This is a genomic window from Segeticoccus rhizosphaerae, assembly GCF_005222685.1.
GTDB lineage: Bacteria > Actinomycetota > Actinomycetes > Actinomycetales > Dermatophilaceae > Segeticoccus > Segeticoccus rhizosphaerae.
This window is the reverse complement of record NZ_SWMA01000027.1, coordinates 1-55,312: the sequence shown is the minus strand read 5'-3', so window position 1 is coordinate 55,312 and position 55,312 is coordinate 1. Positions and strand designations below refer to the sequence as shown.

Here is a 55,312-nt window from a genome sequence, read left to right as displayed (position 1 = left end):
CTGACCCAGCTTCGCACCCCCGAACCCCGCCGCCGCCCAGAGCCCGCCCGTTCACCCAACCCGATGAAACGGTGAGGCTAAACACCCGCCCATATCAGCGTTCAAATCCCTAAACGCTGCGGGTCGTCTCGCGAGGTGGGCTGGTGGCGATTCGTGAGGCTACCCTGAGATGGAAAGGCCACCATCGCGACGGGCGGGCGGATGAACGATGACAAGGCAGCCGTGCTGTCTCGACTCGCCCGCGCGGTCGCAAGCTCCGGCTCCGGTGATCCCTTGGCCGTCCGGTTGTGCCGGGCGTGTGTGGACATCGCTCACGCCGCGGGTGGGGCGATCACCTTCGGGTATGCCTCGGACGACCGGATGACCGTGTGCACCACCGGAGAGGTGGCGGCCCGGTTGGAGGATCTTGCGGAGGTCCTGGGCGAGGGCCCCGGGTGGGACGCCTACCGCAGTGGACAGGTGGTCAGCGGCGACGTGCAGGACGAGCGGTGGCCGGTATTTGGGGCGTCGGCCCGCCGCGAGATCGGAATGGTCTATCTCGATGCGTTACCGATGCGCCCCGGTGGACAATTGATGGGGGTCCTGACGTTGCACCGGCGGAGCGGCCGGTCCGGTGCAGGGGCTTTCGACGTGGAGATGGCTCAGTTTGTGGCCGACGCGGTGGGCGCCGCCCTGCTGCGCGAACCCGGTTGGGGCGACGACAAGGGCCCCGTCGGACCATGGGCGGCACGCTCGCGGGTGCATCAGGCGACCGGAATGGTCGTGGCCCAACTCGGTATCGGCGTCGAGGACGCGATGGCCCTGCTGCGGGCACATGCCTTCGCCCATGCGGCCAGTCTGGACGACATTGCAGCCCAGATCCTGTCGCGGCGGCTCAACTTCAGCATCACCGACACCACGACCCGGAACGAGGAACCATGAGCGCACGCACCGCCGCCCAGGCGCTCGGCGACGCCACCTCGGCGCTGGTCGCCGAGCACGACACGATCGACGTGCTGGCTCGCTTGATGCGCGACTGCCAGGAGGTGGTACCTGCCGATGCCGTGGGGTTGGTAGTGGCAACCGCTGGAGGTGAGCTGGAGCTGTTGGCTTCCACCTCGCACCAGACCGCAGAGCTGGAGATCTTCCAGGTCGCTCAGGACGACGGGCCCTGTGTCGAGTCATTCCAGACCGGCGCACTGGTCACCGCCTGCGGCAACGAGGCGATGGTGCGCCGTTGGCCCACCGTGGGGTCGGCCATCGCCGTGGCAGGCTTCGACATGGTCCATTCGCAGCCGCTGCTGTGGCGCGAGCACGTCCTGGGCGCGGTCAATCTCTTTCGGCGCCAGCCGTCGGCGCTGGATGAACAGGGGGCCCGCTTGACACGCGCCTTTGCGGACATCGCGACGCTGGCGGTCGCCACCGCCCAGGAGATCGACTTCGAGCAGATCCAGGCGCAGGTGCGCCGCGCGCTGCAGGGTCGCGTCGTCCTCGAGCGGGCCAAGGGCGTGCTGGCGTACGCCGAGAAGGTCGACATGGCGGCTGCCTACGACATGATCGTGCGGCGCGCCGCCGAGCAGGGCATCAGCTTGAGCGCGATGGCCACCAGCATCGTGGCGGACGCTGAGCGGACACGGTGAGGTGATGACCGGCCGCGCCTGGGCAGCGGACGAGAGATTCGGCGCCATCGTGCGGTCCCTCCAGGCCCGACACGGTGTCCAGGACACGCTGCAGCGCTCGGTCGAGGTCGCAGTCGAGCTGTTCGACGGGTGCGACTACGCCTGTGTGTCCCTGGTCCATCGCAACAAGCGGATCGAGACGCCGGCCTACACCGACGACATCGCGAGACGTGGTGACGACTTGCAGTACGAACTGGGGCAGGGCCCGTGCCTGGACGCAATCTGGAGCCACGAAACCGTCCGCAGCGACGACCTCACCGCGGAGCACCGCTGGCCGGACTGGGGACCGCGGGCGGCCGAGCAGCTCGGAATCCGTTCCATGCTGTGTTTCCAGCTGTTCACCAGCCGGGACAGCCTCGGCGCGCTCAACCTCTACGGCACGACGGTCAACGCCTTCGACGACTCCAACGCCACTGTCGGTTACGCCCTGGCCGCGCACGTGTCGGTGGCCCTGGCCGGGGAGCAGGAGCTTGCGGACGCCAACCTGGTGCTGGCCGACCGGACGATCATCGGACGGGCCGAGGGCATCCTGATGGAGCGGTTCGGACTCACCGGGACCCAGGCACTGGAAGCGCTGCACCGCATCGCCACCCAGCAGGACACCGACCTGCACAGTGCTGCTGCTGAGCTGGTGAATGACGGCCGGCCACGGCCGGCGTGACCCGGTGACGAGCGTCGTGCAGGCTCGTGGCCCAGCGCTGTCAGGATGAGTAGGTGAAGGCAGATTTCGAAGCCACGGTCGCGCCATACCGTCGCGAGCTGCTTGTCCACTGCTATCGGATGCTCGGTTCGGCTCACGACGCCGAAGACCTTCTCCAGGAGACCTTGCTGCGAGCTTTCCCACCGCCGTCGGCGAGGGCGCCCGGCTCCTCACGACCCCGGCCGACCTGGATCTCGTCTCGCTCCAGGCGGTCGGCCCCGCCACCCTGGCCAGGTATGCCGCTGGATGAGGACTGAACTGCTCAACGCTCGCGGGCGACGGCCGCGGCGAGTCTGGTCGCCAGGGCGTCGATCGTGGTGGTCGACGGCCAGTCCGACTCGTGCTGGCTCAGGTAGTGGAAGATGCGAGGGCCCCGGTGCTCCTCGGGCAGATCCGCCATGCGGGGTACGACGTGGACGTGCAGGTGCTGAAATCCCTGCGCCTCCGAGAACTGCATCGTGTAGGTCTTGCGGCACCCCAGCTCCGCCTGGAGGGCGCGGGACGTGGCGCCGAGGAGCTCACCGAGCTCCGACATCGCCGCGGGCGCGAGCCCGGCAAAAGACTCGACGTGATCGAGCGGGACGACGACCAGCCACCCCGGCAACGTCGAGTTGAACGCGTGCGCGACGCGCCAGTGCCGGGTGCGCGCGATGTTCTCCCGTGGCACGTCGGCATCCGATGCAGAGTTGGTGCAGACGAAGCAAGCAGCGTCGGTCTCGGCGGTCACCGGCTCACTGTAGGGCTCGAACCGTGAAGGACGGTCGAGGGACTCGCGCTCAGGAGACCTCTTGGTCGGATCCGCCCTCCATGGCCTTCGCGCGCGCGAGCGTCGCCTGTGTGGAGTTGGTGATGTGCTGCAGCATGGCTCGGCCGGCCGCCTTCCGGCGGCGACCCACGATCGCCGTGACCACCGCCTGGTGCTCGGCCGTCTTCTGCTCCTGGTGCCGCACCAGGCTCATGGCCTGGAAGGGAATGCGCAGCCACAGCCGGTCGATGAACTCGAGCAGCAAGGGCGACTGCGCGGCCGCGTAGATCCGGTGGTGGAGGATCGCGTTGAGCTCGGGCAGGTCGTCGTGCCGCTTGTCGTCCACGGCGCTCGCAAAGGCCGACATCGCCGCCTCGATCTCGGCCAGGTCGTCAGCCGTGGCATGCTGCGCGGCAAGCTCGCACGCCATCGGTTCGAGTACGCGCCGCAACCGGTAGGTCTCCTCGATGCTCTCGGGCGCCAACGGAGCCACGCGGGTCCCCCGGTGCGGATCGTGCTCGACCAGTCCCTGGGTGGCCAGCAGCCGCAGCGCCTCCCGGACTGGGGTCAGGCTCATGCCGAGCTCGTCGGCGAGCGTCTGTCCGGTCAGGCGCGATCCCGGGGCGAACCGGCCGTCGAGGATCGCCTCGCGAAGAGCGCTGTAGGCGGCGGCTCCCTTGGTCTGCACCGCTGCTCGTTTCAACGTCACGCCATGATGGTAGACCGCTTGCAGGAAATCGTTGACATTGTATAAAAAATCTCCATAGAGTGATCGGCGTCACGCTGACCGCCAAGCAGGGAGCCGGCTGGAGCAATGGGTCACGCAGAGCAGATGGAGGCCGTTCCCCACGGCCTGTTGCCACGCGGTTCGAGTGCGCTCTATGCACTCGGGGACGATCCGCGGTTCTCCTACTGCACCTATGTCCCCGCCGAAATCCGCTCGGGCGAGCTGCTGGTCACGGTGCACGGAACGGAGAGGGATGCTATCGGCATACGCGACGCGTTCGTCCCCTTCGCCGAGCAGCACGGGGTGACGATCCTGTCTCCGTTGTTCCCCGCGGGCATCGACCGTCCCGATGACCTCGACAACTACAAGTTCATCAGGTTCGGCCACCTGCGCTTCGACCGACTGCTGATGCGCATGGTGGTGGCCGCGGAACGCCGGACCGGCCGGCGGCTCGGACCGCTTCGGCTCGTGGGGTTCTCCGGCGGAGCCCAGTTCGTCCACCGCTTCCTCTACCTGCACCCCGGCCTCGTGGCGAGCGCAACCATCGCGGCTCCCGGGCGCATCACGCTGCTCGACGACACCCGCGACTGGTGGGCAGGAACCCGGGATGTCCAGGACGTCTTCGGGACCAGCCTCGATCTCGCCACCTTGCGCAGTGTCCCGGTGCAGGTCGTGGTCGGCGCCGACGACACCGACACCGGCGTGCGCTCACGGGTCGAACAGGCCAAGACCCTGCACGACAACTACCGCAACTGCGGCATCTCCTCTCGTCTCGACGTGGTCCCGCACTCCCGGCACGACCTCGCCGGCCTTGTCCCCCCGATCACCGACTTCCTCGATGGTCAACTCCGCAACACAGGAAGGTTCGCCTCGTGACCAGCTCCGACCAGAACGACAACCTCCCCCTCCGTCTGCCCGAGTTCGACCGGCGCGTGTTCCTCCGCGGCTCGCTAGCGGCGGGGGCCGCGCTCTCGGCGGCCAGTGTGCTCGCGGCCTGTGGGGGTGGCGGCAGCACCAGCGCTCAGGGAGGGACCTCGGGGCCCAGCGGCGGTGCGACGCAACCGTCCTACTACCCCTCGGACTACAGCTCCATCATCGATGCCTCCAAGAAGGAGAAGGGGCTCACGATCTACTCCAACATGGCGGAGTACAACTGGCAGCCCATCATCGACGCGTTCAAGGCAAAGTACTCGTGGGTGGGTGACATCTCGACCAACAACCTCGACAGCGCGGAGGTATTCCAGCGCTATTACAGCGAGTCCGCGAGTGGGACGTCGGCGGCCAGCTTCATGGTCTCGGGCGACCCGACCAGCTGGATCGACTTCATCAAGAAGCACAAGGCGGCCGCCGACTACAAGTCTCCCGAGCTCGACAAGCTGCCCGACTTCGGGTCTCCGCTCCCCGGCCTCTACACCTTCTCCACCGACCCGATCCTGTTGGCCTACAACAAGGCTCTGATCAAGGAGGACGAGCGGCCCAAGAGCATGTCGGATCTCGCGAAGTTGGTGGGCGGGGACACCGAACGGTTCGACAACAAGGTCACGACCTACGACGACGCCAACAGCTTCGGCTTCGCCATCGAGTACGTCTGGGGCCAGAAGTACCCCAAGGCGTGGGACGTGCTCGACAAGGTGCTGCCCGCGACCCGCATGGAGCAGTCCTCCGGACCGATGGTCGACAAGATCAACTCGGGTGAGTACCTCGTCGGTTACTTCATGTCGAGCACCGTCGTGCTGCCGCAGGCGGAGAAGTCCGGCGCCATCCTGGGCTGGAACTACATCGCCGACGGCACCCCGATGATGTTCCGCGGCATGGCGATTCCCAAGACGGCGCCCCAGATGGCCACGGCCAAGCTCATGCTCGACTTCCTGCTCTCGCACGACGGCCAGATCGCCATCTACAAGGGAGGGTTCACTCCCTTCCGGGACGACGTGACCAAGGACGAGGCGCCGCGCAGCTACAACACGATCGGCAAGGAGGTCGGCAAGGAGAACCTGATCAACGTCGCCTACGACGAGATCAGCAAGGCCGACGCCGATGCCTTCCGCAAGAAGTGGGCTGCCGCAATGAAGGCCTGACGAGCCCGCCCCGACGAGACGGAAGGACGTGGACGTGACGACGACGAAACCGTCGCCGACGGCCCGGGACTCCGCCGGTTCGCTACCGCCACCCCGCTATCGGCGCCTGTGGGGTCATGGCAAGGAGACGTGGATCCAGTATGGCGTGTTCGTCGCCATCGTGGTCCTCGTCCTCGCGCCGTTGGTCCCGACTCTGTGGCAGTCGCTCATCGACCGGCCCCTCTACGCCTCGGGGCCAGTGCTCACCTGGCAGAACTTCGTCCACCTGTTCACCCAGGCGGGGTTCGGTCGGGTGGTGCTCAACAGCCTCGCCTTCGCCGCGCTGACGACCGTCATCGCGGTGGTTCTGTCGGTGCTGCTGGCGGTCGTGCTGATCCGGACCCGGGTGCCGGGCGGGCGGGTGATGGGATCGATGCTGCTGTGGCCGATCTACATCTCCCCACTCGTCCTGGCCTTCGGCTGGATCATCGTCTACGGCCCCGCCGGGTTCATCAGCGTGGGCTTCCGCCAGATCTTCGGCGGCATCCCGTGGAACCTCTACAGCATCCCCGGGATGGCGCTGACCGAGGCGGTGGCGCTGATCCCGATCGGCTATCTCTACTGCTCGGGCGCCTTGCGCCTGTCGGACCCTTCGCTGGAGAACGCGGCGCGCACCTGCGGCGCGGGGCCACTGCGCATCCTGGTCACCATCGTCCTGCCCATGCTGCGGCCGCCGATCCTCTACAGCGCGCTGCTGATCTTCTCGACCTCGCTCGAGACCCTCAGCGTGCCGCTGCTGTTCGGCCGCCCGGTCGGCATCGACCTCTTCGCCAGCTTCATCTACATCAACGGCCTCGCCCAGTCCAACCCTGACTACGGGCTGGTCGCTGCCGCCTCGGTGTTCACCCTGGCGGTGATGGCGGTCCTCGTGACCGTGCAGGCACTCTCCCTGCGCAACGCCCAGCGGTTCGTCGCGGTGCGCGGCAAGGCTTCCCGGCCCCGGCTGTTCGAGCTGGGCAGGCTACGCTGGCTCGGCTTCGCCTTTGTCTTCGTCTACCTCCTGCTCGGCCCCGTGATCCCCCTGCTGGCCCTCCTGTTGCGGGCCTTCACGCAGATCCTCACGCCGCTGGTCAACCCGTTCAGCCTGCTGACGCTGGACAACTTCACGCTGGTGTTCTCCTACCACGCCTACGTGCAGTCCATCTACAACAGCATCATCATCGCGCTGATCGGCGCGGTCGCCACGACGTTGCTGATCTCAGTCGTGGTGCTGGTGGCCCGGCGCTCCGGCTTCCGGTTCCGGCGTTCGCTCGAGTTCACCTCCCTGGCGCCGCAGGTTGTGCCGGGCATCATCCTCGGTATCGGTTTCTTCTGGGCCTTCGCGCTCATCGGTCCGCTCAACTGGATCAACGGCACTTTGCTGGCGCTGATCATCGCCTTCAGCGTGCGGTCGATGCCGGCCGCCTTCGGGGCCATCGCCCCGATCGTGATGCAGATCGGCGACGAGCTCGACCAGGCGGCACGCTCACTCGGCGCCGACTGGTGGCGCACCTTCAGCCGGATCCTGTTCAAGCTGATCATGCCCGGCATGCTCGCGGCGTTCGTGCTGCTGTTCGTGCAGATGATCAAGGAGTTCACCCCGGCGGTGTTCCTGGCCAATGCCAACTCCCAGGTGATCGGCACCACGATGCTGCAGCTCTGGTTGAACGGGAACACGGGCGCCGTCGCGGCATTGTCCTGTGTCCAGATCGCCATCACCGCAGTCTTCGTGTTCATCGCAGGAAAGGTCCTCAAGGTGCGTTCCAATGCCTGATCTGGTCGTGCAAGGTCTGTCGAAGCGCTTCGGGGAGGCCCAGGCCCTCGACGACATCTCGTTCACCGTGCAGGACGGGGAGTTCTTCACCCTGCTCGGGCCCAGTGGGTGCGGCAAGTCGACCACGCTGATGAGTGTCGCCGGGCTCGAACGACCCGACTCCGGTTCCATCCGGGTGGGGGACGAGGTCTTCTTCGACTCCGACTCGGGGCGGTTCCTCACCCCTGAGCAGCGCAACCTCGGGATGGTCTTCCAGTCCTACGCCCTGTGGCCACACATGACGGTAGAGGCCAACCTGGCGATGCCACTCAAGTTGCGCAAGGTCAAGAAGAGCAGGCAGACGAGCCTCATCGACGATGCGCTGGACCAGGTGGGGCTGTTGCCCTACAAGAAGCGCTACCCCCACCAGCTCTCCGGCGGCCAGCAGCAGCGGGTGGCGCTGGCACGGGCCCTGGTCTACTCACCGACGGTGCTGCTGCTCGACGAGCCGTTGTCGAACCTCGACGCCAAGCTGCGTGACCGGGCGCGCGCCTGGCTGAAGGACCTGCAGAGCAGCATCGGCATCACCACGGTCTATGTCACGCACGACCAGCTCGAGGCGTTGTCGCTGTCCGACCGGCTGGCGGTCATGGAGGACGGCCACATGCTCCAGGTGGCGTCGCCGAAGGACGTCTACAACGCGCCGACGAACGCCTCCGTCGCCGACTTCATCGGACGGTGCAGCTTCTTCGAGGCGACGGTCCGCGGCGGTGAGTCCGACGGCGTCGCGACGGTTGAGCTCGCCGGCGGAGGAACCCTCCGGGTCACCTCGCACGAGACCCACCCGGACGGAGCCGCGGTGACCGTGGGCATCCGCTCGGAACGGATGGAGGTCGTGCCGCCCCGCAGTGACGTCGGGGCGGAGTCGGTCAATGCCATCCCGGCGGAGCTGAAGAAGGTCGCGTTCGTCGGTGCGCGCTACGAGTACGAGCTGGTCGCCGGCGACCAGCTGGTGTTCGCCGAGAGCGAGGCCGAGGTGACCGATCGCCAGGTCTGGCTGATCGTCCCCACGGACGCGGCCTACGTCTTCTCGGGCGCCGCCGCCGCCCGGTCGCGGGAGCTGGGCGGTGTGGAGGTGTGAGTGAAACCCACGAGGCTGCTGAGCTGCCCCCCGGCCCGTTGCACGGCATACGGGTCCTGGACCTGTCCCGGCTGGTGGCGGGCAACCAGCTGACCCTCTTGCTCGCCGACTTCGGCGCAGATGTGATCAAGGTCGAACGGCCGGGCACCGGGGACACGTTGCGCCACTGGCTCGAGGACGGCAAGGAGCTCTTCTGGAAGGTCTACGGGCGCAACAAGAGGAGCATCACGCTGGATCTGAAGCACGCAGAAGGCAGGGAGGCCGTGCTGCGCCTGGTCCTCGGCGCGCACGTGCTGGTGGAGAGCTTCCGGCCGGGAGCACTGGAGCGGCTCGGCCTCTCACCCGAGGAACTGCTCGAGGCCAACCCGGCGCTGGTGGTGGCACGCGTGTCCGGCTGGGGCCAAACGGGGTCCATGTCCGACCAACCCGGCTTCGGCACGTTGATCGAGGCGATGTCGGGGCTCGCCGCCTGGAACGGTTTCCCCGATCGAGAACCGGTTCTGCCGCCGGGGGCGCTCGCCGACATGGTCGCCGGCACCTTTGGTGCCTTCTCGGTGCTGGCGGCGCTGCGGCACGCGGAGACCACGGGGCGTGGCCAGGTGATCGACCTGTCCCTCTTCGAGCCGCTGTTCTCCGTGCTGGGGCCGATGGCGGCGATCTACCGGCACGCCGGCCGGGTGCCGCAGCGCAACGGCAGCCGCTCCCAGTCCAGTGCACCCCGCAACGTCTACCGGACCGGCGACGGAGAGTGGATAGCGTTGTCCGGCTCGACCCAGACAATGACGGAGCGTCTCTTCGCGGCGATCGGCCGGATCGAGCTGGTGCAGGACCCGCGCTTCGTGGACAACGGCGCCAGACTCGCCCACGTGGAGGAGCTCGATGCCATCCTGGGCGGGTTCTTCGGCCAGCGTTCCCTCGAGGCAAGCCTCCGCCTGATGCGTGCTGCCGGCGTGACAGCCGCGCCCGTGATGGACATCGCCGGCCTGTTGGACACCGAGTTCTTCCGGACCAGAGGCGTGGTGGTGGACGGTCCGGACGTGGAGGACGACATCCCGGTGGCCATGCATCAGGTGGTGCCGCGGCTGTCCGCCAGTCCAGGGGCGATCCGCACCCCGGCCCCCAAGCTGGGCCAGGATACCGATGACGTGCTGCGAGAAGTGTTTTCGACCGATGAGCTGGAAGTCCTGCGCGAGAAGGGTGTATGCGGATGAGCACGTCCACGGAGGATCCGGTGCTGTGGCGGTCCTTGCTGTATGTCCCGGTGGTCTCCAAGCGGTTCATCGACAAGGCCCACACCCGCGGTGCTGACGCGATCCAGCTCGACCTCGAGGACAGCATCGCGGCCAGCCAGAAGGAGGAGGCGCGTCGGATGCTTCCTGCGGCGGTCGAGCGGCTGACCAGCCTGGGCGTCGACGTCGCGGTCCGCGTCAACCGGCCCTGGCGCCTCGCCGTCCGCGACCTCGAGGCCGCCGTCCTGCCCGGGGTCAAGGCGCTGGCACTGCCCAAGCTGGAGACCGCTGACCACGTCCGCTTCCTCGACGAGGTCGTCACCGAGCTCGAGGCGGGAGCCGGGCTGCCGCACGGACAGGTGCGATTCATCGCCATGGTCGAGACCAGCGGCGGTTTCTTCCGGCTGGAGGAGATCGCGAAGGCCAGCCCTCGTATCGCCTTCCTGACCCTGGGGACCGAGGACTTCGCGACGTCGGCAGGCGTCCGCCCGGTCCCGGAGCTGATGGCCGGGCCCAAGCAGGTGACCGTCTTCGCGGCACGGGCCGCCGGCGTGCTGCCGATCGGTCTGGTCGGCTCGATCGCCGACTACGCCGACCCCGAGGCCTTCCGCGAGGTGGTGCGCCGGTCGCGCGCCATCGGCCTCGTCGGTGCGAGCGCCATCCACCCGTCCCAGGTGCCCATCATCAACGAGGGCTTCTCACCCACAGCCGAGGAGCTCGACCGGGCTGAGCGGATGGTGGCGACGTATGACGCCGCGTTGGCTTCCGGGCTGGGTGCGGTCGAGTTCGACGGCGCCATGATCGACGAGCCGGTCGTCGAGCGCTCCCGGGCCCTGCTGCGCCAGGCTCACCGAGGCCGGTGACCATCCCGAGCGCCGTGAGGGTGTGACGGCTGCCCCGGCCGGGAGCGTCGGCCGAGCAGCACGGCGACGAGCACCAGCAGCGCGGTGACCAGGAGCTCCTCGAGCACCAGCCACCGTCGCGCGGTCGCGTTCCGGTCTTCCGTGTCGTCGGCGCCGGCCCGGTCTGCCGGGACCGAGGTCAGGGACACGCGGCCACCACCGGCCGGGTCCGGCGAGATCGACTGCGGGACGCTGATGCCCCGGACCAGCGCGGCGGGCCCGGCGGAGGGGCCGAGCGAAGCGAAGGCAGGCGCTGCGGATGCCGCCGACGGTGAGAGAACGAGGGCCGTGAGGCAGACGACCAGGGCGATGAGCCAGCTGGCGGGCCTGCGGGACAGCCGTCGCCTCGGTCGTCGGCCGGGAGAGGCTGGAAGCTGGGGGAGTGCCACGATCTGCCCTTGTCTCGGAACTCCATAGTAGGACCCGGCGCAGCAACAGAGGCCGGGTCGAGCGCTTCGCTGTCCGCAGGTCGCCTCAACGCCTGGGGCGACGCCCTACGACGCCCGGAGCGCGCCGGCGAACGAGGTGATGGTGTCGAGGGTGGGCAGCAGGGCAGCCTGAAAGGCGTGGTAGACGTCCGGCTTGCCTGACCAGACCGAATCCGCTGGTCGGTTCTGGGGATCCAGCTCGTGGTGCCACGACCCACGGTCGTGGTCGATCAGGAAGCTGTCGGCGTAGTCCCACAGGCGGCTGTACCACCGCAGGTAGTCGTCGTCGTCCGTCGCCTCGGCCAGCGTCCAGGCCGCGGCGATGCCCTCCGCCACGACCCAGTGCAACCGGTCGCGGACGACGGGCTCGGCCCCGAAGTCGGTGGTGTAGACGAATCCGTCTGCGCCATCGACGTGCCAGCCGTCCGCGACGGCTCGTGCGAAGAGGGCTCGTGCGTCTTCCAGCAACCACCCCGGTGCCTCCGGCCCGAGGGCAGCGCGCAGGTGGAGCGCGAGCCGGGACCACTCAAGCAGGTGACCGATCGTCACGCCGTAGGGCCGGAACGGGTGGGCCGGCTGGTCCCGGTGGTAGTCGAGCCGGGGTCGCCAGGAGGCGGTGAAGTGCTCGGGCAGACGCCATGCGTGGTCACGGGCGAAGCCGTGCACCACTCGCTCGACGATCCGGTGGGCTCGGGAGAGCCAACGCCGCTCTCCGGTGACGTCGTGCACCGCGAGCAGCGCCTCCACCGTGTGCATGTTGGCGTTCACACCCCGGTAGTCCTCGAGGTCGGTCCAGCGCCGGTCCCACACGTCGACGACGAGCCCATCCTGCTCACGCCAGAACCGTTGTTCGAACACCGCGATCGCATCCTCGAGCAGTGCGGCCCCGTCCTCGTGCCCCGCCGCCGTCGCACTGGACGCGGCCAAGAGCACGAAGGCGTGCTCGTAGGCCCTCTTGTCGGCCAGCACCGGCCCGTCGGCGTCGACCGAGGCGAACCAGCCACCGAACTGCGGATCGCGCAGCCGTCCCCGCAGAGCCCGCACCCCGTGGTCCAGCAGGGCTGGAGCCGCACGGTCGGCCTGCAGCGCGGCGAGGGCGAAGACGTGCGTCATCCGGCAGGTGATCCAGGCCTCGACCGGACGGTCGAGCTCCGGTCGGCCGGACTCGTCCAACCAGGCGAACCCTCCCTCAGGGTGCACGGATCCGGCTGCGAAACGCAGCAGGTCCTCGCGACGGGTCGCGAGAGTGGAACTCTCCACGGCGGTCAGGGCCGGCACGGTCGTCCTCCTTGGTCGAACCCGATGATTCCACCCGCCATTCGCGCGCCGTCCTCGGGAGTCTCGCCGCCGTGCGCCTACACCGCGAGAGCGGACCGGACCAACGCCGCCGACAACCGTGTGAGATCACGGTCGGCCACCAGTCTGCCGAGCCTCGGCGGGGTGCTGGGGAGCCCGAGATCGGCGGCACGAGCGATGGCGCGCTCGTCGAAGTAGGGGCGTAGTTCGGGCCACACTCCTTGCGCCTCCCGACAGAAGATGCGTGCTCCAGTCGGACCGATTCCCGGAAACTGCATCAGCAGGTCGTGGATCCTGGGGACGTCACCGTCGGCCTCGTCCCGGAGGCGACGTAGGTCGCCGCCGTATCGTTCGAGCAGGAGTTGGGCGCCCTCGGCCAGACGGGTGGCCGTGCTCTCGTCGTAGCGCTTGTAGTGTGCGCGGCCGAGGGCGTCGACCCTTTGCTGCCAGCTCGATTCGAGCATTGCTCGCGGGGTGCGCCAACCCGCGCGGGACAGCTCCCGAGCGGCGTCGACCGCAAGGTCGGCGTTGATGCGGGTCGAGAGCAGCGTGGCCAGGACCAGGAGGCGATAGAGCGCAGACGGCTTGTCCCGCAGCGTGATCCCAGCCTGCTCGGCATACGTCTGACCGTGCTGCCCCAGCAGCTCCGCCACGATCTCGGACTGCTTTTGTGTCATGGCGTTCGACTACCCGTCCCCCGGCCCGTGAAACGTCAGCCGATGCGCAGGCGGCGTGGCGGTTCGGCGGCGCCGGGCGGGAGGACGAGCGGGCCGGCGCCCGGGGTGATGTCTCCGAGGATCCTGGGACCGCTGGCACCCGTGGTGGTCCTGCCGCCGGGGCTCGTCCGCACGGTGCCGGCCTGGCCGGTCGCGGTGAGGTAGCCGAGCAGGGCGAAGAGGTAGGCCTCCTTCGCCGCGGGGTCGAGTCCGAACTCGGCGCTGGTCGTGACCCGGCACCCCGGCAGGTGTCTGGCCAGGGCCTCCATCAGGGTGGGGTTGCGCACGCCACCCCCACTGGTCACGAGCAGCTCGACGCCCTGCAGCTGCGCCGCCACCGAGCGCGCGGTGAGCTCGGTCATCGTCGCCACCAGGTCCTTGCCCGCCACGGGAGGAAGTGCCTGGTCTCGGTGGCGGTGCACCCACCGCAGGGTGAAGTACTCCCGGCCGGTCGACTTCGGCGCCGGCGACGTGAAGTAGGGGTCGGCCAGCAGCGACTCGAGCAGGTCCTCGTCGATGACACCCTGCCGGGCGAGGGCCCCGTCGACGTCGCAACGCTCCCGACCACCCGTGGCGAGCGTCGCCGCCTCGTCGATGAGGCAGTTGCCCGGACCGAGGTCGTATGACGTGAGCTCACCGGGAGCGTGGATCGTCGCGTTCGCGATGCCGCCGAGATTGAGGGCCGCAACGCGCTGGACCTTCGTCGAGGATGCGACCTCGGCGAGCCACAGCGCGTCGAGGGTGCTGGCCAACGGCGCTCCGTGACCGCCCGCGGCGATGTCGCGAGACCTCAGGTTGCTCACCACGGGAACGCCGAGCAGCTCCGCGATCCAAGCCGGTTCACCGATCTGGAAGGACCCGTGCGCGGCGAGGTCGGTGACCCAGTGGTACATCGTCTGGCCGTGCGAGACGACCAGATCAGGACGCGTGCCGAGGCGCATGGCCATGGCGTCAGCCGCTCGCGCAAACGCCTGCCCCGACAGGGTGTGCAGCTGCGCGATCTCGTCCACCGTCGTGGTGGCTCCGGCGCCCGCGGCGAGGATCCGCTGGCGTATGGCTGACGGCCAGGGCACCTCCTCGTGCGCCAGCGGCTCCAGGCGCAGGACGTCGATCATCCGGAACCGCGCCGCTGCCACGTCGATGGCGTCCACGGAGGTGCCCGACGACACCGCGATGACGATCATCGGTGCGCGGTGAGCAGCTCGGTGACCGCTCGGGCCGTGGGCTGCGAGTCGCCGAAGGTGAAGATGGCCCGGCTGGCCCGTGGAAGGTCGTCGTCGTGGGCGGACCACCCGAGGCACACCACCACCGCGTCGGGTCGTCGCGCCAGCAGGCGGTCCAGCAGGGCCGACTCCTCGTCGTCCCCGCCGGGGGTCCCGGTCACGATGACGTCAGGGTCCCCGAGCTGCTCCTGCACCAGCGCTGCCACGCGGTCGGGCCCGGCGACCCGGCCCTCCACGGCAGAAGACGCGAAGGCGGAGGCGGCGCTGGAGCCGGGCAGGCGGGCCAGGAGCGTGTCGGCCAGCAGGCCGGAGAGGCGTCCGCTCGCGATGTTGCGCCGCCTCCGGATGTCGAGGACCCGCACCGGTCCGCTCAGCGCGCCCTCCACCGCTCCCCGGGTGCGCAACGCCCGCGCGGCGATCTCCACCGACGGAGGGCCCGCCAGGGTGGCGTCCTCCGATGAGCTGGACCGACGGTCCTGTGACCAGGCGGCGAGCGACCCAACCCGGGTGGCGGCCTCCACGACACGCTGCCTCGGCAGCCGGCCACCTTCCAGGGCGGCCACCACGGCCTGCAGCGCCTCGGTGAACTCGTGCTCGTCGTGCGGGTCGTCGCCCTTGCCCAGCACCGGGTTGCCGAGACCCACCAGGTCGACGCCCGCGAGCAGTGCCCTCACCACACCCTCACCAAAGCCGATGGTGCCCGAGATCGCCCGCATGTCAATGGCATCGGACACGATGACCCCTTCGAAGCCGAGGCCCTCGCGGAGCAGGGACAGCACGGGGGCGCTCAACGTGGCGGGTGCCCGGTCCAGGGCGGGGAAGACGATGTGCGCTGTCATCACGCACCGTGCGCCGGCGTCGACGGCGGCGGCGAAGGGTGTCAGCTCACGGGCGCGCAGCGTCTCCAAGTCGACGTCGACGACCGGGAGACCGACGTGCGAGTCGACGACGGTGTCGCCGTGACCGGGAAAGTGCTTGGGGCAGGCCGCGACTCCCGCGGCCTGCAGCTCCTCCACGAACGCGGCACCGTGCCGTGCGACCAGAGCCGGGTCCGCACCGAAGGATCGCACGCCGATGACCGGGTTGTGCGGGTTGGCGTTCACGTCCACCACCGGTGCGAGGTCGAGGTCGATGCCGGTGCGGCGCAGCTGACCCGCGATGTCACGCGCCACCCGGCGGGTCACCTCCAGGTCGTCGACCCGCCCGAGCACGGCGTTGCCGACATGTGGCGAGCCGTTCGCCGCGTGCAACCGGGTGACGATGCCACCCTCCTCGTCGACCGCGGTCACTGCCAGCCCGAGATCGTGGATCGCGGCGGAGAGCCGCGCCGCCTGGTCGGGGGTGTCGATGTTGTGGCCGAAGTAGCACACACCGCCGAGCCCGGACTCGAGCGCACGGGCCAGCCAGGGCGGCACGACCCGGCCGCCGAAACCGGGCATGAGGACGGCGTGTGCGAGCTCGACGGCCCGCGCCCGGTCCGGCGCGGAGGCAGCCACCTACTTCACCGCCCCGGCGACGAGGCCGGCCGCGAGCTTGCGCTGCGCCAGCACGAAGACGACCATGACCGGGATCGTCACCATCGTGGACGCGGCCATCAGCCCGCCCCAGTCGTTGACGTGGGCGCCGAAGAACTGCTTGAGGCCGATGCCGACGGTCATCTTGCTGTCCTCGGACAGGAAGGTCATCGCGAAGGTGAACTCCTCCCACGCCATGACGAACGAGAAGGCCGACGTGGCGATCAGCCCCGGCGTGACCAGCGGCAGGAGGACGGACCGGAACATCCGGAACCAGGAGCATCCGTCGAGGTACGCCGCCTCCTCCAGCTCGACCGGGACCGCCGCCACGAACCCCCGCAGGTTCCAGATCGCGAAGGGCAGCGCGAAGGCGATGTAGACGATGGTCAGACCGATCAGCGAATTGAGCATCCGCAGGTCCTTCATCTGCAGGAACAGCGGGATGACCAGGGCCTCCGCCGGCAGCATCTGCACGACGAGCACCAGCACCAGCATCGTGGTCCGCATCCGGAACCTGAACCGTGCCATCGCGACCGCGCCCAGCAGCGCGAGCAGGCAGGAGATCACCACGACCGCGATCGTCACGAACGCCGAGTTGACCAGGTAGTGGCTGAAGCCGGAGCTCATCGCCTCGGTGAAGTGCCGGAACGTGAGGTGTCGCGGGATCAGGTTGTCGGTGCCGGAGCTGGCCCGCGCGCTGAACGCCGTGGTGAGCATGAAGTAGATCGGGAACAAGGTGAAGGCGAGGATCCCCACCACGGCCAGGATGGTGCCGGGTCCGTAGACCCGCTTGCGCCGCCGGCTCGCTCGGGCCTGCTGCGAACGACGTGCCGGACGGAGTGTGGGGCGGTCTTCGCGGGGTGCGCTCACGAGATCTCATCCTCGCGGAAGAGCGCGCGCAGGTAGACGACGGTGATCACCAGGAGCACCAGGGTGAGCAGCACCGCGATGGAGGCCCCGAGCCCGTACTGGTTGCGGTTGATCGACTCCACGTAGGACCACACACCGAGGTTGAACACGTCCGGGTTCGAGCCCGATCCCCCCGGCATCAGGTAGACCTGCGCGAAGACCTTGAAGTCCCAGATGGTCGACAGGATGGTCACGACGGCGAACACCGGGCGCATCATCGGCACGGTGATCTGCCAGAAACGCTGCCAGGCGTTCGCGCCGTCGATCTTGGCCGCTTCGTGCAGCTCAGCCGGCACAGTGGTCAGCCCGGCGAAGATGGTGATCGCGATGAACGGATAACCGTGGTGGATCACGTTGAGCGTCGCGATCGCGTAGAACGACAACCGCTCCGTGAACCAGTTGAACCCCTCCGGTCCGAGCAGTCCGACGCCCTGCAGCATCTTGCGCACGACACCGCTGTCCGGGTCGAAGATCCAGACCCAGACGTAGGTGCCCGTCACCGCCGGCAGCGCCCACGCCAGCAGCGCAGAGGCGATGATGGCGGCGCGCACGGCAGGTCCGACGCGCTGGAGCAGCAGGGCCACCAGCGTGCCGAGGACGATCGTGCCGACGACGGCGAAGGCGGCGAAGACCACCGTGTTGGGCAGGACGGTCTTCCACAGGTAGGAGCCGCCGAGCACCTCGCGGTAGTTGTCGAGGCCGGTGAAGACCGGGTGCCCGGAGATGACCTCCTTGAGGCCGTAACGGTGGAAGGAGAGGTAGGCGACCCGCACGATCGGGTAGATGAGCAACGCACCGATCACGACCAGGGGCGCGGCGAGCAGCAGCCACGGCCGGAGGCGGACCCGCAGCGGCCGTGGCCGGCTGTGCAGCGAGGGATCGCGTGGCTCCGGCGGCTCGAGGGTCGCCCTCGAGCCGCCGGACACGGTGGTGCCTGCCACGAACTAGCTCCCGGAGTTCAGCGTCTTCGTGATGGCGTCCGAGGCCTTCTTCGTCGCGTCCGCCACCGAGGTGCCGGTCAGGATCGACTGCAGCATCTGGGAGACGGTCTTGTCACCCTCGACCGCACCCCACTGCGGGGCACTCGGCACGTTCTTGCCGGCGTTCAGCATGACCTTCGCGAACGGTGCCACGAGCGGGTCGGGGCTCTCGGCGAACTTCTTCAGCTGCGTCTGCGTGCTGGGGAAGAAGTTGGTCTGCTCGGCCCACTTTTTGGACAGCGTCCCGGTCGTCATCATCTTGACGAACTTCCAGGCCAGGTCCTGCTTCTCGCTCGTCTTGAGCACGGCCAGGTTGGACCCGCCCAGGAAGGCCGGTGCCATCCCCCCGTCCTTGCCGGGGATGGCGAAGGCGCCGATCTTGCCCTTGAGCTCTGGGTTCTGCTCGGCGACGGTGCCCGGCGTCCAGTTGCCCTGGATCACCATGACCGACTTGCCCTTGGTGAAGGAGTCGAGCAGGTCCGTCTCGAGCCAGGTGGCCGCACCGGTGCTCGACGAGTGGTGCTTGAGCGCCAGGTTGGTGTAGTAGGTCAGGCCCTCCTGCGCCTGCGGCGAGTCCAGCGCACCCTTCCACTGGTCGCCGTCCTTGGTGGCGAAGTCACCGCCGGCGCCCCAGATGAACGGCGCCGCGCCGTAGGAGCTCCCACCCGCGACAGGGAAGGGCAACATCTTGGGTTCCTTCTTGTGCAGCGTGTCGACCAGCGACTGCAGCTGCGCCCAGCTGGTCGGCGGCTGGAGGCCGTCCTTCTTGAAGATGTCGGTGCGGTAGACGATCGCGCGAGTGCCGGCATACCAACCGACTCCGTACATCTTGCCGTTGTAGGTCGCCGAGTCCTTGAGGGCCGGGATCAGGTCCTTGGACACCCCCGAATCGTTGATCTTGTCGGTCAGGTCGGTGAGGCCGCCGGCAGCCGCGAACTCGGGGGTCCACGTCGTGCCGATCTCCGACACGTCGGGGCCCTCACCCCCGGCGAACGCGCGGACCAGCTTGTCGTGTGCGTCCGCCCACTGGATCTCCTGGACCTTCAAGGTGGCGCCGGTCTCCTTCTTGAACTGCTTCTTGGCCTCGGCGTAGAAGGCGCTCGCGTCGGGATTGGTCCCCTTCATCACCCACCAGGTGAGTGATGAGTCGCCACCGCCGCCGGTCGAGCCGGCCGACGGTGAACCGTCGTCGCCGCACCCGGCGAGCAGCATGCTGGCTGCCGCGAGCACCGCGACGCCCGCCTTGTTACTGAACCTCATCGGTGTTCTCTCCTTCGTTGGGGCGTGGTTGGTATGACGTGCTGCTCGCCGCCGCGCGCGGGTTCGGTGACCGGCGACACGTGCCGTCGCCGCCCGAGGAGGGCCTCGTGGGTGGCGTGCATCAGGGCGGACGAGCGGTCGTAGGTCAGCTGGACGACACGGATGAAAACGGCGTCGATCAGGAACAGCTGGGAGATGCGAGAGCTCAGGGCGGCCGGCCGGATCTGTGACTCGCGACCGACCACGGACACGAGCACGAGCTCGCTGAGCCCGGCCAGCGGCGAACGGGGGTCGGTGCTGATTGCCACGGTCCCCGCGCCGTGGCGCTGCGCCTGGCGCACGGCCTCGAGCACGTCCGCGGTGCATCCGGACGAGGAGATGCCGATGGCGAGGTCGTCGGGGCCCATCAGCACAGCGGCGGTCAGCGCCTCGTGCCCCTCGGTGTGCGGCACCGCCCGGATGCCGATCCGGTTGAGCTTGCCGGCGAAGTCGACGGCCACCAGGCCGGAGGCGACTACGCCGAACAGGTGCACCGTTCCCGCGGCGACGATGCGCGCCGCGACCTGGTCGACCACGTCGGGGTCGGCGCTCCTGGCGGTGGCGTGCACGGTGTCCTGCTCGTCCCGAGCCAGTTTGTTGATCACCGACGCCACGTCGTCGTCGGCCTCGATGTCGCCGATGACCCGCTCCTGGGCCTGTCTCGGGGCGGCGGCCGTCATGGCGGTGAGGGCCAGCCGCATCTCTCGGTAGCCGCCGTAACCAAGCCGGCGAGCGGTGCGCACCACCGTGGCAGACGAGCTGCCGGTCCGCTCCGCGACCTCGCGGGCGTCGAGCCCGCCGATGTCGGCCGGTCGCTCGAGGATGAGCTCGAGGATGCGGCGCATCGGCGCGGAGACGGTCGGGGCCAGGGACCGCGCGTGGGCGCTGAACAGGACGAGGTCGCGGCTGGGCGCAGCGATGAAATGCAGATTCTCCCCAGCGACCATTCGAGAAATCTAGTTTCAGGCGCGACGGGAGTCAATGGCTTTTGCGGCCGAGCCGAGTCCGTGTCCGAACCGAGACCTCGGCGGGCCGGAGCGGGCGGAAGGGAGGGCGGTCGGCGGGAGGAGGAGTCAGCGGGCGCGCACGCCCCAGGCCTGGGTGCGAGCCGCCGTCGCGATCGCCTCCGCCAGCGCGTCGTGACCGTCGCGGACGAGGCCCACGGTCACCCGGACGTGTCCCTGCTCCTCGGGCAGCACGGCGAACGGCGCTCCGGGGCTGACGCCGATGCCCTGGCTGGCGAGCCGGACCAGTGCGGCTGCCTCGTCATGCACCGGAACCCAGATGTTCAGGCCCTCGGAGCCGCCCACGGCGACGCCTCGGGTGGCGAGCGCGTTGACCACGGCCTGACGACGCCGCGCGTACTCGTCGCGCGCCGCGGCGACCTCGGCCACCGACCGCTCGTCGGTGAGCAGGCTGAGCAGGATGCGCTGCAGCAGCCGGCTGCTCCAGCCCTGGCCGAGCTGGCGACGGGCGAGGACGGCTCCCATCACCTCCGGCGGCCCGCTCATGGCGGCCAGGCGGAGGTCGGGCCCGTGCGATTTGGAGAAGCTGCGGACGTGGACGGTCTGGTCGGGCAGCCACGCGCCCAGGCTGAGCGGCGCGGAGGTCGAGGTGGCGTCGGCCGAGTCGTCCTCGACGACCAGGGTGTCGGTGCCCTCCACGAGCCCCGCCAGCTCCCGAGCCCGCGCCCTCGTCATCGTCACCCCGGTCGGGTTCTGCGCCCGCGGCTGGAGGTAGACCGCGCGTGGCGACGCCGTGAGGGCGGCTGCGAATGCTGTCGGTTCGGGCCCGCCTTCGTCCAGCGGCACGCCGACTACCTCGACGCCGACAGCCTCGAGCAGGTCGAGCAGCGGTGGGAAGCAAGGGTGCTCGACCACCACCCTGTCACCCAGCCGCAGGCACGTCCGAGACACCAGGTCGAGGGCCTCCATGGCGCCGTCCACGACGGTGAGCCTCGCCTCACGAGTGGGCCATTCGTCCAGCAGGACTCGGTGGAGCTCGGGCAGCACGGGTTCGTCGAGGTAGCTGCCGGGCGTGCCCGCCGTGCGGACCGCCGCGAGCGCCCGTGTCAGGCCGGGGAGCAGGGTGGCGTCGGGTACGCCGGTGGACAGGTCGAGCGAGAGCGGTGCCTGGTGCTCGAGGACCCGACGGTAGCGGCCGGGGCCGGCACGGGAGCTGTCGATGACGGTCGTGCCGCGTCTGCCCTCGGTCCGGATCGTGCCGGCGCGGGCGAGCAGCGCCCACCCGGCACTGACGGTGGTGGGTGACAGCGCCAGCTGCCGCGCCACCTCCCGGATCGGGGGCAGCTTGGCCCCGGGCGCCAGGTCGCCGTCGTGGATGGTCCGGCTCACGGCGGTGGCCAGTCCCTTGGCGGTCGGCTGCTCGAGGCGCTCCTCGATGGCGGACAGCACGTCACTCATGTTTTGTAACATAGCAATAGATCTATTGTATGGCGAGTATGTGTGGCCTACCGTGGGGGTCATGACACAGCGCATCTCTCACTGGATCGACGGCCAGCTCGCCTCAGGCAACTCCGGCCGCACCTCCCCGGTCTACAACCCCGCCACCGGCGCCCAGACCGGCGAAGTCGAGCTGGCCAGCACCGAGGAGGTGTCGGCGGCCGTGGCCAAGGCCAAGGCTGCCGCGAAGGAGTGGCGGCACGCTTCCTTGTCCAAGCGCTCGGCCGTGCTGTTCGCCTTCCGCGAGCTGCTGCACAACCACGTCGACGAGATCGCCGAGATCATCACCGCGGAGCACGGCAAGACGCTGCCCGACGCAGCAGGTGAGGTCTACCGCGGTCTCGAGAACGTCGAGTTCGCCACCGGCGTGCCGCACCTGATGAAGGGTGGCTTCTCGGAGCAGGCCTCCACCGACCTGGACGTCTACAGCATCCGCCAGCCGCTCGGTGTGGTGGCCGGCATCACCCCGTTCAACTTCCCCGCGATGGTGCCGCTGTGGATGTGCGCCAACGCGATCGCCTGCGGCAACGCGTTCATCCTCAAGCCGAGCGAGAAGGACCCGTCCGCGTCGCTCAAACTCGCCGAGCTGTGGAAGAAGGCCGGGCTGCCCGATGGCGTCTTCACCGTCCTGCAGGGCGACAAGGAAGCCGTCGACGCGATCCTCACGCACGAGGACATCGCCGCGGTGAGCTTTGTGGGCTCCACCCCGATCGCGCGGTACATCTACGAGACCGGCACCGCGCAGGGCAAGCGGGTCCAGGCACTCGGCGGTGCCAAGAACCACGCACTCGTGCTGCCGGACGCCGACATCGACATGGCCGCCGACGCGGTGGTCTCGGCCGCCTACGGTGCGGCCGGAGAGCGCTGTATGGCGTTGTCGGTCACCGTGGCGGTGGGCGACGCCGCCGACCCGCTGGTCGACGCGATCGCCGCGCGGCTCCCCAAGCTCACCATCGGCGCGGGGACGAGCCCGGACACCGACATGGGCCCGCTGATCACCGCAGCCCACCGGGAGAAGGTCGCGAGCTACATCGGCGCGGGGGCCGACGCCGGCGCCAAGGTCGTCGTCGACGGCCGCGAGGCGGACGTGCCGCAGGACGGGTTCTTCCTCGGTACCACGCTGCTGGACGAGGTCAAGCCCGACATGACGGTCTACACCGACGAGATCTTCGGGCCGGTCCTCTCGGTGGTGCGCGTCGACACCTACGAGGAGGGCCTCGAGCTGATCAACGCCAACCCGTTCGCCAACGGGACCGCCATCTTCACGCGCGACGGCGGAGCTGCCCGGCAGTTCCAGTTCGACGTCGAGGTGGGCATGGTCGGCGTCAACGTTCCCGTCCCCGTCCCGGTGGCCTACTACTCCTTCGGTGGCTGGAAGGCGTCGCTGTTCGGTGACAACCACATGTACGGCCCCGAAGGTGTGAACTTCTACACCCGCGGCAAGGTGGTCACCTCGCGCTGGCCCGACCCGGCCACCTCGACGATCGACCTCGGTTTCCCCCGCACCCGCTGAGCAACAGCGGTCGGCATCATCCACGCACGGCAGGCACACGGCATACAGGAGGATCAGCGGCAATGAGCGAGCAGACAGGGACGACGGCCGAGGCCACACCCGGGCAGGAGCAGGTCCGCCGCGACGACCGGGCCCACGTGTTCCACTCGTGGTCGGCGCAGGCCCAGATCGACCCGCTGCCGATCGCGGGGGCGGAGGGCGCCTACTTCTGGGACTACGACGGCAAGAAGTATCTCGACTTCTCCTCGCAGCTGGTCAATGTCAACATCGGCTACCAGCACCCGAAGCTCGTGGCAGCGATCCAGGAGCAGGCGGGCAAGCTCGCGACCATCGCACCGCCGTTCGCCAACGACGCGCGATCCGAGGCGGCCCGCCTGATCGCCGAGCTCGCGCCGGGTGACCTGAACAAGGTGTTCTTCACCAACGGTGGGGCCGACGCCAACGAGCACGCCATGCGGATGGCACGGGTGCACACCGGGCGGCACAAGGTGCTCGCGGCCTACCGCAGCTACCACGGCGCGACGTCGGGTGCGATCGCGCTCACGGGCGAGCCGCGGCGCTGGGGTTCGGAGCCGGGCGAGGTTGGCATCGTGCACTTCTGGGGGCCCTACCCCTACCGCTCGCCGTTCCACTCCACCAGCGAGCAGGAGGAGAGCGAGCGCGCCCTGCAGCACCTGCGCGACACGCTCATGGTCGAGGGGCCACAGACGGTCGCGGCGATCATCCTCGAGACCGTGGTCGGCACCAACGGCATCCTCGTGCCGCCGGACGGCTACCTCGCCGGGGTCCGCGAGATCTGCGACGAGTTCGGCATCATCTTCATCGCCGACGAGGTGATGGCCGGGTTCGGGCGCTGCGGCGAGTGGTTCGCGGTCGACCACTGGGGCGTTGCTCCGGACCTGATCACCTTCGCCAAGGGGGTCAACTCGGGCTACGTCCCGATCGGCGGTGTCGTCATCTCCGACCGGGTGTCGGCGTCCTTCGACGACCGGCCCTACCCCGGCGGTCTCACCTACTCCGGTCACCCGCTCGGCTGCGCCTCGGCGGTCGCCTCGATCAACATCTTCCGCGAGGAGGGCATCATCGAGCACGCTCGGGCCCTCGGCACCGACGTCATCGGGCCGCAGCTGCAGGCGCTCGCGGAGCGGCACCCCTCGGTCGGCGAGGTGCGCGGGCTCGGCGTGTTCTGGGCGCTCGAGCTGGTGCGCGACCGCGAGACCCGTGAGCCGCTGGTGCCGTTCAACGCCAAGGGTGCCGACGCGGCGCCGATGAGCGAGTTCGCCGCCGCCTGCAAGGGCGCAGGGCTGTGGCCGTTCACCCACTACAACCGCACCCACGTGGTGCCGCCGTGCACGACCACGGCCGACGAGGTGAGCGAAGGCATCGCGATCCTCGACGAGGCGCTCAAGGTCGCCGACGGCTACTACACCGGCACCGCCTGAGCCGCGCCGCCTGATCTGTACCGACACCAGGGACCGAGCCTTAGCGGCCGGTCCCTGGTGTCTTCTCGGCCGCTGTCGGCTCTTGTGGCCCGGCGGTCGCCCCTGCCGACGAGGCATGATGGCTGCACCAGCCCGATCGAAGGAGACCACGTGACGCCCGCCTCACCCGTCGACCCGGCAGCTCCGACGCTCGGCCGGCTCATGACCGCCGAGATCGACGAGCAGCCAGCGGTGCTGGCTCGGCTGCTCGACGAGGGGCTCGCGCCGATCCGGCAGGTCGCCGAGCAGATCAGGAGGGCCGAGCCGCGCTTCGTGATGCTGGCGGCGCGTGGCACGAGTGACCACGCGGCCCTTTACGCGAAGTACCTCATCGAGATCACTCTCGGCCTGCCCGTGGCGCTGGCCTCGCCGTCGACCGTGACCGTGTATGACGCCCAGCCGCACCTGAAGGACGTGCTCTGGATCGCGGTGAGCCAGTCGGGTGGCTCACCCGACCTGATCGGGTCGACCGACGCCGCGCGCCGCGCGGGGGCCCACACCCTGGCCCTGACCAACGCCCCCGACTCGGCCCTGGCGGCGACGGCGCAGTGGCACGTCGATGTCAGGGCCGGCGTCGAGAAGGCGGTGGCCGCGACGAAGAGCTACACGGCGGAGCTGCTCGCGCTCTGGCTGCTCGTCGACGCCTGGCGTGGCGGTGACGCAACGGTGGCCAAGGACCTGCCCGAGCAGGCGGCGCGGACCCTCGAGCTCGCGGACGTCGCGGCGGTGGCGGCGCGCTACCGGTTCGTCGACAAGATCGTGACGACCGGTCGGGGCTATGCCTATCCGACGGCGCGGGAGGCTGCGCTCAAGCTGATGGAGACGTCATACGTGTCGGCTCACGCCTTCTCGGGGGCGGACCTCATGCACGGCCCGCTGGCCATGATCGACGTGGACCGGCCGGTCATCGCCGTGGTCTCTGCCGGCCCCGGAGGTGAGGCGCTGCGGCCGGTCCTGGAGCGCCTGCACGAGCGCGATGCCGACGTGTGCATCGTGGGCGACCCGGGCTTCGCGCTCGGCGAGGACACCGTGATCCGTCTCCCGGACGGCGTGGACGAGTCGATCGCCCCGATCCTGCAGATCATGCCGCTGCAACGCCTGGCCTGTGCGATCGCGGTGGCGCGCCACCACGACCCCGACGAGCCCCGCGGCCTGCTCAAGGTAACCCTGACCCGCTGATCGGGCCGTAGAGCCTTGGCACCGACACCCCCGCTTCGGGCGCGCGCTCACGAGTCCTCTTGCGGCTCCGGAGGATCGGGGTGCTAGCCCTCCTCGAGGGCGGCGACGAGGCCCCCGCAGATCAGGTCGGTGACGTGCGCCACCAGCTCCGGTCGGGGCATCGGATCGGGTTCGGCGAGCCAGTGGTCGGTGACCGCGCGGACCAGGCCGACCAGCCCGTGTCCCCAGGGGCCGGCGGGAGCGGTGTCGTGGCCGCCGGCCCGCAGCCGGGCAGCGATGATGCTCGCCACGTGCTCGCCGATCCGGCCGGTCATCCCGGCGACCGGGTCCTGCTCCGGCGGCCGGTCGAGCAGCGGTCTGGTGACGACGAACCGGTAGACCTCGGGGTCGCGTTCGACCAGCCGCAGGTAGGTGTCCACCACCGCCGACATCAGCCGGCGCAGCTCGGTCCGCACCTCGGCTCCGCTCGCGGCCGGACGTCCTGCACCGTGGTTGCTGTGGCGACCGGTTCGCAGGACGTCCTGCCGGCGCGCTTCGGGACGTCCTGCACTGTGGTCGCCCGGCCGACCGGTTCGCAGGACGTCCGGCGCCGGATCGGTCGCGGCGACGGTGATCTCGCGCAGGATCAGGTCGTCGACGAAGGCGACCACCGCGGCATACAGGCCGGCCTTGTCGCTGAAGTGGCGATAGACCACGGTCTTGCTGGTGCCTGCCTCGGCCGCGATCTCGTCCATCCCGACGCCGGCCCCGTGGTGGCGGATGGCCCGGAGCGTCGACTCCACCAGCTCGGCGCGGCGTGCGATGCGGTGCTGCTCCCAGCGCGTGTCCCGCCCGTCCCGTCGACCGGTGCGGTCGGCCGACGACGTGGTGGTTCGGCTCATGGCACGGACGATACCCCAGACCATTCGTACCTGATACATTCGGTATCGAGCAGTTTTTCCCGTCTTGCCCTATCCCCGGAGGAACCATGGCACCCCCCGCCACGCGCTCGGCCGTCGTCGTCGGCGGCAACCGCATCCCGTTCGCCCTCGCCGGAGGCCCCTACGCGCACGCGTCCAACCAGGACATGCTCACGGTCACCCTGGACGGCCTTGTCGCGCGCTTCGGACTGACCGGCGAGCGGATCGGCGAGGTCGCCGCGGGCGCAGTCCTCAAGCACAGCCGCGACTTCAACCTCACCCGTGAGGCCGTCCTCGGCTCCCGGTTGTCGCCCCACACCCCGGCGTATGACGTGCAGCAGGCCTGCGGGACGGGGCTCGAGGCCGCCATCCTGGTCGCGGGCAAGATCGCCCTCGGACAGATCGACTCCGGCATCGCGGGCGGCGCCGACACCGCGAGCGACGCGCCGATCGCGGTCAACGAGGGCCTGCGCCGGGCTCTGCTCGACGCCAGCCACGCCAGGAGCACGGTCGACAAGGTCAAGGCGCTCGCCGGGCTGCGGCCGGGTCAGGTCGTGCCCGAGACCCCCCGCAACGCCGAGCCGCGCACCGGCCTGTCGATGGGTGAGCACCAGGCGAGGACCGCCGCGGAGTGGCAGATCGGACGGGAGGAGCAGGACGTGCTCACCGTGGCCAGCCATCACCACCTCGCCGCGGCCTATGACCGAGGCTTCTTCGACGATCTCGTCACCCCCTACCTCGGCCTGACCCGTGACCAGAACCTGCGGCCCGACACCTCGCTCGAGAAGCTGGCGCGGCTGAAGCCGGTTTTCGGCAAGGACCTCGGCGACGCGGCGACGATGACCGCCGGCAACTCGACCCCGCTGTCAGACGGCGCGTCCGCCGTGCTGCTGGCCTCCGAGGACTGGGCGGCCGAGCACTCGCTGCCCGCGCTCGCCCGGTTCGTGGACGCCGAGACCGCGGCGGTGGACTACGTGCACGGGGCCGAGGGGCTGCTGATGGCTCCGGCGTATGCCGTGCCGCGGCTGCTCGCGCGGCAGGGGCTCACCCTGCAGGACTTCGACTACTACGAGATCCATGAGGCCTTCGCGTCCACCGTGCTCACCACCCTCGCGGCCTGGCAGAGCGAGCAGTTCTGCCGTGAGCGCCTCGGCCTGGACGCGCAGCTCGGCTCGATCGACCGCGCCAAGCTCAACGTCAACGGCTCGTCCCTCGCCGTCGGTCACCCCTTCGCCGCGACCGGGGCCCGCATCGTGGCCACCCTGGCCAAGCAGCTGCACGACCATCCGGGGGAGACGGGACGAGGGCTCATCTCGATCTGTGCCGCCGGCGGCCAAGGTGTCGTCGCGATCCTGGAGGTCGTGAAGTGACCGACCGTTACACGTCATTCGTCAACGGAGGCGTCGGCAAGGGAGTCGCCAAGCGGCTCGGCCTGCCTCGCCCACAGGTCCTGCGACGCTACGAGGTCGGGCAGCCGCTGCTCGACGGGCCGGCCCTCGTGGGGGGTGTGGGTGATGCCCCGCTGAGGGGCGCGCTGACCGAGGCGTTGCGCTCGGCCGGCGTGGAACTGCTGGAGGGAGAAGCGGTCTCGAGCTCCGACACCAAGATGGCGGCCGTCGTCGTCGACGCCACGGCGGCTCGCCTGATCACCGACCTGGAGGACCTGCGCGGGGTGCTTCAGCCGACGCTGCGCCGACTGGCTCCGTGCGCCCGGGTGCTCGTCGTCGGATCCGATCCCGACCAGCACGCGGATCCCCAGGCTGCCGCGACGCAGCGCGCCGTCGAGGGCATCGTCCGGAGTCTCGGCAAGGAGCTGCGGGCCGGCGCCACGGCCAACCTGCTGCTTGTCGACGAGGCGGCGCTGTCCGGCTCCGCGGTCGAGGTCCTCGAGTCACCGCTGCGGTTCTTCCTGTCCGCCCGGTCCGCCTACGTCGACGGCCAGCCGGTGCGCATCAGACCGGCCGAGGTCCACGAGCCGGCCGACTGGACACAGCCGTTCGCAGGCCAGGTGGTCGTGGTGACCGGTGCCGCCCGTGGCATCGGGGCGTCGATCGCGACGGTCTTCTCCCGGGACGGCGCGCACGTCGTCTGCGTGGACCTGCCCGCGGCGGGAGAGGCGCTCGCCAAGACCGCGAACCGTGTCGGTGGCACGGCCCTGCAGCTCGACATCACGGCGCCCGACGCCGGCGAGCGGCTGGCGCAGCACATCGCCACGCGCCACGGCGGCAGGCTCGACGTCGTCGTGCACAACGCAGGCATCACCCGGGACAAGCTGCTGGCCAACACCGACGCCGACCGGTGGGGGAGCGTGCTCGACGTCAACCTGGCAGCGCAGCTGCGGATCAACGAGGTGCTGCTCGACCCGGACCGGCCGGGTGGGCTGGCCGACGGCGGCCGCATCGTCAGCGTCTCGTCGACCAGCGGCATCGCCGGCAACCGGGGGCAGGCCAACTACGCGGCGAGCAAGGCCGGGGTCATCGGCCTCGTCCACGCTCTGTCGGTCCAGCTGGCCGACCGCCGGATCACGGTCAACGCCGTCGCGCCGGGGTTCATCGAGACCGAGATGACCGCCAAGATCCCGCTCGGCACCCGCGAGGTCGGACGCCGGATCAACAGCCTCAGCCAGGGTGGCCAACCGGTGGACGTCGCCGAGACCATCGCCTGGCTGGCCGGCCCGGCGAGCGGCGGGATCACCGGGCAGGTCGTCCGGGTCTGCGGGCAGAGCCAGCTGGGGGCCTGAGCCGTGGCCGACGAACGCACACCGCGCGCGACCAGGCCCGATGCCACCGTGCTCGACCACGCCCCGGCCCTCGGGCCGCTCTACGCCCGGGCCCTGCTGACCGCACCCGGGCGTGGAGGGGAGCTGACCGAGCGCGAGGTGACCCAACGCGGTGCGCGCATCGATCGCGACCGGCTCGCGGCATACGACCGCGTCTGTGGTTTCGGCGTGCGTGACGAGCTGCCGGCGACCTACCTGCACGTCCTGGCCTTCCCGCTGCAGATGGTGCTGATGGTCGACCGGTCGTTCCCCTTCGCGCTGCCGGGGCTGGTGCACGTGCGCAACCGTATCGAGCAGCACCGCCCGGTCCGGGCCGACGAGGTGCTCGACCTGTGCGCGACCGCCCGCAACCTGCGACCGCACGCCAAGGGTGCCCAGGTCGACCTGGTGGGGCAGGCGCGGGTTGGTGACGAGCTGGTCTGGGAGGGCGTGAGCACCTACCTGGCCAAGGGGGCCGAAGCGCCCGCGGAGGCTCCGTCCGGTCACGACGAGCTCGAGGTCTCGCTGCCGGACGACGCCAGTCCTGCGGCGATCTGGCGGGTGCCGAAGGACATGGGGCGCCGCTATGCCGGGGTCAGTGGCGACGTCAACCCCATGCACCTGAACCCGCTCGCCGCCAAGGCGTCCGGCTTTCCCCGCATGCTCGTGCACGGGATGTGGACCAAGGCTCGGGCGCTCGCCGCCCTCGAGCCCCGCCTGCCCGAGGCGTATGCCGTCGACGTCGCCTTCAGCCGTCCGCTGCTGCTCCCCGCCACCGTCGGCTTCGTGGCTTCGACCGCGGGAGGGCCGGGTGAGTGGGACTTCGCGGTCCGCCCGGCCAAGGGCGGGCGCGAGCACCTGCGAGGTCGGGTCGTCTCGGCGACCGTCTCCGGGCCACCTCCGGCGTTGCCCTGACGACACGGGGCGCCGGTGCTCGGGTGGCCTGCCCACGGCACCATGTGCGGATGAGAGTCCTCTCATCCGCAGCTCATCACCCGCTGAGCCCGCTGCGGCACCATGGTGGCCATGAAGGCGTCGCGGCTGATCCTGCTGACCGTCGTGCTGCTGGCCCTGGCCGGAAGCGCGCTGACGGCCCTGCTGGTCTCCGGCGACAACAGCCCCGAGCTCGGCGAGACGGTGCGCATCCGCACCGTGGGCGGACCAGCGCCTGGTCGCACGCCGGCTCCCCGCCCGTCGACGACGAGCGCCACACCCGAACCGCCGGCTTCGACCACGTCCAGCACCCGCCGACCCAGCCCGAGCAAGACCGCCACGTCCGGGCCCGCACCCGACCGCACGCACGCCTCCGACCGACCCCAGGCGACGCGGGTCACCGGCACGCCTCCTCAGGCCGGCGTCGACGATGACGACGATCACGGCTGGGACGATGCGGACGACGACCGGGACGACGGGCTCGATGACTGACCGAGCCGAGCGGACCTCCCTTCGCCCCACCCGGTCGTCGCCATGAGCGCCCGTGGCCGGATCATCGGCTGGATGGTGCTCCTCGTCGCCATCGCGCTGGCCGGGTCCATCGTCGTGACGGCGCAGGTGATCTCGGTGCGGGCCGACGACATCGCGGGGGACAACCTGTCCCACGAGGCCGACAGCTTCCACGCGTATGCCGCCTCGCCGACCGGTCGGTCCCAGCAGTCGGTCGACGCGCTGCTGACGCGTTACCTCGAGGACAGCGTGCCGGACAGCGGCGAGTCCTACTTCACCCTGTTGGACGACCAGCCGGACCGGCGCAGCTCGGTGGAACCGCCGGCCCGTCTCGACACCGACCCCGGGTTCATCAAGGAGGTCGCGGGTCACGCCGAACCCGTGTCGGGGTGGTGGCAGAGCCGGGCGGGCAAGGTCCGCTACGGCGTCATCCCGGCCAGGGTGGACGGAGACCCGCAGCGTGGCGCCTTGGTGATCCTGCAGTTCCGTGACGTCCAGGCCGGACCGTTGTTCGCCTCGGTCAAGATCTTCGGCATCGTCGCGGCGGTCGCGCTGGTCTTCGCCGGCGTGGCGAGCTGGCTGGTCGCGGGCCGCGTCCTCGAGCCGGTCCGCCTGATGCGGCAGACGGCCGAGCAGATCAGTGAGTCCGACCTGCACCGCCGGATCCCCGTCACCGGCAAGGACGACGTCGCCCGGCTGTCGGCGACCTTCAACCGGATGCTCGACCGGCTCGAGGGTTCGTTCGACACGCAACGACGGTTCATCGACGACGCCGGCCACGAGCTGCGGACCCCGATCACGGTCGTCCGCGGCCACCTCGAGCTGATGGGGGACGACCCGCAGGAGCGCGCGGAAACCACCGCCCTCGTGCTCGAGGAGCTGGACCGGATGAAGCGCATCGTCGTCGAGCTCATCGACCTGGCCCGGGCCGAGCGCCCCGACTTCCTCGCGCCGGGTCGTGTCGACCTCGCCGACCTCACCGTCGACGCGCTGGCCCACGCACGCGTCCTCGCCGAACGGCACTGGGCGGTCGACGCCGTGGCCGAGGGCACCGTGGTGGCCGACGGGCAGCGGCTCACCCAGGCCCTGATGCAACTGGCGTCGAACGCGGTGCAGCACACCGCCCCTGGTGACCGCATCGCCATCGGTTCTGAGCGGTATGGCGACCGGTTCCGGCTGTGGGTCAGTGACACCGGGCGCGGGGTGTCACCGGCGGACGCGCCGCACATCTTCGAGCGGTTCCGCCGCGGTGAGGGACCGGTCCGCGCCCACGGGGCCGGGCTCGGTCTGTCGATCGTGAAGTCCATTGCCGAGGCCCACGCAGGCACCGCCCGGCTCGTCGATCGCCCGGGTCCGGGGGCGACCTTCGTGCTGGACCTGCCGGTCGCGGCCGGCGACGTCGAAGTGGTGCCCGATCGCGACGACGAGGCGACCGGGACTGACCAGGCCTTCTCCGACAGTCCGATACCCGACCCGGAGGCGAGACCATGAACCGCATCCTCATCGCCGAGGACGAGACGCGCATCGCCTCGTTCCTCGAGAAGGGTCTGCGCAGCAACGGCTTCGTGACCACCACGGTCCGCAACGGCCGAGCCGCCCTGGACGAGGCGCGCCATGGTGACCACGACCTGCTGGTGCTAGACATCGGCCTTCCCGAGATGGACGGCTTCACCGTGCTGCACCGGTTGCGCGAGGCCAAGTCGACCATTCCGGTGCTGATCCTCACCGCCCGGGACAGCGTCGATGACAAGGTCGCCGGGCTCGCCGGCGGTGCTGACGACTACCTGGCGAAGCCGTTCGCGTTCGACGAGCTGCTGGCCCGGGTCCGGCTCCGGCTGCGCGGCGACCGGGTGGCCGAGGCCACGGTGCTCGAGGTCGGGGGGATGAGTCTCGACCTGCGCACCCGACGGGCCCGTGTCGATGGCAGGGAGATCGACCTCAGTGCACGGGAGTTCGCGCTGGCCGAGGCCTTCTGCCGGCACCCCGACCAGGTGCTCTCTCGCGAGCAGCTGCTCTCTCAGGTCTGGGGATTCGACTTCGACCCGGGGTCCAACGTGGTGGAGGTCTACATCCGCTACCTGCGGCGCAAGCTGGGCGCCCAGAGGATCGAGACGGTCCGGGGGATGGGCTACCGGCTCGTCGTCGACCCCAGCTGACCGCATCCCGCGGCTGCCTCGAGGTGCCAGTGATGAGAGCGCTCTCATCCGGGGCTTGCGTGGGTCTCATCGGCGTTGGGCACGGTGGGTGTCAGGTCGGGCACCGCGACGGTTGCCCGGCGACGCAGAAGGAGAGACCTGATGAACCTGATCATGGCGATCACCGCCGACCTCGCCGCCATCACCCTGCTCGTGTTCGGGGTCTACTACCGCCGGCACTTCCGGCGCGATCTGGTGCTCGCCTACGTCGCACTGAACGTCGGGATCATGGCGGTCGCCGCCCTCCTTGCCGGCAGTGGCGCCGGAATCGGCCTGGGCATGGGCCTTTTCGGGATCCTGTCGATCATCCGCCTACGGTCTGACGCGATCACCCAGGAGGAGGTCGCCTACTACTTCATCGCGCTCGCCCTCGGCCTCGTGAACGGTCTGCACCCGGGCCCGATCTGGCTCGCCCCAGCGGTCTCGGGCGGTCTCGTGCTGGTGATGTATGCCGCGGACCACCCGAGGTTCGCCCCCCGGACGCGACGCCAGACGGTGACCATGGACACGGCATACCCGCGGGAGCCCTCGCTCCGGGCCGCGCTCGAGCAGCTGCTCGACGCCGACGTTCTCCACGTGGTGGTCCTCGAGCTCGACCTCGTGCGCGACACCACCGTCGTGGACGTCCGCTTCCGGAGCCGCCCGCAGCCAGTGGCCACCCGGGGACAGACCCAGCGGCCGGGACGGGAGCTGGCCGGCCAGAGCGACCTCGTGGCGGTGACCCGATGACCGCGCTCGCCTCGGCCACGTGCGGGGCACCGGCACGCACGGCAGCGGCATCCCGCTCGCGAGCCGTTCTGCAGGCGGTCGCGTCTGGCAGCGCGTCGGTCGCCCTGCCCCAGGTGATGGAGGTGGCCGGGCTGCAGACCCGGGTGGACCGGAAGTACCTCCTCACGCCCGAGCAGTTCGCCACGCTCGCCGGCGACCTGGGTTGCCGGTTCCGTGCCCTGCAGATCGGTGGGCGCCGGCTGTTCGGCTATGAGTCGGCATACTTCGACAGCCCGGACCTCGCGCTCTACCGGGCACACCGGCAAGGGCGGCGGCGCCGCTACAAGGTGCGTTCGCGCAGCTACCTGGACAGCGAGGAGTGCCTCTTCGAGGTCAAGCTGGAGGGGCGGCGGGCGGAGACGGTCAAGCACCGCGTGCCCTACCCCTTCGAGGAGCGCGGCGGGATCAACCGGGCGGCGGTGGAGTTCCTCGAGGGCGTGCTGCACGACGAGTACCGTCTGCGGCCGCCTGAACTGGTGCCATCGGTGACGACCCGCTACCGCCGGGCGACGCTGGTCGACCTCGACGAGGGGTCGCGGCTCACCTGTGACGTGGACCTCGAGTGCGTCCTGGACGGCCGCAGCGAATGGGGTCCGGACCGGGTCCTCGTCGAGAGCAAGAGCACCGGCTCCGGCTTCGCGGACCGGGCACTGGCCGCGCGCGGTGTCCGGGGCGTGAGCGTGAGCAAGTATTGCCTCGGAGTCGCCCTGCTGCACCCGTGGCTGCCGGCGAACCGGTGGAACCGGATCCTGCGGGGTGAGTTCGGTTGGAGCCCGCAGCGTGCATGTTAGGGTTGAGTTGGTTGCAGTTGCAGTTCCTCGCAGGTCGAAGAAGTGCCCGCCCCAACGAGCGGGCCTTTTTTATCCCAACGGGCATGTCCCGGCAGTGGGGGTAGTACGGCAGCCTGGCCCGCGCGAGGTGCGCGGTCCACCCGCCAATAAGAAAGAGTTACCCCATGGCACAGGGCACCGTGAAGTGGTTCAACGCCGAGAAGGGCTTCGGCTTCATCGCACAGGACGGCGGCGGCCCCGACGTCTTCGTGCACTACTCGGCCATTCAGTCGGACGGCTACCGTTCGCTGGACGAGGCGCAGCGCGTCGAGTTCGAGGTCACGCAGGGCCCCAAGGGCCCGCAGGCAGACGCGGTCCGTCCGGTCTGATCCACCAGCGAGACTGACTGCGGCACCGCAAGTTTCGTAGTCCTATCGCAGTAAGGACGAGGCCCCCGGGTTCACCCGGGGGCCTCGTTGCGCGTGCGGCGGTCACACGTGCGGATACAGCTGGTGCCGGTATGCCGCGTAGCGCTCGCGCACCTGCTGTCCCCATCCCTCGCCGCTGGGTGCGATCTCTGCGGCGACCCGCCGCTCCCAGACCGGTGGCTCGTCGGAGCCGGACTCGACCCAGGCGGCCTGCCGGGCGGCGCCCAGCGCGACGTATTCACCCGGCTCGGGAACCACGACCGGCACCCCGAAGATCTCGGGAGCCGCGGAGCGGACCGCCTGCGACTGGGCGGCGCCGCCGATGAGCAGCACCTGCTCGACCGGGACGCCGCTGCGCCGGACCGCGTCGAGTGCATCGGCCAGACCGCACAGCATGCCGAGCACCCCGGCCCGCGCGACGTGCTCGGGAGTCATCGTCGACCGCCGCAGCCCGTGCAGGCTCCCGGAAGCCTCCGGCAGCGAAGGGGTCCGCTCACCGTCGAGGTAGGGCAACAGGATCGCGCCGTCGGCGTCGAGCGGGGCCTGCGCCTGGAGGCGCTCCATCCCGGCCAGGTCGGTGCCGAGCGCGGTGGCGACGGCTCCGAGGACCCGAGCCGCGTTCATCGTGCAGGACAAGGGAAGCAACTGCCCCTCGCCGTCTGCAAACCGGTTGAGCTCGCCGCTCGGGTCCGGTTCGGCATCGGCCGCCGACGCGAAGACCGCGCCGCTGGTGCCGAGTGAGACAACGGTCTCCCCGGCCCGCAGGCCCAGACCGAGCGCGGCCGCGGCGTTGTCGCCGAGCCCGGGGCCGACCACGGTGCCGCGCGCGGTGCGGCCGGCCGGCTCCGACGGTGCCAGGACGCGGGGGACACCGACGGTGCGCCCGAACGCGAGCTCGAGCAGGTCCATCCGGTAGTCGCCCGTGGTGGCCGACCAGTAGCCCGTGCCGGAGGCCTCGCTGCGGTCGGTGGTCGTGGCCTCGGGGGACCCGAGCAACCGCCAGGTGAGCCAGTCGTGGGGCAGCAGCACCTGAGCGACCCGGTCGGCCAGCTCGGGCTCGCGCTCGCGCATCCACGCCAGCTTGGTGACCGTGATCGAGGGGATCGGCACCGAGCCGACGGCCTCCACCCAGGCGTCACGACCCAGCTGTTCGGTGAGCGCTCGCGCCTGGGGCGCGCTGCGCACGTCGTTCCACAGCAGCGCCGGCCGCACGGTGTTGCCCTGCGCATCGAGCGTCACGAGGCCGTGCTGCTGGCCGGCGACCGCGACGGCACTGGCCGTCGGCACCTCGTCCGAGACCCGCTGCAACGCCTCCCACCACAGTTGCGGGTCGATCTCCGTCCCGTCCGGGTGTGGCGCCTGGTCGAGGGACAGCACCCGGCCGGTGGAGGGATCGACCGTGACGACCTTGCACGACTGGGTGGAGGAGTCGACTCCTGCGACGCGATCTGTCGGTGAGCTCATGGACGAAGTCTGCCGGTTCGTCTCGGCGGCAAGTCCACTCGGGCCTCGGAAGAACTCGCGTGACGACGCCCACTGCGTCGAGGTGCTGTAGCTCGACACACGAATTGTCGAAGACCGACCCTTGATCTCACACAAAATGTGTGGGAAGTTGTCCGGCACCGCAGGAGGAGGTCGGCCCCGTCGCCGGCCCCCGCCGCCGCCCGCCTCACCCGAGGGAGCCTGCCCATGCCGAAGCGACTCGACCGCCTCGACCTCTCGCGGGGACCCACTCGTCGTGAGGTGCTGCGCGCCGGCGCCTGGGGCGCCGGGGCGCTGGCCGGCGCGGCCCTCCTCGGGGCGTGCGGCAAAGAGGAGGCGCCGGTCCCGCCGCTGGCACAGGGCTCCGATCCCTGGCGCCGGTTCGCGGGGACGACGATCAACTTCATCTCCGAGAACACTGCGCCCACCGCGGCGATCGCCGCGAACCTCAAGCCGTTCACCGACCTCACCGGCATCCGCGTGCAGATCGTCAACCTGGAGCTGTCGGCACTGGTCCAGCGTGTGGCGCTGGACATGGCCTCCGGCGACGCGCAGTACCAGGTCATCTACGCCGACCCCTACCAGGTGCTGGCACCGTATGCCGGCGGGCTGGCCGACCTGCGTGAGTTCATCGAGGACGACAGCTACCCCGAGCTCGAGGGCGGGGTGGAGGACTTCATCCCGACCCAGATGGATGCGGCAGGACGCTTCGAGCGGGCGGACGGGCCGATCTATGCGCTGCCTTACGACTGCCCCACGATGATCTGGCAGTACCGCGCCGACCTCTTCGAGAAGTACCACGACCCCATGTCGAACGACCTCGGCTTCGACCCGACTCCCGGTGCGGACCGCACCTGGGAGGAGTACCGCAAGATCGCGGCCTGGTTCAACGACCACGTCGACGAGGTCAAGTACGGCACCGGCCAGCAGGCCAAGCAGCACGACTCGCTGCAGTGCGACTTCAGCAACGTCCTGTGGAGCTACGGCGGCGACTACTTCGAGGGAGGGCAGAAGGCCGGCCTGCTGGGCACCACCGATCCGGGCGCCTCGCGGCTGCGCGAGGACACGGCGATCGAGGCGGCGGCCTTCTACGGCGACCTGCTGAAGGTCGCTCACCCCGGCTCGCGGACCTGGGACTGGGACGGTGTCGGAGCAGCCCTGCGCGCCAAGGAGATCGCGATGTGCCCCAACTGGCACGAGTTCGCGGCCAGCAACGAGCAGGTGCTGCCTGGCAAGATCGGCTACGCGCCGCTGCCCAAGGGACCCGCCCGGTCCTCCGACATCTACGGTGGCACCGGCATCGGGATAGCCGCCAACAGCACGGGCGCTGCCCGTGGCGCGGCCTGGCTGTTCGTCAACTGGGCGACCTCGCCGAAGACCCAGCTGGCCAACCTCAAGAGCAAGGCCGGCGGTGGGACCCCGACGCGCACCTCGGTCTACGAGTTGCCCGAGGTCAAGAAGGCCGAGCACCGGCCCAGTGCCCTGCCCAACATGCTGACCGGTCCAGCGGTGAGCAAGGCGTGGGAGAAGGACCACATCGGGCTCCGGCCGAAGATCCCGATGTGGAACGAGTGCGACACCGCGATCTTCACCTCGTTGTCCAAGATGATCGCCGGTCAGCAGTCACCCAAGGAGGCCATGGTCGACACGGCCGACAAGTTCGACCGGGTCGTCTCGAGAGGGTGGTTCGCGTGAGCGTCACAGCCGAACGGACTCCGGCGCGGCAGGCGTCGCGACCTCCGCGCCCACCCCGGCGCAAGAGCCGGTTCACCTTCACCGGCAAACTGATGACCCCGGGCGTCGTCCTGCTGGCCCTGTTGTCGATCCTGCCGTTCATCGCCCTGATCGTGATGAGTTTCAGCCGGGTGCGGTTGCTCGGTGGCGTGCGGCTCGAGTGGGTCGGTGTCGACAACTGGACCCGGGTCCTGACCGACCCGGACATGTGGTCGAGCTGGTTCCGCACCGCCGTCTTCCTCGTGCTCACCCTCGGCATCGAGATGGTGTTGGGCATCGGCATCGCGATCGCCTTGCACCGCGTGGTCAAGGGCCGTGGACTGCTCCTGTCCCTGGTGCTGCTGCCGATGTTCGTCGCGCCGGTCATCGTGGGACTGCTCGGGCGCTACCTCACCGACTCGACTTTCGGTCTCTACTCGTCGATCCTGCACTCCCTCGGCTGGGACGCCGACATCCTCGGCAGCCCGACGAGCGCGTTCGCGGCGGTGGTGCTCATGGACGTCTGGGAGTGGACCCCGCTGATCGCGTTGATCACCCTGGCCGGCCTCTCCGGCGTCAACCCCTCGATCCTCGAGGCCGCGTCGCTCGACGGAGCCGGTTACTGGAAGTCCCTGCGGCACATCGTGCTGCCCTCGATCTCGGGAATCCTCCTGGTGGCGCTCCTGATCCGGGCGATGGACGCGGTCCGCTACTTCGACATCATCTTCGTGACCACCAACGGTGGACCGGCCGACGCCACCAAGACCATCCCGATCCGCCTGTTCGAGACCGCCTTCCGGTTCTTCGACCTCGGCTACGCGGCGGCGATCGGGTTGATGATGCTGGCGGTCACGATCGCCATCTCGCAGGCGTTCGTCCGGATCCTCACGGCGAAGGGGCTGACCCGATGACCACCGAAACCACGGCCACGGACACGGCGGGGACGCAAGACGGGGGTCCGCCGCGGCGAGACGTCGAGAAGGCGCGCAGCAGCAGGACAGTCGGCAACCTCAGCACCGCGGTCGTCATCGTCGTGGTCCTGCTGTGGACGCTGGTGCCGCTCGTCTGGATGGTGCTCGGTTCCTTCAAGAACAGCGCCGACGTCACGTCCAGCGACCCGAAGTGGTTCTTCGCGCCCACGATGGACAACTACAAGCACCTGTTCAGCGGCGCCAACGACCTGACGCCCTACCTCGTGCACAGCATCATCGCTGCTGGCGTCGCCGCTCTGCTGTCGCTCGTCCTGGGCACGCTCGCCGGCTACGGACTCTCACGCTCGGCGATGCGGGGCAAGCACCACCTGTCGTTCTGGATCATCTCCACGCGGATGGCCCCGATCGCCGCCGTGGTCCTGCCGCTCTTCCTCATGTTCCGGGTGGCCGGCCTGATTGACACCCTGCCGGGGTTGATCCTCGCCTACATGACCTTCAACCTGCCCTTCGCGATCTGGTTGATGAGTGCCTTCTTCGCCGACGTTCCCCCGTCCATCGAGGAGTCGGCGCTGGTCGCCGGGTGCACCAGGTGGCAGGCCTTCTGGTACGTCATCCTGCCGCTGTGCAAGGCGGGGCTGGTGACCACCGGAGTGCTCTGCCTCGTGTTTGCCTGGAACGACTACGCGTTCGCCACCGTGTTCGCCGGGCCGAGCTCGCAGACCCTGCCCATCGCAGCCAGCCAGCTGGTGACGCAGACCGGTATCGACTGGGGTCAGCTCACCGCGATCGGCACCATCGTGGTGCTCCCGATGGTGCTCGCCGGCCTGGCGGTGCGGCGCTGGCTGGTCACCGGGTTGACCCTGGGGGCGGTCACCGGTGAATGACGTGAGCGTGCCCGACACGATGCGGGTGAGCGTCCTGCGCGGGATCCGCGACGTGGCGGTCGAGGAGCGGCCGACACCGCAGCCCGGGCCGGGCGAGGTCCTGGTCCGGGTCGGCTCCGTCGGGGTGTGCGGGTCGGACGTCCACTACTACGAGCACGGCCGGATCGGTGACCACGTCGTCCGGGGCCCGCTCGTGCTGGGCCACGAGGCCGGGGGTCGGATCGTCGGCGTCGGCGAAGGGGTCGACGTCTCTCGGGTCGGGCAGCGAGTATCGCTCGAGCCCGGGGTGCCCTGCCGCCACTGCGTCCAGTGCCGCGCCGGACGCTACAACCTCTGCCCCGACGTGGTCTTCTTCGCCACGCCACCCGTGGACGGCGCCTTCGCCGAATACGTCACCATCGCCGAGGACTTCGCGTATGCCGTGCCCGACCAGCTCTCGGACGACGCCGCTGGCCTCATCGAACCGCTCTCGGTGGGGGTCTGGGCCAACCGCAAGGCCCGGGTCGGCGCCGGCTCAAGGGTGCTGATCAGCGGCGCGGGCCCCGTGGGCCTGGTGGTTGCCCAGGTGGCACGGGCCAGGGGGGCGAGCGAGATCGTCGTGTCGGACGTCGACTCGCGGCGGCTCGAGGCGGCCACCCGGTTCGGCGCGACCCGCGTCCTCGACGCGCGTGACGGCATACCGGCGGGGCTGGTCGTCGACGCCTTCGTGGACTGCTCCGGCGCACCCTCCGCGGTGGCCAGCGGATGCCGCGCCGTCGGGCCGGCCGGCGTGGCGGTGCTCGTCGGGATGGGAGCCGACGAGGTGACCCTGCCGGTGTCGCTGGTCCAGAACCGCGAGATCGAGGTGACCGGCACGTTCCGTTACGCCAACACCTGGCCGGAGGCCATCGCTCTGGCGACCTCGGGCCAGGTCGACCTCGACGGGCTCGTCACCGCGCACGTCGACCTCGACCACGTGGTCGAGACCCTCGACGTCGACCCGCAGGCGGGGCACCTGAAGATGGTGGTGCGCCCCGGCGGGGTGTGACCCCTGGGCAGGAACCGGTGACACGGCGGTGAGGAGGCCGGGCATGCGTGGGAGCCGGTCCAGCGACGCGCTGGTGCACCAGCGTCGCGACCAGATCCTCGAGGTGGTGCTCGACGAGGGCGCGGTGGGCATTCCCGACCTGGCGCGACGGTGCCAGGTCAGCGAGATGACCATCCACCGCGACCTCGATGCCCTCGCGGACGCCGGCTTGGTCGAGAAGCACCGTGGACGGGCGGTGGCGCCGTCGGCGTTGCGCGTGCAGACGAGCGCGCAGTTCCGGATGCGGGCCGGCGCACGCCTCAAGGAGGCCGTCGGATCCGGGGCGCTGCCACTTCTGGAGGGCGCGCGGACGGTGTTCTTCGACGACTCCACCACTGCTCTGCCACTCCTGCGTCGCCTCGGCGAGACCGCCACGGCCCCGGTCACCGTCGTCACGAACTACCTCGAGGCCGTGCATCGTGGGGCCGGACACCCCATGCTGCGCATGCACCTGCTCGGCGGCGACTACGTCCCCGACCTGGGCGCGACCTTCGGCAGCGCGTGCGTCGAGGGTATCCACCGCTGGCACTTCGACGTCGCGGTCTTCAGTGCCCCCGCGGAGAGTGAGGCCCGGTGCTACCACCCGTTGCTCGGGTCGGTGGCGATCAAGCAGGCGGCGCTGCGCCGGGCGGCCGACAGCGTGTTGCTGCTTGACCACACCAAGCTGGGACACACCGGGCCGCACCACATCTGCGACGTCTCCGAGGCCGGCACCGTGGTGCTCGACGCGGAGGCCGATCCGCGCGAGGTCGAGCTGATGCGCAGGCAGGGGGCCACCGTGCAGCTCGTGCCCATCGCCGAGCCGGCTGCGACCGACCGTCTCGGCGACGACGAGCCGAGGGCGTCTCGCAAGTCGGCAGCACGTACCTGATCGACCGCACCAGCACCGGGCAGCACCCCGAGATCGGAGCACTTCCATGGGCATCCTCGACGTCTTCTCCCTGCGCGACCGGGTCGCGCTGGTCACCGGCGCCAGCCGCGGCCTCGGCAAGGGGTTCGCACTGGCGCTGGCGGAAGCGGGCGCCGACGTGGCCCTGGTTGCCCGCGACGAGTCCGCCTGCCAGGAGGTGGCGGAGCAGGTCGAGGCGCTCGGACGTCGCTCGCTGGTGGTCGCGGCCGACGTCACGGACCCCGAGCAGGTCGAGCAGGTCGTGCAGAGGGTGGCGGGCCGCCTCGGTGGCCCCGACGTCCTGGTCAACAATGCCGGGGTCTGCGTGCACGCGCCGGCACTCGAGGTCACCGACGCCGACTGGCACCGGGTGCTCGACCTCAACGTCACCGCCCTCTGGCACATGAGCACGGCGGTGGCCCGGGTGATGGTGCCGCGTGGCGGAGGCGTCATCGTCAATGTCGGCAGCATCTCGGCGCAGATCGTCAACCGGCCCCAGTGGCAACCGGCCTACAACGCCTCCAAGGCCGCGGTGCACCAGCTGACCAAGAGCCTCGCGGCGGAGTGGGCGCCGCACGGCATACGGGTCAATGCGCTCGCGCCGGGCTACGTCAAGACGGAGATGGCCGACGTGGACCGGCCCGAGTTCCAGCAACGCTGGATCCTCGACGCACCGATGCAGCGCTATGCGACGCCCGAGGAGATCGCGCCGAGTCTGATCTACCTTGCCAGCGACGCTTCCTCGTTCACCACCGGCACGGTGCTCGTGGCAGACGGCGGCTACACGCTGTTCTGACCGCCGTCCTGGCTTGCCGGGGGGCAAGGGCGAGCGGTCCGGGCGCTCAGCGGCCCGTGTCGACGGCGCGCTGCCGGGTCTCGTTGACGTGCAGGGTGAACACGTCGGGCCGGGCGTAGTGCCCCACCGCGTCGAAGTCGAACCGTGCGCGGGCGAGATCATCCAGGTCGAGATCAGCTCGGAGGATGCCCTCCTGCCCCCGCAGCGGCCCGGCCAGGACGTCGCCGAGCGGACCGACGATCACGGAGCCCCCAGCGATGAGCACGGTGTCGGGGTCGTCGCCCTGCGCGGGGTGCACGTCGGTCGGGAGGTTGGCGCGGGTGAGGTACTGGCACGCGCTCAGCACGAAGCATCGGCCCTCGAGCGCGATGTGGCGCATCGTCGCCTGCCACGTCTCGCGCTCGTCGACGGTGGGTGCGCACCACAGGTCGATCCGCTTGTCGTACATGGCCGTCCGGTAGAGCGGCATGTAGTTCTCCCAGCAGATCGCGGCGCCGAACCGCACCTCGTCGGCGGCGAAGACGGGCATGGTGGACCCGTCACCGGTGCCCCAGATCACCCGCTCCGCCGCGGTCGGCATCAGCTTTCGGTGCTTGCCGAGGAGCGAGCCGTCGGGGCCGAGAAACACGGCGGTGCAGTAGAGCGTCCCCCCGTCCCGCTCGATCACGCCGGCGATCAGATGGATCGACAACTGGCCGGCCAGCTCGCCGAGGCGCTCCGTCTCCGGGCCGGGGACGGTGATGGCGCCGTCGTGGTAGCGGCGGAACTCATCGCGTCCGGCGTCGCTGCGCATCCCGATCCGGACCCCGAAGTCCAGGCCCTTGGGGTAGCCACCGATGAAGGCCTCGGGCAGCACGACGAGCTGCGCGCCCTGACCGGCGGCCTCGTTGACCAGGCGGACGGCCTTGTCCATCGTGCGCGGCGTGTCGAACAACTCGGAACCGGCCTGGACGACGGCAACGGCGTAGGTGGACACAGGCACCTCCAGGTGGTGAGGAGACTGCGACCCTATCCCGGCGCTGCGAACCGCGGAATTCCCCGGACGCGCCGTCAGCGCCGGATCGGGCCGCCGATCTCGACGGTGGCGCCGCCGATGGTCAGGATGCCGGCCAACAGCTGCAGTCCCCACAGCGCGGTCGTTTTCGCGGTGATGACGCCATGCGGGAGGTCGCCGCTCGCCGTCCCGGCAAACGTGGTCAGCATGTCGCTGCAGGTGGTCCACAGCATGCCGATGCCGATCAGGACCGCAAGGGGAGCAAGCAGGCGCACGCCGTCCACCGCCCAGAAGAGCAGTCCCAGGGCGAACAGCGCCACCGCGGCCGCGCTCCAGAGGAACAGGCCGGAGGTCCACGTCTGCGGCTGCTCGAGTGTCGACCACCAGGTCCACGAGAGGACCACGGCAGCCACCACGCACATCCCGGCGATCATCAACGACGCTCCGGCGCCGCGGGGTCGCTCGGGAGGCAAGGCGTAACCCTCGGGCCGGGGCAACGACCGTGGGTCGACGTCGTCGGCACGCACCGGTTCATAGGTGTCGGACCCGAGGAGGTCGTCCTCGGTGTCGCGGCGGTCGACGTAGCGATCGGCGGGCAGCTCGCGTGGTTCGTTCATGACATCCCTGGCCTCGGAGCGGACCACGCGATCATGGCACACAGTGGTCTGCCGCAGCTCTTTGGCGGCAGTGCCGCTGTCATCGCTGCGGGGGCTTCTCGCCGTAGCGCTCAGTTCAGGTTCCCGAGGAACGCCTTGGCGACGGGTCCGGCGGTGGTGCCGCCGTCAACGCCCTTCTCGACCAGCACGGCGAAGGCGACGTCGCCCTGCCAGCCCACGATCCAGCAGGTGGGGTCCTTGCCGGAGCTGTCGTGCTCCGCGGTGCCCGTCTTGGCGTAGACCGGGGCGCCGGGCACGCTCGCGAGGACCGGTGCGGTGCCGTCGGTCACCACCTCGCGCATGAGGGCGTGCAGCTGCTTGACGACCGTGCCGTCCAGCGGCGTCGCGTCGTGCCTCGCGCCCTTCGCCGCGGGTGAGGTGATCAGGGTGGGTGGCACGAAGGAGCCGCGCGCCACCGAGCCGGCCATCACTGCCAGGGACAGCGGCGACGTCAGCGTCCGGCCCTGGCCGAAGGCCGACGCCGCCTTGTCGGTCTCACCGTCGGCGACCGGCACCGACCCGGCATACGCGTTCGGGACCCCGAGGTGCTCGGCCCAGTCGCCGCCGATCCCGAGCTGGCCCGCAGCCTCGTGCAGGTCGGTGTCGGCCATGCCCTCGGAGAGGGCGACGAAGGCGGTGTTGCACGAGTGCGCGAAGTCGGTCGAGAACGGCACGGCGCCATAGGACTCGTCCTCGTAGTTCTTGACCTCCAGGCCGTTCACGACGGTCGTCTTCGGGCAGTTCACTGTCGTGGTCGGCTTGAGCCCGTGCGAGAGCAGCGAGTATGTCGTGGCCACCTTGAGCGTCGAACCCGGCGCGTAGTGGCCGGTCAGCGCGCGATCGAAGCCGACCGCAGGGGAGTTGGCGACCGCGAGCAGGTTGCCGGTCCGGACGTCGACGGCCACCAGCGCCGAGGGCACCGAGCCGGTGCCGGCGAGCGCCGTCTCGGCCGCCGCCTGCGTCTTCGCGTCGAGGGTCAGCTCGAGAGGCTCGCCGTCCTTGGCCTTGCGCTCGAACAGCACGGTGTCCGGATGACCTTCGGGTGTGACCGTGAAGCCCGGGGTGGGTGCCATGACCGCGTCGTAGGTGCCCTGCAGGCCGCTGGTGCCGGCATACCCTCCGGCGCGATAGCGCGTGGGGTCCTTCTTGACCATCTCCGCGGTGACCGGGCCGAAGCTGCCGAGCAGCGGCTGGCCGAAGGTCCTGGTCGGGGCGAGCGGCTGGGTGCGTGAGAGCGCGAGGACTCCCTTGATCGCGCCCAGCTGGCTCTTGCGGGAGGAGTAGTCGGACTCGCGGTAGGTGATCACCGGGATCGGGCCCCTGGCGCCCGCCTTGTGGGCCGCGCGCAGGTTGTCGACCAGGGAGCTCTCGGAGACCCCGACGACGCCCGCGAGCGCCTTGGCCGACGAGGCGTCCGCGTTGACCGGGTCGAGCACGATGTCGTGCACCTTCGCGTTGGCCATGATCGGCTTGCCGCCTCGGCCCAGCACCTCACCGCGCGTGCCGGGGTCCTGCTGCACCGAGAACGCGCCGTTCGCGGTCAGCTTGGGGTGCCACAGCGAACCGTCGCCGATCAGCACCGCCCACTGCTCGCCCTGCCGGGTCAGCTGCACCCGGTCGACGTAGCTCCAGGTGACGCCCTTCTGCAGGGTCCACGAGACGCCCAGCACGGCGGTGCCCCTGTCGCCGGTGCGGTCGACCGACTGGACGGCGACCTTGACAGGGGCCTTGCCCAGGGCGGCCGTCGCCGTCGCGAAGTTGGCCTCGACCGCCGTCGGCGACGACCCGGCATACCGCGCCTGGTCCGGCTGCCGGGACGACCAGGCGCTGGCGAAGGACTGGGCCGCCGCCCGGGCTCCCTGATCCAGGCGGTCCTGCTCCGACTGCTGCTTCCACAGCACGGTTCCCCCAGCAGCTCCCGCGACCAGGACGCCGGCCAGGGTCGCGGAAAGGGCAACGCGTCGACTCATGAGCCCATCCAACCTCATGCGGAACAGGGCGGGCTCCTCGATATCCCTCGGACGTCCGCCCCCATGACTTGGGCGGACCCCTCCCGTGGGGGCCGAGTTCGTGACAGGCTCCCGTCATGAAGAGCACCATGCAGACCACTCCGTTGCTCATTTCTCGCTTGCTCGTCACCGGCACGACGCTGCACGCCGACCAGGAGGCGGTCACCTGGACCGCGGACGGACCCCGCCGCACCTCGTATGCCGAGATCGGCACCATGTCGGCGCAGCTGGCCCATGCGCTGCGCGGGCTCGGAATCGACGGCGACCAGCGGGTGGCGACCTTCATGTGGAACAACGCGGAGCACCTCACCGCCTACTTGGCCGTGCCCTCGATGGGCGCGGTGCTGCACGCTCTCAACATCCGGCTCTTCCCCGAGCAGCTCATCTACGTCACCAACCACGCGGAGAACCAGGTCGTCATCGTCGACAACACCCTGGCCGAGCCGTTCGGCAAGCTGCTGCCGCACCTGACCACGCTGCGCCATGTCATCGTGAACGGGCCGGTCAGCGACGAGGTGCGAGAGGCGCTCGGCGCGCCGGACCACATCGAGGCGGTGCACGACTGGACCGAGCTGCTCGCCGCGCAGCCGGACACCTTCGAGTGGCCCGAGCTGGACGAGAACTGCGCCTCGTCGATGTGCTACACCTCAGGCACGACGGGCAACCCCAAGGGCGTGGCCTACTCGCACCGCTCGAACGTGCTGCACGCGATGCAGGCCGCGATGCCGTCCACGATGGACGTGCGCGAGGGTGACCGGTTGCTGGCCATCGTGCCGATGTTCCACGCCAACACCTGGGGGCTGCCGTATGTCGCGATGCTCGCCGGGGCGTCCCTCATCCTGCCCGACCGGTTCCTGCAGGCCGAGCCGCTGGCGCGGATGATCGAGACCGAGAAGGTCACCGGCGGCGGGGCGGTGCCGACGATCTGGACCGACGTGCTGCGCTACCTCGACGAGCACCCGACCGACACCTCGACGGTGCGCTCGGTCGTGGTCGGCGGATCGGCCTGTCCGCCTGCGCTGATGGCGGCGATGCACGAACGGCACGGAATCGAGGTCACCCATGCCTGGGGTATGACGGAGACGTCACCTCTCGGGTCAGCTGCGGTGGCACCCGCGGCGGCGACCGGCGACGACTACTGGCGCTATCGGCATACCCAGGGTCGCTTGGCGCCCTTCGTGGAGGGACGGCTCGTGGGGCCGGACGGCGCGCTGCAGCCCTGGGACGGGCAGAGCGTGGGCGAGTTGGAGGTGCGCGGGCCGTGGATCGCCGCGGGCTACTACGAAGGGCCCGCCGCGACCGACACGGACCGGGCGGAGGCGGCGGCCAAGTTCCACGACGGCTGGCTGCGCACCGGTGACGTGGGCACGCTGACCGCGGACGGGTTCCTCACCCTGACCGACCGGTCCAAGGACGTCATCAAGTCGGGCGGGGAGTGGATCTCGTCGGTGGAGCTGGAGAACATCCTGATGGGCCACCCCGCGGTCGCGGAGGCCTCGGTCGTGGGGGTGCCCGATGACAAGTGGGGTGAGCGCCCGCTCGCGACCGTCGTGCTCCTCGAGGGGGAGAGCTGCGACGTCGCCACCCTGCGGGAGTACCTCGAGGGCAAGGTCGCGCACTGGCAGGTGCCGGAGCGGTGGGCGTTCATCGACGAGGTGCCCAAGACGAGTGTCGGCAAGTTCGACAAGAAGGTGCTGCGCCGCCGCTACGCCGATGGCGAGCTCACCGTGCAGTCAGGGTCACCCGCCAGCTGAGTCGCCGAGCGCGGTGGTCAGCAGGCCTGGTTGACGTCGACGGCGCTGTCCGGGTTCTGCGTCTTGGTCGGTGACGGGCTCGACGTCGGTGTCGACTTGGGTGTCGAGCCAGCCTTGCCCTGGCCGTTGCTCTTCTTCTTGGGCGGCTTCGGCGGGTGGATCGCCTTCTGGACCAGTTGGTGCATCTTGGCGAAGTCGGGGTGCACCGTGTTGGTGTTGTCGTTGGTGAAGGCCAGGCTCTTCATCGTGCCCTTCTGCATCCGCTCGACCAGGGTGACGAAGGCCTTGAGCTCCTTCTGCGAGATGTCGGTCTGCAGGTTCTTCTTGAGCACCGACGCGAGGCGGGGGTACTTCTCGACCATGGTCACCGGGTTGACCTGGTCGACGATGGCTCCGACCATGCAACGCTGGCGCCGCATCCGGCTGAAGTCGTCGGTCGTGGCGCGGGAGCGGGAGTACCACAGGGCCTGGTGACCGTCCAGGTGCTGCTTCCCGGGTTCGATCCAGCCCTTGATGCTGCCGGGAGCGATCGCGCCGTTCTCCACCTTGCCCCCGATGGGGAGCCGCTCCTTGACGTCGATGTTGACACCGCCCATGGCGTTGACCAGCGAGCTGAAGCCGTGCAGGTCGACGATGAGGGTGTAGTCGATCGGCAGGCCGGTGACCTGGGTGAGCACCTGCTGGGTGGTGGTCAGGCCGGGGTTGTCGTTGCCCGGGAAGAGTTTCTGGTGCTCGCCGGCGAGGGTCCAGACCGCGTTCATCAGGCACTGGCTGCCGCAGTCGTAGCCGTTGGGGTAGAGCTCGTGCAGCGGATTGTTCTTGGGGAAGGGGACGTCCTGCAGGTTGCGGGGGACGCTGACCAGGACGGTGTTGCCGCTCTTGGTGTCGACCGAGGCGATGATCATCGAGTCGGTGCGGATTCCGACCCGGTCGGTCCCGGCGTCGGAGCCGAGCAGCAGGATGTTGACCCGTGGCGTGTTGGCCCACGGGGCCTGCTCGTTGTGCACGTCCGGGCGGGCGTAGTGCGGATTGGCGTGGGACTCGGAGGGCGACTTGCCCTTGAAGACCGTGTTGAGCAGGCTGCGGTGCACGCTGAGCAGACGCACCGCCTGGACGGATGGCACGAGGACCACCAGGCACATCAGCAGGGTGAACCCCCGCAGCAGCCACGACTGGGCCGGCTCGATCCCCCGGGGCTCCGTCTGGTGCGAGGTGAGGACGATCGACGCGATCCAGATCAGCGCGCAGACGATGATGGCGACGGTCAGGAAGACGAGTCGCTCAGGGGTGACGGCGAGGTCGATGACCGAGGCCTTGAGGCCCTGGGACCCGATGTTGGCCAGCAGCACCACGAGGCCGACGATGAAGCCAGCCAGCACGACCAGCCCGGTGGTGCGGCGCTTGGTGAACGACAGGCCGGCTCCGGGGATGACGGTGCCGAGCGCGGTCAGGCCCAGGAAGCGGCGGGTGCTGTGCCGGCGCTCGTGCCGGCGTTCACCACGAGTGCCGACCGGCTCGCCGTCCGCGTCGCGCGGCAGGTAGGACATCCAAGACCTCTCATCGACCGTCTGTTGTGGGAGCGGGTCGCTGCTGCAGGGCGCAGGCGACGACTCCCGGGTGACAGCATGACGCATCATCCCCGGGAGTGCTCCACCACGTAAGACGCTTCAGGGTGCCAGAAGGTTCGCGCCGTTTTGGCGAACCCGTCGGCCGCCGGTAGCCTGTGCTCGCCCGTGGGGACCGGCCAGGCCGTGTCCGGACCGGGCATGGAGGTGTCGCATAGTGGCCTAGTGCGCCCGCCTGCTAAGCGGGTTGAGGATAAAACCTCTCGCGGGTTCAAATCCCGCCACCTCCGCCGAACGAGAGAAGGACCCCCACGCATTCCGGGGGTCCTTCTCTCGTTCGATCGGCCCGGAGGGCAAACCGGCGAGCAGCGCCCGGCGAGCGGCGAGTCAGGCCGTGGCCGCGTGCGCCTTCCGGGCCCGGTAGGCCGCCACGTGTGCGCGGTTGCCGCAGTTGCCCGTGTCGCAGAACCGCCGGGACCGGTTGCGGGACAGGTCCACCAGCACGGCGTCGCAGTCCTCGCCAGCGCACCGCTTGAGGCGGTCGAGGTCGTCGCCGCGGATCAGGTCCACGAAGCCCATCGCGGCCTCGGCGCCGATCCGTTGCGCGAGCGGGTCGTCGGGCTCCGTGGCGTGGACGTGCCAGTCGTACTCGCCGTGCTTGGTCAGGTAGGGGCGGGCGTCGACCTGGCGCAGGAGCTCGTTGACGACCTCGGCGGCGGCGTCACGGTCCGGCGTGTCCCAGACCGTGCGCAGCTGCTCCCGCATGTGCCTGACCTGGGCGAGTTCGGCCTCGGTGCGCAAGCGAGTCCCCGTGTAGGGGTTGTCCACCATGAAGGCGTCCAGGTCGGCTTGGGACCGCAGGTGGTCCGTGCCGCCGAGCCGGGTGTTGACCAGCGCCGCTGCCGCAATGAGCGCTTCCTGCGTGTCATGAGCAAAGTGCACGTTGACTCCTGAGATGGCGATCCCGTACTGTCACGAGTGTAAATCACTTTGACTCATGACTTCGGGATGGAGGTGCGCGATGGCCACGGCGGTGACGAAGGACGTGCGAGGGCGGGAGGGTCTCGGCGCCCCTGTCGCCGGCGGCATGGCGATGGCCCTGACGTCCGCCGCCACCTTCGGCGTCTCCGGACCCATCGCCAAGTCGCTGCTCGGGGCCGGGTGGAGCCCGCTCGCGGTGGTGCTGCTGCGGATCGGAGGAGGCGCTCTCGCGCTCGCGATCCCGGCGGCACTCGTCCTCCGGCGGCAGTCGCGGCTGAGCCGGCGGGGCTGGACCACCATGACGCTGTATGGCGTGTTCGCCATCGCCGGCGTGCAACTCGGTTACTTCAACGCCGTGCAGACCCTGTCCGTCGGCGTCGCCATGCTGTTGGAGTATCTCGCTCCGGTGCTGCTGCTGGGCTTCGTGTGGTGGCGCACCGGGAGCCGGCCCTCGCCGGCCTCACTGGTCGGCGCCGCGGTCGCGCTGGTCGGCCTCACCTTCGTCATCGACGTCTTCGGCGGCGTCCAGGTCGACCTGCAGGGGATGGCCTGGGGCCTGTTCGCCGCGCTCTGCCTCGCCTGCTACTACCAGCTGTCCGCCCGCGCCGGCGACGAGCTGCACCCCGTGGTGATGGCGGCAGGAGGTTGCGTCGTCGGCTTCGTGGCGATGGGGGTCGTCGCACTGCTCGGACTGCTTCCGGTGCACGCCTCCACCGCGCCGACCCTCGTGCTCGGCCACCCCACCAGCTGGCTGGTGCCCGCACTGGTGCTCGTGCTCGTCTCGACGGCGGCCGCCTACCTCACCGGCATCCTGGGCGTGCAGCGGCTCGGCTCGCGGGTGGCGTCCTTCGTCGGTCTGACGGAGGTGCTCTTCGCCGTGCTGTGGGCGTGGCTGCTGCTGTCAGAGCTGCCCACCGTCGTGCAGCTGCTCGGCGGCCTGCTCGTGACGGTCGGCGTCATCCTGGTCCGCACCGACCGCCGGCTGAGTTGAGCGTAGTGACCTGAGGTGGCGTGGTGCCCCGGCAGGTGGCGAGTCGTGGCCGAGCGCACGCGACTCGCCACCGCCGCCGGGGACGTCAGTGGGGTATGACGGGTGCCTCAGCCCTGTTCCAGCCTCGCCTTGAGCGAGTCGAGCTCGGTCCACAGCTGGGTCGGCAGCTGCTCACCGAACTTCTCGAACCACTCCTGGATCTGCGGGATCTCGTCCTTCCACTCCTCGAGGTCGACCTCGAGGGCCTTGGCCAGTGCCTGGTCGGTGAGGTCGAGGCCGTCGGTGTCGAGCGACTCCGGTGTCGGCACGTGCCCGATCGGCGTTTCGACCGCATCGGCCGTGCCCTCGATCCGCTCGATCGCCCACTTCAGGACCCGTGAGTTCTCGCCGAAGCCCGGCCAGAGGAACGACCCGTCGTCATCGCGGCGGAACCAGTTGACGTGGAAGATCTTCGGCAGTGCCGCGGCGTCGTGCTGCTTGCCCATCTCGACCCAGTGGGCGAGGTAGTCCCCCGCGTTGTAGCCGATGAACGGCAGCATCGCCATCGGGTCGCGGCGCACGACACCGACCTTCCCGGTCGCGGCCGCCGTCGTCTCGGAGGACAGGGTGGCGCCCATGAAGGTGCCGTGCACCCAGTCGCGCGACTCGGTGACCAGCGGGATCGTCGTCTTGCGCCGGCCGCCGAAGAAGATCGCCGAGATCGGTACGCCGCGCGGGTCGTTGTACTCGGGCGCGAGGATCGGGCACTGCTCGATCGGCGTGCAGTAGCGGCTGTTCGGGTGGCTGGAGAGGACCGGCGGATCCTGCTTCGCCATGTCCGGGGTCCAGTCCTCACCCTTCCACGAGGTTGCGTGGGCCGGCTCGTTCTCCATGCCTTCCCACCACACGTCGCCGTCGTCGGTCAGCGCGACGTTGGTGAAGACCGAGTTGCCCTTCTCCAGGGTGCGCATCGCGTTGGGGTTGGTCTTCTCATTGGTGCCCGGAGCGACGCCGAAGAAGCCGAATTCCGGATTCACGGCATACAGCCGGCCGTCCTCCCCGAAGCGCATCCAGGCGATGTCGTCGCCCAGGGTCTCCACCTTCCAGCCGGAGATCGACGGTTCGAGCATGGCCAGGTTGGTCTTGCCGCAGGCGCTCGGGAAGGCGGCGCAGACGTAGTAGGTCTTCTGCTCCGGGGAGGTGAGCTTGAGGATGAGCATGTGCTCCGCCAGCCAGCCCTCGTCGCGCGCCATGACCGAGGCGATGCGCAGCGCGTAGCACTTCTTGCCCAGCAGCGCGTTGCCGCCGTAGCCGGATCCGTAGGACCAGATCGCGCGTTCGTCGGGGAAGTGCACGATGTACTTCGTGTCGTTGCACGGCCACGGGACGTCTGCCTGCCCCTCCTCGAGGGGCTCGCCGACCGAGTGCAGGCACTCGACGAAGTCCGCGTCGATCTCCTCCATCTTCGCGAGCACCGTGGCGCCGCAGCGCGCCATCACCCGCATGGACGTGACGACGTATGCCGAGTCCGTCACCTCGACGCCGAACTTGGGGTCCTCGGCGTCCAGGTGCCCCATGACGAAGGGGATGACGTACATGGTGCGGCCCTTCATCGAGCCCTGGAAGAGCGGCGTCAGCGTCGCCTTCATCTCGTCCGGCGCCATCCAGTTGTTCGTCGGGCCGGCGTCCTTCTCCTGCTCCGAGCAGATGAACGTGCGGCCCTCGACGCGGGCCACGTCGCTGGGGTCGGAGGCGCAGTGGAAGCTGTTGGGCTTCTTCGTCTCGTCCAGCTTGGTGTAGGTGCCGGCCGCCACCAACTGGTCGGTCAGCTCGGTCCACTCCTGTTCCGACCCGGTCACCCAGTGGATCCGGTCGGGGGTCGTCAGAGCGGCAACCCGGTCCACCCATGCGGCGAGTCCGGCGTGGCTCGTGCCGCCATCGCTGGCCGGGGCGGGCGGGTGGGTGCCGGTTGCTGCGGTGTCGGTCGTCATGAGGATGTGAGCCGTCCCTTCGCGCGACGACGCGCGGTCGTGGTGTGCGTCACCTGGACACTCACTCCGAGAGGATGTCCACATGGTGAACGCGCTGATTCCTTCAACGTACGCGTCGGGACCGGCTCGGGCATCCGGGCGAGCAGACCAGGTCTGTGATGCAGATCACAAAGCGTAGCGGATCTGTCGGGAATCCCGGCTCCTTCGGGAAGGACTGAACGACAACCCCACATTCCAAACAAATCCGCACGTGTCGGAGTGTCCCTACCGCGGGGGTCGACGGTCGCCTGACGCGGATTTCACGCGGGGCGCGGTTGCCGGTAGAGTCTGCCCTTGGCGCGTGTGCTCAGGCCGCGCGACGTGCGCCCGTAGCTCAACGGATAGAGCATCTGACTACGGATCAGAAGGTTAGGGGTTCGAATCCCTTCGGGCGCGCTCTGTGTTGAGACAGACGACCAGGCCCCTGACCAGCAGCGATGCGGTCGGGGGCCACGTCGTTGCCCTCGCGTGAGGCTCCCGGACGGGTCCGCTGACGCTGGCACAATGCGGGCATGTCCCCCGTGCCCGCCCTGGACACCTTGGAGACCGATCGGCTCGTCCTTCGGCCTCGCCGGGTGGACGAGGCTGGCATCTACCGGCAGTTGTGGACCGAGCGGGATCCCCGGGTGCCGCCCCACCGCAGGATTGATCCCGAGGGCCGACCGACCGTGGAGGACGTCGCCGCGCAGGTGCGCGCGGAGCGAGCGGCGCCGGGGCCAGGGATCTTGGCGGTCGAGCGGAAGGAGGCGGCTGACGTCATCGGATACTGCGGGGTGGTCTTTCATGGCAGCGGGTCGCCGGACGAACCTGAGCTTGCCTACGAGCTGCTGCGCGAAGCTCAAGGCCGCGGTTACGCGACCGAGGCAGGGCGGGCCGTTGTCACCTGGGTGGGAGAGGCGGGCTACCCGCGGTTGTGGGCGACGGTCTGGGCCTGGAACGTCGCGTCGAGGCGGGTCCTGGAGAAACTCGGATTCCGCGAGACGGGCTCGGTAGAACCGGACGCTTGCCATGGAGACAACCTGCTCACCGTACGGGAGTTCTGAAGATGTCCGAGAACCAGCAGCGGTGCGGCCTACCACCGCTACCACGTGCCGGTCTCCGGTGAGCGCACACGCCCGAGGTCGGTCGTAAGCCAATCCCTAGGCAAGCCGGGCCGGTCACCGGCAAACATGACCGTATGCCGCGGCGGGACGGTGTGTTGGCCTGGACGGTAAACGAGTAGAGCGAGGGCTCAGTCTTCGCTTGAATTGGGCCACGCCGACCCATGATGACGACAGGATCATCTCGTGAAGAACTACCCGCTGTCGGCGGCGATCGAAAATTGGTCGGTTCCGGCGCCTGAAAAGTGGACAGTTTTGGTGAGTCTATGACTCGTTGTC

Annotated in this window: 51 protein-coding genes and 2 tRNA genes; 33 read left to right on the top strand and 20 right to left on the bottom strand. The window is 69.7% G+C overall.

The window, feature by feature from the left end; genetic code table 11:
• The first annotated feature begins 201 nt into the window (after positions 1-201).
• Genes FCN22_RS16105 through FCN22_RS22290 form a run of 4 tightly spaced genes read left to right on the top strand, consistent with a single transcriptional unit; the run spans position 202 to position 2,615 of the window.
• Positions 202-921 (top strand): GAF and ANTAR domain-containing protein, encoded by a 720-nt coding sequence (locus FCN22_RS16105; RefSeq protein WP_137122579.1) that lies wholly within the window; start codon positions 202-204, stop codon positions 919-921.
• Positions 918-1,619, top strand: a complete 702-nt coding sequence (locus FCN22_RS16100; RefSeq protein ID WP_137122578.1) for an ANTAR domain-containing protein — start codon at positions 918-920, stop codon at positions 1,617-1,619. Before FCN22_RS16105 ends, FCN22_RS16100 begins: the two co-directional genes overlap by 4 nt.
• Before the next feature lie 4 nt (positions 1,620-1,623).
• A complete protein-coding gene (locus FCN22_RS16095; protein WP_137122577.1) occupies positions 1,624-2,319 on the top strand; it encodes a GAF and ANTAR domain-containing protein in 696 nt (231 codons plus the stop codon).
• 53 nt (positions 2,320-2,372) lie between these two features.
• Positions 2,373-2,615: a sigma factor gene (locus FCN22_RS22290; RefSeq protein WP_137122576.1), complete on the top strand. Its 243-nt coding sequence runs from the start codon at positions 2,373-2,375 to the stop codon at positions 2,613-2,615.
• Between the two features lie 5 nt (positions 2,616-2,620).
• On the opposite strand, the gene FCN22_RS16085 is transcribed toward FCN22_RS22290, so the two are convergent.
• Both FCN22_RS16085 and FCN22_RS16080 read right to left on the bottom strand, forming a co-directional pair.
• A complete protein-coding gene (locus FCN22_RS16085) occupies positions 2,621-3,085 on the bottom strand; it encodes an HIT family protein (protein ID WP_137122575.1) in 465 nt (154 codons plus the stop codon).
• A 49-nt stretch (positions 3,086-3,134) separates the two neighbouring features.
• Positions 3,135-3,812 carry a GntR family transcriptional regulator gene (locus FCN22_RS16080; RefSeq protein ID WP_202911630.1) on the bottom strand — a complete coding sequence of 226 codons (678 nt, stop codon included), beginning with the start codon at positions 3,810-3,812 and terminating at the stop codon, positions 3,135-3,137.
• 105 nt (positions 3,813-3,917) lie between these two features.
• Here FCN22_RS16080 and FCN22_RS16075 point away from each other — a divergent pair, with 105 nt between their 5' ends.
• The 6 genes from FCN22_RS16075 to FCN22_RS16050 are packed head-to-tail and all read left to right on the top strand — an operon-like array spanning position 3,918 to position 10,912.
• Positions 3,918-4,706: an alpha/beta fold hydrolase gene (locus FCN22_RS16075; protein WP_137122574.1), complete on the top strand. Its 789-nt coding sequence runs from the start codon at positions 3,918-3,920 to the stop codon at positions 4,704-4,706.
• A complete protein-coding gene (locus tag FCN22_RS16070) occupies positions 4,703-5,908 on the top strand; it encodes an ABC transporter substrate-binding protein (protein ID WP_137122573.1) in 1,206 nt (401 codons plus the stop codon). Before FCN22_RS16075 ends, FCN22_RS16070 begins: the two co-directional genes overlap by 4 nt.
• 34 nt (positions 5,909-5,942) lie before the next feature.
• Positions 5,943-7,700: an ABC transporter permease gene (locus tag FCN22_RS16065; protein ID WP_202911629.1), complete on the top strand. Its 1,758-nt coding sequence runs from the start codon at positions 5,943-5,945 to the stop codon at positions 7,698-7,700.
• On the top strand, positions 7,693-8,820 hold the full coding sequence (locus tag FCN22_RS16060) for an ABC transporter ATP-binding protein (RefSeq protein ID WP_137122571.1): 1,128 nt from the start codon (positions 7,693-7,695) through the stop codon (positions 8,818-8,820). Before FCN22_RS16065 ends, FCN22_RS16060 begins: the two co-directional genes overlap by 8 nt.
• On the top strand, positions 8,817-10,031 hold the full coding sequence (locus FCN22_RS16055; RefSeq protein WP_137122570.1) for a CaiB/BaiF CoA transferase family protein: 1,215 nt from the start codon (positions 8,817-8,819) through the stop codon (positions 10,029-10,031). Before FCN22_RS16060 ends, FCN22_RS16055 begins: the two co-directional genes overlap by 4 nt.
• Positions 10,028-10,912 (top strand): HpcH/HpaI aldolase/citrate lyase family protein, encoded by an 885-nt coding sequence (locus FCN22_RS16050; protein ID WP_137122569.1) that lies wholly within the window; start codon positions 10,028-10,030, stop codon positions 10,910-10,912. The genes FCN22_RS16055 and FCN22_RS16050 overlap by 4 nt, the downstream gene beginning before the upstream one ends.
• Here FCN22_RS16050 and FCN22_RS16045 read toward each other — a convergent pair.
• The 10 genes from FCN22_RS16045 to FCN22_RS16000 all read right to left on the bottom strand — a co-directional run bounded on the left by FCN22_RS16045 (position 10,897) and on the right by FCN22_RS16000 (position 21,739).
• Positions 10,897-11,340 carry a hypothetical protein gene (locus FCN22_RS16045; RefSeq protein WP_137122568.1) on the bottom strand — a complete coding sequence of 148 codons (444 nt, stop codon included), beginning with the start codon at positions 11,338-11,340 and terminating at the stop codon, positions 10,897-10,899. The genes FCN22_RS16050 and FCN22_RS16045 overlap by 16 nt on opposite strands.
• 105 nt (positions 11,341-11,445) lie before the next feature.
• The gene (locus FCN22_RS16040; protein WP_238384788.1) at positions 11,446-12,657 is read right to left on the bottom strand and encodes an AGE family epimerase/isomerase; all 1,212 of its coding nucleotides are present in this window, start codon (positions 12,655-12,657) and stop codon (positions 11,446-11,448) included.
• A 77-nt stretch (positions 12,658-12,734) separates the two neighbouring features.
• Positions 12,735-13,352, bottom strand: a complete 618-nt coding sequence (locus FCN22_RS16035; protein WP_137122567.1) for an HhH-GDP family DNA glycosylase — start codon at positions 13,350-13,352, stop codon at positions 12,735-12,737.
• A 35-nt stretch (positions 13,353-13,387) separates the two neighbouring features.
• The gene (locus tag FCN22_RS16030) at positions 13,388-14,575 is read right to left on the bottom strand and encodes an anhydro-N-acetylmuramic acid kinase (protein WP_137122566.1); all 1,188 of its coding nucleotides are present in this window, start codon (positions 14,573-14,575) and stop codon (positions 13,388-13,390) included.
• Positions 14,572-16,110, bottom strand: coding sequence for a glycoside hydrolase family 3 protein (locus FCN22_RS16025; RefSeq protein WP_202911628.1), 1,539 nt, complete (start codon positions 16,108-16,110; stop codon positions 14,572-14,574). Before FCN22_RS16025 ends, FCN22_RS16030 begins: the two co-directional genes overlap by 4 nt.
• Complete coding sequence (locus tag FCN22_RS16020; RefSeq protein WP_238384789.1) at positions 16,111-16,896, bottom strand: carbohydrate ABC transporter permease; 786 nt, start codon at positions 16,894-16,896, stop codon at positions 16,111-16,113. It lies immediately after the preceding gene.
• Between the two features lie 98 nt (positions 16,897-16,994).
• The gene (locus FCN22_RS16015; RefSeq protein ID WP_137122565.1) at positions 16,995-17,978 is read right to left on the bottom strand and encodes a carbohydrate ABC transporter permease; all 984 of its coding nucleotides are present in this window, start codon (positions 17,976-17,978) and stop codon (positions 16,995-16,997) included.
• A 3-nt stretch (positions 17,979-17,981) separates the two neighbouring features.
• Positions 17,982-19,277: a sugar ABC transporter substrate-binding protein gene (locus tag FCN22_RS16010; protein ID WP_202911627.1), complete on the bottom strand. Its 1,296-nt coding sequence runs from the start codon at positions 19,275-19,277 to the stop codon at positions 17,982-17,984.
• Positions 19,274-20,263, bottom strand: coding sequence for a MurR/RpiR family transcriptional regulator (locus FCN22_RS16005; protein ID WP_137122564.1), 990 nt, complete (start codon positions 20,261-20,263; stop codon positions 19,274-19,276). Before FCN22_RS16005 ends, FCN22_RS16010 begins: the two co-directional genes overlap by 4 nt.
• Before the next feature lie 126 nt (positions 20,264-20,389).
• A complete protein-coding gene (locus FCN22_RS16000; RefSeq protein ID WP_137122563.1) occupies positions 20,390-21,739 on the bottom strand; it encodes an aminotransferase-like domain-containing protein in 1,350 nt (449 codons plus the stop codon).
• Between the two features lie 61 nt (positions 21,740-21,800).
• Here FCN22_RS16000 and FCN22_RS15995 point away from each other — a divergent pair, with 61 nt between their 5' ends.
• From FCN22_RS15995 to FCN22_RS15985, 3 genes are all read left to right on the top strand, one after another.
• Complete coding sequence (locus FCN22_RS15995; RefSeq protein ID WP_137122562.1) at positions 21,801-23,291, top strand: CoA-acylating methylmalonate-semialdehyde dehydrogenase; 1,491 nt, start codon at positions 21,801-21,803, stop codon at positions 23,289-23,291.
• 62 nt (positions 23,292-23,353) lie between these two features.
• A complete protein-coding gene (locus tag FCN22_RS15990; protein ID WP_137122561.1) occupies positions 23,354-24,733 on the top strand; it encodes an aspartate aminotransferase family protein in 1,380 nt (459 codons plus the stop codon).
• Positions 24,734-24,883: 150 nt separating this feature from the next.
• Positions 24,884-25,951, top strand: coding sequence for an SIS domain-containing protein (locus FCN22_RS15985; protein ID WP_238384787.1), 1,068 nt, complete (start codon positions 24,884-24,886; stop codon positions 25,949-25,951).
• 83 nt (positions 25,952-26,034) lie between these two features.
• Here the strand turns inward: FCN22_RS15985 and FCN22_RS15980 are convergent, their stop codons facing one another.
• Complete coding sequence (locus FCN22_RS15980) at positions 26,035-26,832, bottom strand: TetR/AcrR family transcriptional regulator (RefSeq protein ID WP_202911626.1); 798 nt, start codon at positions 26,830-26,832, stop codon at positions 26,035-26,037.
• An 86-nt stretch (positions 26,833-26,918) separates the two neighbouring features.
• On the opposite strand from FCN22_RS15980, the gene FCN22_RS15975 reads away from it, so the two are divergent.
• The 9 genes from FCN22_RS15975 to FCN22_RS15935 all read left to right on the top strand — a co-directional run bounded on the left by FCN22_RS15975 (position 26,919) and on the right by FCN22_RS15935 (position 35,173).
• The gene (locus FCN22_RS15975; RefSeq protein ID WP_137122559.1) at positions 26,919-28,220 is read left to right on the top strand and encodes an acetyl-CoA C-acetyltransferase; all 1,302 of its coding nucleotides are present in this window, start codon (positions 26,919-26,921) and stop codon (positions 28,218-28,220) included.
• A complete protein-coding gene (locus tag FCN22_RS15970) occupies positions 28,217-29,590 on the top strand; it encodes a 3-oxoacyl-ACP reductase (protein ID WP_137122558.1) in 1,374 nt (457 codons plus the stop codon). The genes FCN22_RS15975 and FCN22_RS15970 overlap by 4 nt, the downstream gene beginning before the upstream one ends.
• Positions 29,591-29,593: 3 nt before the next feature.
• Positions 29,594-30,523 carry a MaoC family dehydratase gene (locus FCN22_RS15965; protein WP_137122557.1) on the top strand — a complete coding sequence of 310 codons (930 nt, stop codon included), beginning with the start codon at positions 29,594-29,596 and terminating at the stop codon, positions 30,521-30,523.
• 111 nt (positions 30,524-30,634) lie between these two features.
• Positions 30,635-31,033 (top strand): hypothetical protein, encoded by a 399-nt coding sequence (locus FCN22_RS15960; RefSeq protein ID WP_137122556.1) that lies wholly within the window; start codon positions 30,635-30,637, stop codon positions 31,031-31,033.
• Between the two features lie 42 nt (positions 31,034-31,075).
• A complete protein-coding gene (locus tag FCN22_RS15955; RefSeq protein ID WP_137122555.1) occupies positions 31,076-32,542 on the top strand; it encodes a sensor histidine kinase in 1,467 nt (488 codons plus the stop codon).
• Positions 32,539-33,207, top strand: a complete 669-nt coding sequence (locus FCN22_RS15950; RefSeq protein WP_137122554.1) for a response regulator transcription factor — start codon at positions 32,539-32,541, stop codon at positions 33,205-33,207. The genes FCN22_RS15955 and FCN22_RS15950 overlap by 4 nt, the downstream gene beginning before the upstream one ends.
• Positions 33,208-33,348: 141 nt before the next feature.
• The gene (locus FCN22_RS15945) at positions 33,349-33,975 is read left to right on the top strand and encodes a DUF4956 domain-containing protein (protein WP_238384786.1); all 627 of its coding nucleotides are present in this window, start codon (positions 33,349-33,351) and stop codon (positions 33,973-33,975) included.
• A complete protein-coding gene (locus FCN22_RS15940; RefSeq protein WP_137122553.1) occupies positions 33,972-34,805 on the top strand; it encodes a polyphosphate polymerase domain-containing protein in 834 nt (277 codons plus the stop codon). Before FCN22_RS15945 ends, FCN22_RS15940 begins: the two co-directional genes overlap by 4 nt.
• A gap of 164 nt (positions 34,806-34,969) precedes the next feature.
• Positions 34,970-35,173 carry a cold-shock protein gene (locus tag FCN22_RS15935; protein WP_137122552.1) on the top strand — a complete coding sequence of 68 codons (204 nt, stop codon included), beginning with the start codon at positions 34,970-34,972 and terminating at the stop codon, positions 35,171-35,173.
• Between the two features lie 102 nt (positions 35,174-35,275).
• Here the strand turns inward: FCN22_RS15935 and xylB are convergent, their stop codons facing one another.
• A complete protein-coding gene (gene xylB, locus FCN22_RS15930) occupies positions 35,276-36,676 on the bottom strand; it encodes a xylulokinase (protein WP_137122551.1) in 1,401 nt (466 codons plus the stop codon).
• A gap of 225 nt (positions 36,677-36,901) precedes the next feature.
• Here xylB and FCN22_RS15925 point away from each other — a divergent pair, with 225 nt between their 5' ends.
• From FCN22_RS15925 to FCN22_RS15900, 6 genes are read left to right on the top strand one after another with little or no spacing between them, the layout of a single operon-like run.
• Positions 36,902-38,389, top strand: a complete 1,488-nt coding sequence (locus tag FCN22_RS15925; RefSeq protein ID WP_137122550.1) for an extracellular solute-binding protein — start codon at positions 36,902-36,904, stop codon at positions 38,387-38,389.
• The gene (locus tag FCN22_RS15920) at positions 38,386-39,318 is read left to right on the top strand and encodes a carbohydrate ABC transporter permease (protein ID WP_202911625.1); all 933 of its coding nucleotides are present in this window, start codon (positions 38,386-38,388) and stop codon (positions 39,316-39,318) included. Before FCN22_RS15925 ends, FCN22_RS15920 begins: the two co-directional genes overlap by 4 nt.
• On the top strand, positions 39,315-40,223 hold the full coding sequence (locus FCN22_RS15915; protein ID WP_137122549.1) for a carbohydrate ABC transporter permease: 909 nt from the start codon (positions 39,315-39,317) through the stop codon (positions 40,221-40,223). Before FCN22_RS15920 ends, FCN22_RS15915 begins: the two co-directional genes overlap by 4 nt.
• 19 nt (positions 40,224-40,242) lie before the next feature.
• Positions 40,243-41,250 (top strand): NAD(P)-dependent alcohol dehydrogenase, encoded by a 1,008-nt coding sequence (locus tag FCN22_RS15910; protein WP_137122580.1) that lies wholly within the window; start codon positions 40,243-40,245, stop codon positions 41,248-41,250.
• Between the two features lie 43 nt (positions 41,251-41,293).
• Positions 41,294-42,160: a DeoR/GlpR family DNA-binding transcription regulator gene (locus FCN22_RS15905; protein ID WP_137122548.1), complete on the top strand. Its 867-nt coding sequence runs from the start codon at positions 41,294-41,296 to the stop codon at positions 42,158-42,160.
• 46 nt (positions 42,161-42,206) lie between these two features.
• Entirely contained in the window at positions 42,207-42,974 is a 768-nt protein-coding gene (locus FCN22_RS15900) for an SDR family NAD(P)-dependent oxidoreductase (protein WP_137122547.1), read from the top strand.
• Between the two features lie 46 nt (positions 42,975-43,020).
• On the opposite strand, the gene FCN22_RS15895 is transcribed toward FCN22_RS15900, so the two are convergent.
• The 3 genes from FCN22_RS15895 to FCN22_RS15885 all read right to left on the bottom strand — a co-directional run bounded on the left by FCN22_RS15895 (position 43,021) and on the right by FCN22_RS15885 (position 46,594).
• On the bottom strand, positions 43,021-43,950 hold the full coding sequence (locus tag FCN22_RS15895; protein ID WP_137122546.1) for a nitrilase-related carbon-nitrogen hydrolase: 930 nt from the start codon (positions 43,948-43,950) through the stop codon (positions 43,021-43,023).
• Positions 43,951-44,024: 74 nt separating this feature from the next.
• Positions 44,025-44,585, bottom strand: a complete 561-nt coding sequence (locus tag FCN22_RS15890; RefSeq protein WP_137122545.1) for a hypothetical protein — start codon at positions 44,583-44,585, stop codon at positions 44,025-44,027.
• 110 nt (positions 44,586-44,695) lie between these two features.
• The gene (locus FCN22_RS15885; RefSeq protein WP_162308232.1) at positions 44,696-46,594 is read right to left on the bottom strand and encodes a penicillin-binding transpeptidase domain-containing protein; all 1,899 of its coding nucleotides are present in this window, start codon (positions 46,592-46,594) and stop codon (positions 44,696-44,698) included.
• Positions 46,595-46,710: 116 nt separating this feature from the next.
• On the opposite strand from FCN22_RS15885, the gene FCN22_RS15880 reads away from it, so the two are divergent.
• Positions 46,711-48,387 (top strand): fatty acid--CoA ligase, encoded by a 1,677-nt coding sequence (locus FCN22_RS15880; RefSeq protein WP_137122543.1) that lies wholly within the window; start codon positions 46,711-46,713, stop codon positions 48,385-48,387.
• A gap of 17 nt (positions 48,388-48,404) precedes the next feature.
• Here FCN22_RS15880 and FCN22_RS15875 read toward each other — a convergent pair whose 3' ends face one another.
• Complete coding sequence (locus tag FCN22_RS15875) at positions 48,405-49,934, bottom strand: LCP family protein (RefSeq protein WP_162308231.1); 1,530 nt, start codon at positions 49,932-49,934, stop codon at positions 48,405-48,407.
• Between the two features lie 221 nt (positions 49,935-50,155).
• On the opposite strand from FCN22_RS15875, the gene FCN22_RS15870 reads away from it, so the two are divergent.
• Positions 50,156-50,242, top strand: a tRNA-Ser gene (locus FCN22_RS15870).
• Between the two features lie 97 nt (positions 50,243-50,339).
• On the opposite strand, the gene FCN22_RS15865 is transcribed toward FCN22_RS15870, so the two are convergent.
• Entirely contained in the window at positions 50,340-50,894 is a 555-nt protein-coding gene (locus FCN22_RS15865; protein WP_137122541.1) for a CGNR zinc finger domain-containing protein, read from the bottom strand.
• 79 nt (positions 50,895-50,973) lie between these two features.
• Here FCN22_RS15865 and FCN22_RS15860 point away from each other — a divergent pair, with 79 nt between their 5' ends.
• The gene (locus tag FCN22_RS15860) at positions 50,974-51,924 is read left to right on the top strand and encodes an EamA family transporter (RefSeq protein ID WP_137122540.1); all 951 of its coding nucleotides are present in this window, start codon (positions 50,974-50,976) and stop codon (positions 51,922-51,924) included.
• A 107-nt stretch (positions 51,925-52,031) separates the two neighbouring features.
• Here the strand turns inward: FCN22_RS15860 and FCN22_RS15855 are convergent, their stop codons facing one another.
• Complete coding sequence (locus tag FCN22_RS15855) at positions 52,032-53,894, bottom strand: phosphoenolpyruvate carboxykinase (GTP) (protein ID WP_137122539.1); 1,863 nt, start codon at positions 53,892-53,894, stop codon at positions 52,032-52,034.
• A gap of 362 nt (positions 53,895-54,256) precedes the next feature.
• Here FCN22_RS15855 and FCN22_RS15850 point away from each other — a divergent pair.
• Positions 54,257-54,329 (top strand) — tRNA-Arg (locus FCN22_RS15850).
• Between the two features lie 116 nt (positions 54,330-54,445).
• Positions 54,446-54,976 (top strand): GNAT family N-acetyltransferase, encoded by a 531-nt coding sequence (locus tag FCN22_RS15845; protein ID WP_137122538.1) that lies wholly within the window; start codon positions 54,446-54,448, stop codon positions 54,974-54,976.
• The last annotated feature ends 336 nt before the right edge of the window (positions 54,977-55,312 follow it).

Bases quoted from the DNA above. Each gene is read 5' to 3' on its own strand.
- FCN22_RS16105 (WP_137122579.1), top strand. From the start codon at position 202: ATGAACGATGACAAGGCAGCCGTGCTGTCTCGACTCGCCCGCGCGGTC.
- FCN22_RS16100 (WP_137122578.1), top strand. From the start codon at position 918: ATGAGCGCACGCACCGCCGCCCAGGCGCTCGGCGACGCCACCTCGGCG.
- FCN22_RS16095 (WP_137122577.1), top strand. From the start codon at position 1,624: ATGACCGGCCGCGCCTGGGCAGCGGACGAGAGATTCGGCGCCATCGTG.
- FCN22_RS16075 (WP_137122574.1), top strand. From the start codon at position 3,918: ATGGGTCACGCAGAGCAGATGGAGGCCGTTCCCCACGGCCTGTTGCCA.
- FCN22_RS16060 (WP_137122571.1), top strand. From the start codon at position 7,693: ATGCCTGATCTGGTCGTGCAAGGTCTGTCGAAGCGCTTCGGGGAGGCC.
- FCN22_RS16050 (WP_137122569.1), top strand. From the start codon at position 10,028: ATGAGCACGTCCACGGAGGATCCGGTGCTGTGGCGGTCCTTGCTGTAT.
- FCN22_RS16035 (WP_137122567.1), bottom strand. From the start codon at position 13,352: ATGACACAAAAGCAGTCCGAGATCGTGGCGGAGCTGCTGGGGCAGCAC.
- FCN22_RS16030 (WP_137122566.1), bottom strand. From the start codon at position 14,575: ATGATCGTCATCGCGGTGTCGTCGGGCACCTCCGTGGACGCCATCGAC.
- FCN22_RS16010 (WP_202911627.1), bottom strand. From the start codon at position 19,277: ATGAGGTTCAGTAACAAGGCGGGCGTCGCGGTGCTCGCGGCAGCCAGC.
- FCN22_RS16005 (WP_137122564.1), bottom strand. From the start codon at position 20,263: ATGGTCGCTGGGGAGAATCTGCATTTCATCGCTGCGCCCAGCCGCGAC.
- FCN22_RS16000 (WP_137122563.1), bottom strand. From the start codon at position 21,739: ATGAGTGACGTGCTGTCCGCCATCGAGGAGCGCCTCGAGCAGCCGACC.
- FCN22_RS15995 (WP_137122562.1), top strand. From the start codon at position 21,801: ATGACACAGCGCATCTCTCACTGGATCGACGGCCAGCTCGCCTCAGGC.
- FCN22_RS15990 (WP_137122561.1), top strand. From the start codon at position 23,354: ATGAGCGAGCAGACAGGGACGACGGCCGAGGCCACACCCGGGCAGGAG.
- FCN22_RS15980 (WP_202911626.1), bottom strand. From the start codon at position 26,832: ATGAGCCGAACCACCACGTCGTCGGCCGACCGCACCGGTCGACGGGAC.
- FCN22_RS15975 (WP_137122559.1), top strand. From the start codon at position 26,919: ATGGCACCCCCCGCCACGCGCTCGGCCGTCGTCGTCGGCGGCAACCGC.
- FCN22_RS15960 (WP_137122556.1), top strand. From the start codon at position 30,635: ATGAAGGCGTCGCGGCTGATCCTGCTGACCGTCGTGCTGCTGGCCCTG.
- FCN22_RS15955 (WP_137122555.1), top strand. From the start codon at position 31,076: ATGAGCGCCCGTGGCCGGATCATCGGCTGGATGGTGCTCCTCGTCGCC.
- FCN22_RS15950 (WP_137122554.1), top strand. From the start codon at position 32,539: ATGAACCGCATCCTCATCGCCGAGGACGAGACGCGCATCGCCTCGTTC.
- FCN22_RS15945 (WP_238384786.1), top strand. From the start codon at position 33,349: ATGAACCTGATCATGGCGATCACCGCCGACCTCGCCGCCATCACCCTG.
- FCN22_RS15940 (WP_137122553.1), top strand. From the start codon at position 33,972: ATGACCGCGCTCGCCTCGGCCACGTGCGGGGCACCGGCACGCACGGCA.
- FCN22_RS15935 (WP_137122552.1), top strand. From the start codon at position 34,970: ATGGCACAGGGCACCGTGAAGTGGTTCAACGCCGAGAAGGGCTTCGGC.
- xylB (WP_137122551.1), bottom strand. From the start codon at position 36,676: ATGAGCTCACCGACAGATCGCGTCGCAGGAGTCGACTCCTCCACCCAG.
- FCN22_RS15925 (WP_137122550.1), top strand. From the start codon at position 36,902: ATGCCGAAGCGACTCGACCGCCTCGACCTCTCGCGGGGACCCACTCGT.
- FCN22_RS15915 (WP_137122549.1), top strand. From the start codon at position 39,315: ATGACCACCGAAACCACGGCCACGGACACGGCGGGGACGCAAGACGGG.
- FCN22_RS15910 (WP_137122580.1), top strand. From the start codon at position 40,243: ATGCGGGTGAGCGTCCTGCGCGGGATCCGCGACGTGGCGGTCGAGGAG.
- FCN22_RS15905 (WP_137122548.1), top strand. From the start codon at position 41,294: ATGCGTGGGAGCCGGTCCAGCGACGCGCTGGTGCACCAGCGTCGCGAC.
- FCN22_RS15900 (WP_137122547.1), top strand. From the start codon at position 42,207: ATGGGCATCCTCGACGTCTTCTCCCTGCGCGACCGGGTCGCGCTGGTC.
- FCN22_RS15890 (WP_137122545.1), bottom strand. From the start codon at position 44,585: ATGAACGAACCACGCGAGCTGCCCGCCGATCGCTACGTCGACCGCCGC.
- FCN22_RS15885 (WP_162308232.1), bottom strand. From the start codon at position 46,594: ATGAGTCGACGCGTTGCCCTTTCCGCGACCCTGGCCGGCGTCCTGGTC.
- FCN22_RS15880 (WP_137122543.1), top strand. From the start codon at position 46,711: ATGAAGAGCACCATGCAGACCACTCCGTTGCTCATTTCTCGCTTGCTC.
- FCN22_RS15875 (WP_162308231.1), bottom strand. From the start codon at position 49,934: ATGTCCTACCTGCCGCGCGACGCGGACGGCGAGCCGGTCGGCACTCGT.
- FCN22_RS15860 (WP_137122540.1), top strand. From the start codon at position 50,974: ATGGCCACGGCGGTGACGAAGGACGTGCGAGGGCGGGAGGGTCTCGGC.
- FCN22_RS15855 (WP_137122539.1), bottom strand. From the start codon at position 53,894: ATGACGACCGACACCGCAGCAACCGGCACCCACCCGCCCGCCCCGGCC.
- FCN22_RS15845 (WP_137122538.1), top strand. From the start codon at position 54,446: ATGTCCCCCGTGCCCGCCCTGGACACCTTGGAGACCGATCGGCTCGTC.